The following is a 57,671-nucleotide window of genomic DNA, read 5'->3' on the forward strand; positions in this document are numbered from 1 at the left end:
GATGTTCATCTTGACGACGCCGTTGGCGACCGCTTCGGCGATTTCGGCATCCGTTGAGCCCGAGCCGCCGTGAAAGACCAGGTCGAGCGGCAGAGCAGCGAGCCCGAACTTGGCCGAGAGGCCGGTCTGGATCTCCTTGAGCAATTCCGGGCGCAGCTTGACGTTGCCGGGCTTGTAGACGCCGTGCACGTTGCCGAAGGTCAGCGCGGCCATATAGCGGCCCTGCTCGCCCAGGCCGAGAGCCTCGACCATTTTGATCGCGTCGTCGAGCGTCGTGTACAGGTTCTCGTTGACGTCGGCCTGAACGCCGTCCTCTTCGCCGCCGACAGCGCCGATCTCAACTTCGAGAATGGCGTTGATGGCGCGGGTGCGCTTGAGAATGTCGGTGGCGATCTCAAGGTTCGCGTCGAGGGCAATGGCCGAACCATCCCACATGTGCGACTGGAAGATGGGGTGCCCACCGTCGGCCACCGCCGACTCCGAGGCTTGGATCAGCGGAATGACGAAGTCGTCGAGTGCACCCTTGGGGCAGTGGTCAGTGTGCAGCGCCACCGTGATGGGGTAGTTGTCCGCGACCGCGTGCGCGAAACGTGCGAAGGCGAGAGCGCCGGAGGCCCGGTTCTTTACGGTGTGGCCGGCAAAGTAGTCGGCGCCTCCCGTGGTGACCTGGATGATGCCGTCAGATCCGGCCTCGGTGAGGCCCTGAAGTACGGCGTTGATGCTCTGCGACGAAGACACGTTGAATGCCGGGTAAGCGAACCCGCCCGTCTTCGCTTTGTCGAGCATTTCGGCGTACTGGTCCGGGGTTGCGATGGGCATTGCGTCTCCTCGAAAGTGTGCGGGGGTGTGAACCGAGTCTAGCCACGCCCGACCCCGGTGTTCGGTCGCGATAAGGTGACTCGGGCGGACACTCCGCGCGACCCGCCGCGCATCCGTCGTAATCGAAGTCGAACTTACGTCCGGGAGGACCTTTTGAACAGCACTGAGACCGCCACCCTGTTTCAACACCCCGACCGTAACCTCGCCATGGAGCTTGTGCGCGCCACCGAGGCCGCCGCCATCCGCGCCGTGCCGTTCATCGGCCGCGGCGACAAGAACGCCGCCGACAAGGCCGCCGTCGACGCCATGCGCGCCTTCCTTGGCACCGTCAATTTCGATGGCCTCATCGTCATCGGCGAGGGCGAAAAAGACGAAGCCCCCATGCTCTTCAACGGTGAGCACGTCGGCAACGGCCGTGGCCCCGCCTGCGACATCGCCGTGGACCCGATCGACGGAACCAGCCTCACCGCCGCCGGCCGTCAGAACGCCGTCTCCGTCATCGCCGTGTCTGACCGCGGCACCATGCTCGACGCTTCGTCGATCTTCTACATGGACAAAATCGTTACCGGTGGCGCCGGTCGTGGCGTGGTCAGCCTCGACCAGTCCATCGGCGACAACCTTCGCGACCTTGCCCAGGCACTGAAGAAGCCGGTCGGTGAACTGACGGTGGCCGTGCTTGACCGTCCGCGCCATGCTGGCCTGATTGATGCCATCCGCACGGCCGGTGCTGGCACGCGCCTCATGCTCGACGGCGATGTGGCCGGCGGCATCAATGCCGCTCGCTACGAGACTCGCATTGACATGTGCGTCGGTATCGGCGGAAGCCCGGAAGGTATCACGACGGCCTGCGCACTCAAGGCCCTCGACGGCTACATGCAGGGGCGCCTCGCCCCGAAGGACGACGCCGAACGCGCCCGTGGCGTCGCGGCCGGGCTCGACATCGACAAGCTGCTTGAGATCGACGACATGGTCAGTGGCGACAACACGTTCTTCGTGGCGACCGGTGTGACCGATGGCGGACTCGTCGACGGCGTGCGCCGTAAGGGGCCGATGATCCGCACCGAGAGCATCGTGCTGCGGTCCCGTTCGGGCACGGCTCGTCGCGTCATCGCGGAGCACCTCGCGGCGAAGTGGCTGTAGTCGCTTCGCACTAGGTCTTCACACAATTGCACGTCTCGGGTCTGTCCATTCAGGCTCGGGGCGTGCTTCTTTTTGTGCCGTCTGCAGGTAATTACCCGCACAGGTCGGATTCGCAAAGCGTCTTATTCTTGATCGTCAAATTCTTAGAGGCGAGCTTTGATGGCGCTGTGCTGAGCCTCGTTCAGTTCGGCACCGTCCAGGTCAACGGGAAGATCCAGCGTGTCGAGTTCTTCGGCCGGCGTCTCCAACTCGGGCGCGGTTAGTTTGCGCGGTGAATCATGAATGATGGCTGGTTCGGTGAGCAGCCCGATCTTGGTCTGGTCGATCCCCGGAAACTGCCGCGCGGTCACGAGCACCCGGGATTCGAGCGAGTTGGCGAACTTGTTGTAGCTGTCCACCGTGCGTTCGAGCGCCTTGCGCAGTGACTCCGCGTGGCCGGACAGCGCACCGAGCCGCTGATAGAGGGCGTTGCCGAGGTCGAACAGTTTCTGGGCCTCGTCGGTGACCGCTTGCTGCTGCCAGGTGAACGCCACGGTCTTGAGCACGGCCCACAGGTTCACCGGTGACGCCAGGGCGACTCGTTTGCTGAACGAGTAGTCGAGGATCGACGGATCGGCTTCGAGTGCTGCCGACAGCAGGGATTCGCTCGGGATGAAGGCAATCACGAACTCCGGGCTGGCATCGAAACCTTCCCAGTAGGTCTTCTTGGCCAGAGCGTCGATGTGGGCCCGTACGGCCTTTACGTGCTTGTCGATCAGTAGCTTACGGCGGGCGCCCTCCTCGCCGGTGGCCGTGAACGGAATGGTGCTCGCCTCGATGTAGTGCTCAAGCGGAACCTTGGCATCGATGGCGATCGACTTGTTCCCGGGCAGGCGAACGACCATGTCCGGTCGGCCGAGCCCGGCATCCGTCGTGATATTGGTCTGCGTGTTGAAATCGACATACTGGGCTAGTCCGGCCGCTTCGACCACGCGTCGCAGCTGCGTCTCGCCCCAGACACCGCGGGTGCTGTTGGAGCGCAGGGCACTCGCGAGCGATTCGGTGGTCACCCGGAGCTGCTGGTCGGACATCTGCGCCTGCTTGAGCTGCTCCGACAGTGATCCATATTGTTCGCTGCGTTGCGTTTCGAGCTCGGTGACCTTCTCCTGCATGGTGCGCAGGGTCTCGCGCACCGGGCTGAGGGCTTCGAGCACGAGGTGCTCGCGTTTCTCCCGCTCGGACTGCAACTGCTGGTCAGACCGCGCCCGTTCCGCAGCCTCACGCGTCGACGCCCGGTCGTGGTCGATCTGCGAACTGAGCCCGTCAACGGTCGCGAGGGCGGCAGACAGCTCGCTTTGCAGCGCCGCGCGCACGGTCGCCTCGCTGGCGCGCACCTCGGCGAGGGCGACCTGTTGGCGGGCCTGGAGAACGTCGGGGTCGACCGAGCCCTCAGTCTCGCTGTTGCTGCGGCGACGTTGCACCAACACCAGGGTCAGCAGGGCGCCCAACGCGGCGCCGATGACGAGACCGACGATCAAACTCAGCAGTGGTTCCATGCTTGAAGTTTGCCAGCGACCACCGACATTGCCGGAATGACACTCGGATCAGGCTAAATGCACGCTAGTTGAGCGCCATTGGCCCGTGCATCGACGCGTGTTCCTGGTAGCCACCGGCCCGATCACGCCGACCTTGACCCGGGTGATATGGGCAAGCTGCTCGAGCGTATCGACCTCGTGACGCTTTGCGGCGTGGATCATGATGGCAGCGCAGGCTTCAGCGTCTGCGAGCGCATTGTGGTGCGAGAAGTTTTCGAAGCCAGCCGCCATCGCCGCGACCGGCAGCCGATAGGACTCGAGATGGTAGGTGCGCCGGGCTACCTGCAGGCTGCAGACGTAGCGAAAGTCCGGCACCGGCTGGCCGGTCACGATCGACGCCGTCTTGATCACTCCGAGGTCGAAACCGGCGTTGTGGGCAACGAGATAGTCGTCACCGACGAAGGCGACCAGCTGCGGAAGCTGCTCGGCCCAGGTAGCCGCGCCCACGACATCCGCTGCAACAATGCCGTGAATGCGGGTGTTCCACTCGGAGAAAGCGTCGTGGTCGGGCGGCGGCTGGATGAGCCAGTAGGCCGAATCGACGACCAGGCTGTCACGCACTTTCACCATGCCCACCGAGCACGCCGAGGCGCCCGAGGAGTTGGCGGTTTCGAAATCGATCGCGGTGAAATTCAGCACGCCTTATGGTCTCACGGGCCACCGACATGAGCCTCCGACAAGGGCCGCGGTGACCTGGCCGGTAGAATGGTCTCTCGTGGCTCTTACTATTGCAATCGTCGGACTCCCCAATGTGGGCAAGTCAACCCTGTTCAACGCCCTGACCAAGAACAACGTGCTCGCCGCGAACTACCCGTTCGCCACGATCGAGCCCAACGTTGGAATCGTGAACCTTCCCGATTCGCGCCTGGCCGACCTGGCAACCATCTACGGCAGCAAGACCCTGCTTCCGGCGCCCGTGTCCTTCGTCGACATCGCCGGCATTGTGCGTGGTGCGAGCGAGGGAGAGGGGCTCGGCAACAAGTTCCTCGCCAACATTCGCGAAGCGGATGCCATCGCCCAGGTCATTCGCGGATTCGCCGACCCCGACGTCGTGCACGTCGATGGGAAGGTCAACCCGGCCGGTGACATGGAAACGATCAACACCGAACTGATCCTCGCCGACCTGCAGACCCTCGAGAAGGCCGTGCTGCGCTTCGAGAAAGAGGTCAAGGGCCGCAAGATGGCGCCGCTCGTTCTGGAGACCGCGCTCAAGGCGCAGGCCATCCTCGACGGTGGCCAGCCGCTGTCCTCCGCCACGCTCGACATCGAGCCGATCCGCGAACTGGGCCTGCTCACCGCGAAGCCGTTCATCTACGTCTTCAACGTCGACGAGGCCGTGCTGCAGGACCAGGCCAAGCTCGACACCCTCGCCGCGCTTGTCGCTCCGGCGAACGCCGTGTTCCTCGACGCGAAGCTCGAGAGCGAACTGAGCGAGCTCGACGCCGAAGACGCCGCCGAGATGCTCGCGTCGACCGGTCAGGCCGAGAGCGGTCTCGACCAGCTTGCCCGCATCGGTTTCGACACCCTCGGTCTGCAGACCTACCTCACGGCCGGTCCGAAAGAGTGCCGCGCCTGGACCATTCACAAGGGCTGGACCGCACCGCAGGCCGCCGGAGTCATCCACACCGACTTCCAGAAGGGTTTTATCAAGGCGGAGATCTTCTCCTTCGAAGACCTCATGGCCGCCGGCTCGATCGCCGAGGCCCGCTCGAAGGGCAAGGCGCGGATCGAGGGCAAGGAATACGTCATGCAAGACGGCGACGTAGTCGAATTTAGGTTTAACGTCTAATCAGGCCGGCCAAGGCCGCTTCTTGCAGGTCGAGGAGGTCCGCCAGAGCCTTTTCTGATGGTCGAGGAGGCCCGCGAGGGCCGTCTCGAGCGCGGTGTCCGTCGGTGTGCCGCCTCGCCGCATCAACGAGGTCGTGCACGGCCAGCGTCGAATCACCGCGAACACGGCTCTCCGCCTGGCCAGGTACTTCGGCACCTCGGCGCAATTCTGGTTGACGTTGCAGGACCGGCATGACCGCGATGTTGCCGAGGATCGCATGGCTGAGCAGATTGCGGCAATCACTCCGCGCCGCCCGCGGGACAAAGACCCTTCTTTCGAGGCACGGCGAACCTGGTGGGCGGAGAGCGGACTAGCATTCGGTTATGCTCACGGTCGACTCGCTCAGGAACCTCCTCGCAACGGGCCGTTCGGGTGACCTTGCGGCCCGACTCGCTTCCGTTGAGCCGTACGAGCGCCGCGCGGCGTGCAAGCCCCTGGTTGGTCAGGCCAAGGCCATCCTGTGCGCGAGTTCAGCATCGACGGTGACTTCGTGGCTTCGCGATCTGCGAGCAGACTATCCCGGGGGGTACGCGCAATTCGTTGACGCCTGGACAGGGCCATTGGAACTAGGGCACTGGGATGCGGCGACCACCGTCCTGCTGGCCTCCAAAGTGCCCGCTCAGGCCGCGAAAGTCTGGCCGATACCAGAGGACCGTTCGTTTGCGCAGTGGGTGTACCCGGCCTTGTTCCCCAACGACCTCATCGCGTTCGTCGATCAATGGTCTTCGGATTTCGCAGCGAATCCCAAGAACTGGGACCGTAACCGGGGTCGGGCCGTGATGTATGAGTGGATTGAAGAAGGTCTCGTCGAGGCACCACATCATGATGGAGCTGTCTTGATGCTGATCAGCGGTTGGGCTGACAGGCCGGGGAAGCCGCTTTTGTACTGGCTGCTTGCGAGACCGAAAGTCACCAGGGTGCTCTTCGCTCGTCTCTTCACGACGCGTGGCATCAAAGGTGCTTCTTTGAGGCAGAGCGACCGGAGTGATGTCAACGATCCACTTCGAACAGTGGTCGTGCCCGGGCTCGTGGAGGCTGGAGTGTGGAGTCGGAGCTTCGTCGTTCAAGGCGTCGAGTCAGCCTTGAGAAGTGATCTGCCCGCCTACCAGCGCCGCTGGTTCGTTCAGCTCGGTGCAGACCTGGGTCTGCCGGCGGCGGGGACGACCGCACTCGCTCGCTCACCCGGTTCAGGGGTTGTTCTGTAACGTAACGTGGTGGAGTTCCGCTTCAACGTTTGAGCTCGTACTGGGCCGGCGTATACAATTTGACTCCCTGCGAGGAGTGACATGCGCAGATAGCTGATCGTCGTCCCGTGCCTGCGTGACCGCGACGCGAACGCCGGTCGCGAGAGGAGAACAAGGCCATGGTTTCTGGATCGGGACAGTCCATCATGCGTGATGCGCAGAGGGAATGGATGCAGTCGCTGCGAGCCAGAATTGCCCATATAGAACTGGTCTTTAACAACGGTGACGACGGTCACCCGCTGGTCGCGCAACTGGCGCACCTGGAATCGACGAGAACTGTCGGTGTTAAGCCTGGGAACGGCTACGCGCGACAGCGCCTCACCGCGGTGAAGCGTAGGTTCGCCTACGACCGCGAAATCATTCAGGCGCTCGACGGTCTGGGAGGCATCTTCCCTGATGTTGCGAGCACGGAGCCCTGGACCGAGCTGGGTGATGTTGATGTGGTGTTCCTCGACAAGCACGGCGAGGTGCTCGGAGCGACAGTGACGCATGAAGGAATGGTCATCACACCGGACGATGACGAGCGCCTCGATCGCCAGGCGTGAGGTTGCTTTGTCACGGAATCCGGTGGAGTTCAGGTTTAACGTATAGCGTTATTGACGCGATGCGTTATAGACTGATCGTGTGATCAGGTCTTTCGGTATCAAGGACACTGGAAAGATCTGGCATGAGCAGTACGTCAAGGGTGTCGACCGCGCGGTGCAGCGAGCGACCCTGCGGAAACTCGAGTTGGTCAATGCGGCCAAGGATCTTGAGGACCTTCGGATCCCTCCGGGCAATCGTTTGGAACAGCTGGTCGGGGACCGTCGAGGTCAGTACAACATCCGGGTGAACGTCCAGTGGCGCATCTGCTTCGTCTGGAGAGAAGGAGGAGCAGACCATGTCGAACTCGTCGACTACCACTGAGAACGACTCGATCGAGCCGATCCATCCGGGAGAGATCCTGATGGAGGACTTCATCGATGGATTCAGGATCACGCAGAACAAGCTCGCGGTCAGCATTGGGGTGCCGCCGCGCCGGATCAATGAGATCGTGCACGGCAAGCGGGGCATTACGGCCGACACGGCGATCCGCCTGGCGCGGTACTTCGGAACATCGGAAGAGTTCTGGATGAACCTGCAGTCCAACTATGAGCTGCGTCGCGAGCGCCGGGCGCTGCGGGACAAGGTTGCATCGATCACACCGCTGAAGGTCGCGTGACAGATTCTTCGATCAAGGTAGTTGCGCACAATGCGTTGGGGGCGCGAGACTTCGCCCAACTGGGGCGGCTGTTCGAAAGACGGGCCCCGTACCCGTGCGACGTCGGACTAGTCATCGCGTCAATGCATCCCTGAATGCGCGTGCCGCAGTCTCCGGACTTCATGCAGGCAGCCGTTGGAACGTGCTGGATTTCAGGTTCAACGCTTAGGCTCAAGTTTCTTGCGATATTCGTCACGAGAGCATCAATCGAAGGAGACCATCGTGCCTGTCATCGCCATCATCGGAGCCGGACCGGGACTCGGCGCAGCGGTTGCGCGCCGGTTCGGGCGCGAGGGCTTCTCGCTTGCCCTGATATCCAGGAACCAGTCGAAGCTGGACGCTATGGCAGCCGAGCTGACCGATGCCGGCTTCACCGCGAGTGGTTACGCTGCGGACGTCCGCACGCCCGCGTCGCTCGAAGCTGCCCTTGCACGTGCCGCGGCAGAGCTCGGTCCCATTACTGCGCTGCAGTACAGTCCTCTCCCGTCGCGCGACTACCTGAAGCCGGTGCTGGAGATGACTCCTGAGCTGGCGCTGGAGGCATTGCAGTTCTCGGCCCTCGGACTCATCCACGCCGTGCGCACGGTGCTGCCGGGAATGCGTCTGGCAGGAAGCGGCAGCATCATCCTGATCAACGGCGGGACCTCGGTGCAGGCGCGCGCCGGCTTCGCCGGCACGTCGATCGCCTTCCCCGCCGAGAGCGCCTACGGCGAGATGCTGCACGATGCCCTAGAGGGTGACGGTATCCGGGTTAACCAACTGGTGATCCCCGGCGGCATCCCCCAGCTTCAGCTTGCCAACGGCATCGATGGCGTCGCTGATCGCATCTGGGACCTCCACGCCGTTGCCGGTCCGTTCCGCACCATGCTCATTCCGCTCGAGGACGGCCGGGAGTAGCGAACTCGTTGCCCCGTCGCACGATAGTCCGCCCGACTGCACGACGAAGTGAGGCTCGGCGCGGTCTGCGCGTGGACGCAGTGCCCCCAAAAGAAGTCCACCGCCACCCGAGCGGCCGCTCGTCCGATGGAATTGCGTCGGTTGACTGCGTCGAGTGTTAGCGTTCTGGCATGACTGAGACGGCCAAGCAGAGATCCCGTACCTCCCGCACCGGGTCGATCCCACGCACGGCGGCACGGATCGCGCTCGGACTGGTCCTGACCGGTGCCGGAGCCACCCACCTCACGGTCGCGCGTGACGATTTCCAGGCACAGGTGCCGGAGTGGGTACCGCTGAACGACGACCTCGTCGTGCTCGGCTCCGGGGTGGTGGAGATCACCCTCGGCGTGGCCCTCCTCGTCGCCGCGAAGCAGCGTGTGCTGGTCGGATTCGTGGTAGCGGCCTTCTTCATCGCCATCTTCCCCGGAAACATCTCGCAGTACCTGACGAAGACCGACGCGTTCGGCCTCGACACCGACCAAAGCCGCTTCATCCGACTGTTGTTCCAGCCGCTTCTCGTGCTGTGGGCACTGTGGGCGACCGGGGCGAGCACAGTACTCCGTCGGGCGCTGCGTGGGCGCCGATAGCCCCGTCCGCCGTGAACCGGGCCGTACCGGGTCGGCTGCACAGGGTGGCGGTGGCAGACTGATTCCCATGACGACGCTGCACATCACCGGCGATGACACCGCCGACGCCCTCCTCAGTGAGAATCCGTTCGCGCTGCTCATCGGAATGCTGCTCGACCAGCAGGTTGCGATGGAAACGGCTTTTGCCGGTCCGGCCAAGATTCGCGAACGGATCGGCACCCTCGATCCGAAAGTGATCGTCGACTTCGACACGGATGCCTTCGCCGAGATGTTCCGCGCGTCACCGGCCGTGCACCGCTACCCGGGTTCGATGGCGGCGCGTACCCAATCGGTGGCCGGGGCCATCATGAGCAACTGGAACGGCTGCACCGCCTCGATCTGGACGGAGGGCGATCCCGACGGCAAGGAAATATTCCGTCGGCTGAAGTCACTGCCCGGGTTTGGCGAACAGAAAGCGAGGATTTTTCTCGCACTCCTCGGTAAGCGACTCGGAGTCGACGCGGCCGGCTGGCGCGAAGCATCCGCTCCCTATGGGGAGGAAGGGTCATACCGATCGGTGGCCGACATTGTCGACCCCGAATCGCTCACTCGCGTGCGCGAGACCAAGCGCGCCGCTAAGGCAGCCGCGAAGGCATAGTCTCGCGTGGTGGGCCCTCACTTCAACGAACGGACATTCGACTTTCTCGACGAACTCGAGCATCGCAACGAACGCGACTGGTTCCAGGAGCACAAAGCGATCTACGAGCACGAGTTGAAAGACCGGATGCTTGCGGTCATCGAGCGAATCAACCTTGCGTTGGGCGACTTCGCGGCCGAGTGTGTGCGCCCGCCGAACAAGGCCATGATGCGCATCTATCGTGACGTTCGATTCTCGAACGACAAGTCGCCGTATAAGACTCATCTCGCTGCCCACTGGCCACCCCGTGGACTGGAGAAGGCTGGGGGAGCGGGATACTTTCTGCAGGTGGGTGTGCGCAGCGTCATGGTGGCCGGCGGTGCCTACAGCCCGCCGCCGCCGCAGCTACGGGCCATCCGCGACTACGTGCTCGACCACCACGGAGAGCTGCGCTCTCTGCTCGCCACGCCCGCGCTCACACAACTGGCGCAACCGTTCGGCGGCAACAAGCTCATCCGCCCGCCGCGCGGCTTCCCGGTCGGCCATCCGGCGGCTGACCTTTTGCTCAATCGCAGCTGGGCGCTGGTCGGCCACCTGCCCGGCGACGTCGCGCTCGACGAGAATTTCACCGACCTCGTCATTGAACGGTTTCGGGCGTTTCAACCGGTAGTCGACTTTCTCAACGTTCCACTGTCCGCGGCCACCCCGCTCGAGCAGGAAGCAGCCGTAGGCCGCCGTCGCTCTGCCTGACCACAGCCAGCCGGGACCCGCGCCGTATCAGGCCAGGGCCCCGCTAAGTGCCGGTCACACTTTGTCCCTGTGGTGGTGCACAATCTGGGCGCCGTTTCTCACAGCAAAATTCTGACCTGGGGTGTCTATCCGATCGCGTACCTGCTTCCGGCCATCGGTGTGAGCGGTGGAGACGCCTGGGTCGGTAAGCAACTCGGATACTCGATAGCCGACATTCTGGCGAAGGCGCTCTATGGGCTCATTATCTTCCAGATTGCGCGGATGAAATCCTTTGCCGACGACCCGGCATTCGCGCTGGAGGAACTGTCCGTCGAGGACGCCGGGGAATTGTCTCGGTCGATCAAGCCCGCGGACGTCGTGAAATAGGGCGAACGTCATCGGGGCCCGGCCGAGCGAACGTCTGCTCGGCCGGGCCCCCTGTACACCCTGGGCCTGTGACATCGAGGTGACAACGGATGTCTGATGCCTCACCCGACAAAGGCGCAGCCTAGTCCAGCGCCGTAATACGGCTCAGCACCTGCTCGGGAACCGCCTGGCGCGGCACCTCGCCCACCAGAAAATCGCCGTCGGGCAGCAGCGTGCCGGAGTCGGACGACCAGAACTCCGCGCTGATCACCGCTCCGCTCAGCTGGCTGCCGTGCAGCTCGACGTGGTCGTCGTGTCGCTGGCCGAGCGCCCACCGGTAGTGGTCGGTCACGTTGGCGACTGGAGAATAGGTCGACAAAGGTACCCCGCCAACAGCCGGGCCGCGGTCGTCGAGCAGCACGGCGATCAGCGGCAGCGCGGCGAACCCGCGCAGCCAGTCGGCAACATACATTGACGCGTTTTCGGCGTTGTCGGCGTCGAGCCCGGACACATCGTTCGACCCCGAAAACGGATGCGTGAGCGCCAGCCACTGCATCGGCGACGGAATCTGCAGCACGACCGGTACCCGCTGGGTCTGGCTGAAGAGGGTGGCCAGTTCAATCACGTACGCCGTCGTCTCGGCATCACCGAGCAGGGTACGCAGGGCATAGCCGGTGCGGGTTTTGGCGCCCATCGCTGCCTGAAGCGCAGGGTCGGCGGCGACCCGCTGGGCGTAGAACCGGTCGAGGCTGAGCAGGGCCAGGTCGGACTTCAGCACGCCCTGCACTTGGCCGAAGAAGTTCGCGAAGGCCATCGGCTCCTGCCACGGCACCGGCTTGCCCTGCAGAAAAACGGATTGGGCATAGTCGTGGCTGTCCAGCACGACCGCGCGACGGCGGCCCGACGTTGGCTCGGCCAGCAGTTCATTCAATGAAACGGTCACGGTGTCTCCCATCGATCAATCAAGAAAATCGACCCGGGCTGCGGGACCGTAAGGAGACGGTCCCGCAGCCCGGGTCAGCTGGTGAAAATTAGGACTTGTGCACGGCCACTTCGCCGTACTTCTGCTCGAGTTCGCGCACGCGCGCCTCGAGCTTGCTGATTTTCAGAACTCGGCGGTCGGGCACCATGATGAGGGGTAAATCTCCGATCTTGCCCTTGACCCGCTCGGGCTCAATTTTGCCCCAGTGCGTCGCCAGCAATTCCTCGTTGTTGTCCTGGCCCCACGAGCCGTAGTAAAGCAGGTCCTTAGGCGGCTCTTCTTGAACGAACTCCGCAACAAACTCCTTGTACGGCTTGCCGCGACTGATGCGATCTTGGCGCATCTGGGCCCGCAGTTCAATCGTTGCCTGCTCGTACACCACGAAAGTGTCAGCTTCCCAGACGACGCCGTAAACGTTCGTGGCGACCTGGGCCGAGATTCTGTCCAGCTCAAGGTCGGTCACGACGAGTTCGGGGTCGCGCTCTAGCACGTCGCCGTAGCCACCGCCGGCGCCCTGGGCGATCATGTAGAGTTCGCCCTCCTTGGCCACGTCGAACTGCAGCCCCATGTGTCCGGTCTGGTAATCGCCGCCCTCGAAGGGCTGCTCGTTCATGACGCGTTCCATCGAAAGGTTGAACTGCGACGGGTCCTTCTTGATGATGTCGTAGATGTTGATGTCCTTGACCATGGCCAGGGGATAGACCGGGCAGCCGTACCCTCCGAACATTCCGGGAACCGAGGAGAACTTTGATCCGGAGGTGACGGTCATGAAACCCCAGCTGGGTGTACCGCGAGAGGCCACCATCATCTCGTAACCCATGCCGCCGCGATACTTGCCGAAGCCCTGATTGTCGCGCACCAGCCGCTTGCTGACCAGTTGCAAGAACGGTACCTCTTCTTCCATGACTTCCTGCTCGCCGAGGTCGGCCATGGCGCAGAACAACGGCGCCACGGCGTCTTCACCGTCGCGGAACGCCTTCGCCCCGCCGCCCATGCCGTTGAGGTCGGCACACAGATTACCGACCTGCTCACCGTTCTGGGTGGTGCCGCCCCATAGAAAATCGTTGATCTGGTTGAACCAGGGCGCCACGACGTTCGAGTATTTCTGTGGCGATGAGAACTGCATCTTGGCGAAGGCCGACTGTAGGGCGGAGAAGCCGCGGAAGGATGCCTGCAGCGACTGGCCGACGGGCGCGTCGTAGCCGGCATCCGCCCAGGTATGTTCCTCCGTGATAATTTCGATGGGCGACAACGCTCCGGTGCTGCGAGGCAGGTCAGGCCACCAGTACGAGAGAACTGCCTGGGACATGAAAGATTTCGTTGACGCGAGCGGCGAGTTGAGGGCCCGATTGAGAATCTCGGGGCCGGTACCGGTGAGATCGATAATCATTCGTTCGCCCTTCACAGTGATCTTGCAGGCGAACTTGATCAGAATGTTCTCCTTAAGCGTGGAGTCCACGAACTGATTGAAGGTGACGGTGCCGTCTGGCAGCTCGCCAATACGGCGGCGTACCTCAGTCTCGACGTCCTCGACGGTGACGCGAAGTGACGCGACGAAGGTCTCCTGCCCAACCTCGTCGATGAGCCGGTCGACGGTGTCCATGATGCGCCGGGTGGCGCCCATCTTCACCTTGATGTCGGCGAGCATGAGCTTCGGGTCGCGCGTGGAGTGTTGCAAGAACGTCAGCAGGTCGCGCCGCAGGTGCCCCTTCTCCACAATCTTGATCGGCGAGGCACGCAGACCGTCATCGAATGGTGACTCCGAACCCGACGGCATACCACCTGGTTCGCACGCTCCGTTCTCGCCTTCGTGGATGGTCGCACCCACCCAGGCGATGATGATTCCGTCGCGCATGACCGGTACGAGCATCGACTGATCGGTGTTGTGCACCATGCCGAAGCGGGAGTCGTTGTGGAAGAAGCCGTCACCCGGGTTGATGCCGACGGTGGGCTCATCCTTCCAGTTCTTCATGATGTAGCGGATGGGATGGTGCAGCACCGCGGAGAAGGCGATCACGCCGCGGTTGGAGAGATACGTGACATCGCCCTCGGCGGTGTAGACCGCGCAGGAGAGGTCGGCCCACTTCGCTCCGGGCGCCGCGCCCATGCTCTCGCACATCTCGAAGGCCTCGTCAAGTGCACCGGCCAGGCGTTTGCGAATCCGGTCGACCTCGAGCGGGTCAATGCCCTTCGCGATGCACTCCTCCTCATAGGCGGTGCGCGGCATGATCTCGTGAGTACGCATGATGGCCGGGTCTGGCCCGAGGAAGAGGGTAGTCTCGTCCATGAATTTGTCGACCCACTGCTGTTCTTGGTCAGTCAGTAGCTGGGATGCGTCGTCGTCTCCGCTGGTGGGCACGAACTGGTCAGTTGTCAGTGTCATGGTGTTCAAGCTCCTTTGCTTGCGTTCGCTGAAGAAAAAGTGGGAAGGTCGGTCAGTCGCTCAGTAGCCATACCGCCCCCTGCACTGTCGGTTCCAGGCGCCAGCCTGGTTCCACCAGATAGGTGGTGTTTTCGGTCGTGACGATCGCCGGTCCGTGGATCACGTATTCGTGTTTGAGCGCGTCGGCGTCGTAGACAGGGGTGTCGACCGCGCCGGCGATGCTCGTGAAGTGCACCGAACGCCGCGAGACCGGTGCCGGCTTAATCTTCTCGCCGCCGGTTTTGATCGACTCGAATTGAATGACTTCGCCCTCGATATAGGACGCTACGCGAATGGTCTGCGCCCGGACGCCCGCCTCTGGCGCCTGGGTTCCCTCGCCGTATCGTTCGCCAAAGATCTCGGAGAACGTCTTGATCAGGTGCAGCACGTCGGCGACCCCGTTGACCCGGTTGATGTTGAAGGCGACGGCAGTGGTGACGAGCTGGTTGCCGTAGCGCATGTCCATTTCGAGTCGGTAGCGCACGTCGGCGCGGTCGTAGCCCTGGCGCACGAGGTCTTCGGCGCCCTTCGCTTCCAGCTCCTCGATGTACCCGTTGAGCGCTTCGTACTGAGCGTAGAGGCTGCGCTTGATCGGTTCGTAGAGCACGACGTAGGCGCTGCGTTCGTGAATGTGCAGCGGTCGCATATTGCCGGCGCCGAGCGCCGAGAACACCGACGCGAAGGGTGGAAACAGGATGCGGCTGATGCCGGCGCTCGCCGCGATGCCGCAGGCATGCAGCGGACCGTTACCGCCGTAGGCGAGCATCGTGTAGTCCTCGATCAGCCCGCCGCGCGAGCGCAGCTCCTTTTCGATGCCAATCGCCATCTGTTCGTCGACTGTCTTCTTGATAACCTTGGCAACCTCGACCGCGTCGAGGTCGAGCTCGTCGCTGAGCGTCTCATCGATGACATAGATCGAACGCTTCTTGTTGAGATTGATGTGCCCGTTGGCGTAATTGTCCGGGTCGAGGTAGCCGAGTACCAAGTCGGCGTCGGTGACCGTGGGGCGCAGGCCGCCACGGTCGTAGCAGGCCGGGCCCGGGTCGCTTCCGGCTGATTCCGGTCCGATTTGGATGGCGTGGTGAATGCGGTTGTAGGCGGCGATAGATCCGCCGCCGGCGCCGAGCGTGTTGAGGTGGATCATCGGCGCGGAGACCATCCAACGACCAATGGTGGGCTGGAAATCGTAGTGCCGCACACCGCCCTCTGGCACCAGACCGATATCGAACGAGGTGCCACCCATGTCCATTGACACGACGTCGCCGAGGCCGGTCGACTCCGACAGGTGCTGGGCCGCGCCGACGCCGGCGATCGGTCCGGAGTGAATCGTTTGCAGGGCATCCGTTGAATTGGGCTGCGCCATGCCGCCCGAATTGTGAATGACGAGCATCGGCTTCTCATAACCGGAGTCACGCAGGTTGTTGGAGAGCTGATTGAGGGCATGAAACATTGTCTGGTGCAGAAAAGCGTCGACGACGGTGGCCATTGCTCGCACGTATTCGCCCTTGCGGCCGGAGACCTGGCTGCTCAGCAGCACCGGAATCGACCCGAGCTCGTGCGTGGGGTACTCGTCGAGAATGATCTCGAGAATGCGATCCTCGTGCACCGAGTTCTCGGTAGCGTTGGTCAACGCGATAACGATGGCCTCTGCGCCGTTGTCGACGAGTTCGCGCACCTGGGTGCGCACGTCGTCGTACATCAGGGGCACCAGTACCTCGCCGACCGAGTCGATCCGTTCTTTAACCGAGCGGATGAGGCGGCGCGGCACAAGCGGGTCTGGTCGCTGGGCATCGGGCATATCGCCCTGCTTGACCCCGTCGAGTCCTTCGCCGTAGCCGCGGCCACGAGAGAGCGGGATGGTGTCCTCGAAGCCGTGGGTGACGATCGCCGCGACCCGCGGCCCCTTACCCTCGATCAGGGCGTTGGTGCCGAGGGTGGTGGCGTAGCGCACCGAGTCGACCTCCTTGAGCGCGGTTTCGCGACTGATGCCGGCGCGCTCGCAGGCCCGGTCGAGGGCTTCGTTGAAACCGAGGGCGAGGTTGTGGTGGGTGGTGAGCGCCTTGGATTCGATGTACACGTCGTCCCAGACGAAGAAGCAGTCGCTGAATGTGCCGCCGATGTCTACGGATATGCGTTTCACGGTCAGTGCCCTTCGGAGTTGTCGGCGTGCGAGTGGGAGTGGGAATGTGCGGACACGGAATCAAACCGGGCGCTGAGGTCGGTCTCGGCGTTCTCGCCGGGGCCGTAGTTGACGACCTCCTCGGGGTTGCCGCCGTGGGCTTCCCACTTTTCGCGCAGGGAATCGATGTCCCAGAGCATGTCGACGGTCGGCGGATGCCCCGGCGGCAGGTATTCGGCCTCGATCTGGGTGCCGCAGGTGGGGCAGTAGAACTCCAGGATGCGGCAGAAGGTCGGGTCCGGGGAGAACGTGAACTCGTACTTTTCCGGGTCGATCACCGGGGGGTGAATCTCCTGCGGGTCCCGGTCGTAGACCAGAGTTCCTTCCTTGTAGTTGCCGCGGGCGTCGCCGAAGTCATGGGCGCAGACGCGGCAGATCCACCGCTCCGTATCGAGGTCGATGAGCAGGTATTCGGTCATGGGAACGCGCATTGTGTTTGTACCTTCCTGGGGAAACAAAAAAGTGGGCTAAAGCGTGTCGGCGAGCTGCAGGTCGCCGGCCGTGGAGACCGTCAGGGTCCAGCCGAGCGGCACGCGCGCGGTGAAGAACGGTCCCTCGACGATGGCCGGTCCGGCCGCCGCGGCGCCGGGCTTCTGGTCGTCGAGTTGGTAGACCGAGACGCTGTCGATCTGGGTGGGAGTGGAGCGCACCTGCCGGGTTCCGGCGGCCACGGCGGCGCTCGCCGCAGCGGGTACCCCGCTGGCGATGGTCGGGTGCGGCAGCCGGAAGGTGGCCTTGAGCGAGAGAATCTCTTCGCCGTCTTCGACAATGGTCGACCAGTCGAGTTCGCACTCGCTCAGGTCGTGCCCTTCCTGGAACATGTCCTTGCCGGCATCCGCTTGCATCGACGTGCGCACCGCGGTGATCTCGGCCTCCGAGAACCCGGTGACACTCGTTTCGTAGGACTGGGCGATGTCGGAGAAGCTGATTCCGTAGGCCGAGAACACCGCGGCGAGCCGCGGCACGAGTACGTTGTGCACGCCGGCAATGCGTGCGGCGGCGCAGGCGTTCATCGGTCCGCCGCCACCGAACGCGGCGACCGTCGTGTCGCCCGTCGCGCTCACGAGGTCGGCGAAGGCCCGCGCCAGGTGGCTGGAATAGCTGGCTTCCATGCGAATCAGGGCCTCGTCGAGGCTGATTCCGAGTGGGTCGGCGACGGTCTTGGTGATGACAGCGCGCGACCGTTCGGCGTCGAGGGCCATCTCGCCGTTCAGATAGGTGGCGGGGTCGAGCACGCCGAGCAGCAGGTTGACGTCGGTGATCGTGGCCTGCGTGCCACCGAAACCGAAGCAGGCCGGTCCGGGGGCTGCCCCGACGCTTTCCGGCCCGACGGTGATCTCGCCGTCGTGCACGGCAATGATCGAGCTGCCGCCGACTCCGGTCGAGCGCACATCGCTCATCTCGTAGGAGATGTCGACGCCCTGGATCGATCCGCGCCGGTCGACGGCGATCGTGGAATTGGCGACGGCGCCGACATCCGTTGTGGTGCCGCCGACATCGATCATGAGCACGTTGTCGAGCCCGTACGCCTCGGCGAGAGCACGGGTGCCCTCGAGGCCGCCGCGCGGTCCGGAGGAGTAGGTCTTGAGCGCGACCGACTTGGCCACGCGGGAGGAAGCGCCGTCGTTGCGGTAGATCAGCAGTGGGTTCTTCACCTTGTAGGCGCGCAGCCGGTGTTCGGCGCTGTACAGAAAACGCTCGACCGTGGGGTGCAGAAAGGAGTTGAGGATGCCTGACCAAACCTGACGCTGGCGGGAGGTATCAGAGGCGAACTCGCGGGAGAACAGAATCGGCACCGAACCGAGTAGGTGTCGGGGAAAGTTCTTGAGCATGGTGCGCTTGAACAGGTGTTCGCGTTCGGCGCTAAGGCCGGCGACGACGAGACGCTCCGCTCCGGCGGTGGTCAGTCGGTTGATCTCGGCGACGAGCTGGCGGGAGAGTTCCTCGGGACTGCCGTCGGCCGTGATGATGCCGATCCGGGCACCGATCAGGTCGGTGAACAACGCGGCGGTGTCGTCCGAGTGGCCGAGCGAGTCCGGCAGGGTGGGATCGTCGGTGATGAGCCCGATCTTGGGCCCCTTGCGCTGCACCAGCGCGTTGGTGCCCTGGGTCGATGAATAGCGGATGTGCTGGGTTGAATGCAGCAGGTCGGCTAGATTCGCTTTGCCGAACAGTAGAGCGGATGCCTTTGTCATCGCGTCGAAGAGACACTGGGACAGGTCGACCGGAGTGGTGAGGGTCTTGGTAAACGTGAAATCCGTGCCACTGGCGACAACAATGTCGGTGAGGGTTCCACCATTGTCGATGTTGATCAATCGTTCCATGAGCGCTCCTTTGCGGTTTGTGGTGAGTGATCGAGGCTCTCGGGGAGCCACGTCACCAAGAATGACCCCGCGTCCGAGGTGCAGCGTGTCCCAGATTGGGACACCGCACGACTAGCGCTCGCGGGGTCGCAGCGGGCATGCTTGCAGAGTCCACAAGGGAGTCGATATGCATAGAGTCGCCGATCGGCGAATCAAGATAGCGGCGGCGCGCGCCGATTTTCTGCGATTCGGACACGCTGAAACCCAATCGGTTCCTGGCGTGGTGGCCGCCTCCTGGCAGCGTTCCTTCTCAGCGGGAGTGGATGCATCCACTTCTCAGGCAGTGTTTCACAACGACCTCGATCTGACCGGCCGCCTGATGCGCTGCTCGGAACCGGTCATCGCCCGGCTGAGCGGTGAGATGGCTGAAATGCCGCTGTCGATCGTACTCACCGACTACAAGGCACGAATTCTGAGTCGTTCCGAAACCGACAAGACCATCGGAACCCTGCTCGATGACGTGTCGCTGGCGCCCGGCTTCAACTACGCCGAGGCGAGCGTCGGAACCAACGGAATCGGCACCGTGCTCGAGTCGGGTCAACCGTTGTACATCGTGGGGCCCGAGCATTTTCTCGAGCACCTGCAGCCGTTCGCCTGCGCCGGGAGTCCCATTCGGGACCCGATCACCGGGCGGGTGGAGGGGGTGCTGGATATCAGCTGCCTCATCGAAGATGCCAGCCCGCTCATGCATTCCCTGGTGCGGTCGGCCGCCCATGAGATTGAGCGCAACCTGCTCGTCGATCGCAGTCAGCGACAGCAGGCACTGTTTGAGGAGTATGTGCGGGTGGATTCCCGCAACCGGGGCGCCGTCATGGCCATCGGCGGCACCGTGGTGATGGGCAACGCGGTCGCGCAAAGTTCGTTTTCTCCCGATGAACAGTGGACCATTCAAGAGCACGCTCGCTATCTGATGATTTCTCCTGGTCAGCCGGTCGACCAGATCGAGCTGTCCTCGGGCAAGGTCGTGCATGTTCGGGGCAAACGTGTCGTGGTGGGCCCGGACGTCGCCGGCATCGTTGTGGTGGTCGAAATCGTCTCCGAACCGGCACCGGTACCGGTGCCCGCATCGAGACTGACCCTGTTGCCGCTGCGGGGGCACCGGTTGAAGAAACCCATTCCTGCAGACTCTTCGGCGATTCTGCACGATGCGGAATCCTTGCTCGGCAAACGCGCCTCGAGCGGAGTGGTCACCGCGCTCACCGCCGGCGCGCCCCTGCTCGTGCTGGGGGAGGCCGGCGGCGGCAAGGTGTCGCTGCTCGCCGAACTATATCGCCAGATCGTTCCGCTGGGCCGAAGCGTCATATTCGGTGCCGAGCAGCTCAATCAGCACGGCGTGCACTCGGCCATTAATAACGACCTGATCAGCGCCCTGGCCCGGCCAACGCTGTACATCTTTCGCAATATCGATCGGTTCACCGAGGCAGCGACCGCCGAACTCGAGGCGTTTCTGGTGACCCGCGAAGCCGGTGTTGGCGGCCTGGCCGTCACGGTGTCGCAACCCGATCTTCAGGCTGACCTGGCCGCTGCCCGCCCGTACACGGCCCTACTGCAGCACTTCACAACCTCGGTCACGGTTGCGCCGCTGCGGCACCGCCAGGGAGACCTGCCCGACATCGTCACCCGGGTGCTCGCGCGACGGGCCGGTTTACGTCCGGCCACTGTGAGCGCCGGAGCGATGCGGGTGATCTCCCGCTATCCGTGGCCGGGCAATATTCGTCAGCTCGAAGAAGCGCTCGACACCGCCCTGCTCACGCGACCGGTCGGCGCCATCCAGGCCGAAGACCTGCCCGCCTACTGCCACGGCGGTGCACCGCGCCTGTTGTCGGCGATCGAAGCGGGGGAGCGTGACCTCATCGTCGGTGCCCTGCACAAAGCCGACGGCAATCGGATGCGCGCGGCCGAGTCCCTGGGAATAGCTCGGTCCTCCCTCTACCGCAAGCTAAAAACCTTCGGTATCACCGTCACCGACTCGTAGCCGGGCTGCGGCATCCGCTTACTGGCGGTGTGTGGCACGCAGGCGAATCACAGACCAGACGACCACGACGGCGACGAGTGCCATGGCGGACAGTCCGAGTCCGGAGTAGCCGGCCAGCGCCAGAATCGGCCCGGCGATCGCGCCGCCGAGAGCGCCAGCCGCGTTCATCGAGAGGTCGGAGAACCCCTGCAGCGAGGATCGATCCTCGATCTCGACGGCCTCGGCGACGAGCGCAGAGCCGGCGACAACGGATGCCGACCAGCCCAGGCCCAACAGCACCAGACTTACCGTCATCGTGCCCTGCGACCCGTCACTGAGCCAGGCCGCTCCCAGCGCCCCGAGCAGCAGGGCCTGCCCGCCGAGGATCACCCGAAGCCGGCCGAACCGGTCGGCGAGCGCCCCGAACGCCGGGGAGAGGGCGTACATGCCGGCCACGTGCAGGCTTATCGTCAGCCCGACGATGGTCAGGGTCGCGCCGTGGTCCCGCAGGTGCACCGGCGCCATCGACATCAGGGCCACCATGGTCGCGTGGCTGAGCGCGATCACGACAACGGCGTACCGGGCCGCCGTGTTGCCGCGCAGAATAGCCAGACCACCACTGGCCCGACGGATGCCCACGCTCGTCGTGCGCGCCGCCAGCGCGGTCAGCAGGGGGTCGGGTCGCAGCCCGAGCGCGTAGACGAAGGCGGCGGCGACCGTGGCGCCGAGCGAAAAGGCGAACGCCCCGGTCATCGCCGGAAGCCCGAGGGTGGCACCGAGCGCCTCGCCCGGTCCGAACAGGTTCGGGCCGAGCACGGCGCCAATGGTGGTGGACCAGACCACGATGGACAGGTCCCGTGCTCGAAAGCGCTGGCTGGCCAGGTCGGTCGCTGCAAAGCGGGCCTGGAGGTTCGTTGCTGAGCCGGCGCCGAGCAGCATCAGGGCCAGCAGTAGCAGGGGGAAGTTGTCGACGGACACCGACATGATCGCGAGCACCGCACCCGCGCCGGCCATAAGCGAACCGGTCGCGAGCGACACGCGACGCCCGCGCGCCTGCGCCAGGCGGGCGAGCGGAACGGCCACGATCGCGGCCCCGAGGGTGCTCATGGTGGCGGCCATGCCCGACCAGGCGCTGGACCCCGACAGCTCGGCGGCGAGTAGCGCGCCCAGCGACAGGGTTGCTCCCATGCCGATACCGCCCAGAATCTGCCCGGCGATGAGCACTCGCACGACGCGCTGCTGTAGGTTCGGTGCGGGTGACGAGGTCGTCGCGCGTGTGCTGGCGTGCTTCACAGTCTGTTCCCCCAGTTGGTCGCACCGTCGGGCGTGCGACTCGAGTGCTCGCGAGGCTCACTCTACCGAGCGGCCGACCGGTCTGATCGACGCCGGCCGCGAAAGTTGCGCCGTGCCGCCCCACCGGGCATCGTGGGATCATGACGAATCCCGGCGAGCACACCGCCGCACTGCACGACGAGCCTTCACAGGATCCCGCAACCTTCTGGGAAAACCGCTATCGCGAGAGCGATCGTGCCTGGAGCGGGCGCGCGAACGCGGCGCTCGAACGCGAGGCCGCCGGCCTCGCGCCGGGCACGGCGCTCGACCTCGGCAGCGGGGAGGGTGGCGACGCCCTCTGGCTTGCCCAAAACGGATGGTCCGTCACCGCCGTCGACATCTCCCCGACCGCGCTCGCCCGCGGCCAGGCCGCCGCCGAAGGGGCTGGCCTCGCTGAACGCATCCGCTGGATCGCCGCCGACCTGGCCACCTGGCAGCCGGACGGCCCGTTCGACCTCGTCACGGCACACTTTTTGCAATCACCGGTCGAGCTGCCCCGCGAGGTCATCCTGCGCCGCGCCGCCGCAACGGTCGCCCCCGGCGGCGTGCTGCTCGTCGTGGGCCACGCCCAGTTTCCGCCGTGGTCGAAGCACAAGCCAGACGGCGTTCCGTTGCCGACCGCCGACGACGTGCTCGCCTCGCTCGAGCTGCTCGCCGAGCACTGGGAGATCGTCACCAAAGCTGCTGTTGAGCGGGAAGCCATCGGCCCGGACGGCCACGTCGCCACCCTCGTGGACAGCGTGCTGACCCTCCGTCGCACCCACTCGATCTGAGCCGGTCGCCCTACGCCTGCGGCAATGAGAACATTGGGTAATGACCGGAACACTCGTGGCCAAGGGCCTGGCCGGCGGCTACGCGCACCGCACCCTCTTTGAATCGCTCGACCTGACCGTCGCCCCCGGTGATGTGATCGGCGTGGTCGGCGCCAACGGCGCGGGCAAATCCACCCTGTTGAACCTGCTGGCGGGGCTTACCGAGCCGCAAGCCGGCACCATCGCGCTCAGCCCAGCGGATGCCTTCGTCGGCGCGCTCCCGCAGGAACACGAACGGGTGCCCGGGGAAACCATCGCCGGCTACATCGGCCGGCGCACAGGCTGCGCCGAGGCGACCCGCGAAATGGATGCCGCGGCATCCGCTCTCGGAGCCGCTCAGCCGCGCGCCGGAGGGATCGACCCGGCCGACGCCTATTCGAGCGCGCTCGAGCGTTGGCTGGCCAGCGGTGCGGCCGACCTCGACGAGCGGCTGCCGATCGTGCTCGCCGACCTCGGCCTCACCCTCGGCAGCACACTCACCGCCGATAGCCTGATGACCGCGCTTTCCGGCGGCCAGGCTGCCCGGGTTGGCCTGGCCGCCCTGCTGCTCTCTCGCTTTGACATCGTGCTGCTCGATGAGCCGACGAATGATCTCGACCTCGACGGGCTCGAACGCCTCGAAACCTTCGTCACCGGGCTGCGCGGCGGCGTCGTGCTGGTCAGCCACGACCGCGAATTCCTCGCCCGCTGCGTCACCCGGGTGCTCGAACTCGACCTCGCGCAGGGCGCAAACCGGGTGTTCGGCGGCGGCTACGACGCCTACCTCGAGGAACGCGAAACCGCGCGCCGGCACAACCGTGAGAACTACGACGAGTTCGCCGCCAAGAAAGCCGACCTTGTCGGGCGGGCCAGAACTCAGCGCGAATGGTCGAGCCAGGGCGTGCGCAATGCCATGAAGAAGGCACCGGACAACGACAAGATCCGCCGCAAGGCTTCGGTCGAATCGAGCGAGAAGCAGGGCCAGAAGGTGCGGCAGATGGAGAGCCGTATTGCGCGCCTGGAAGAAGTCGAGGAACCCCGCAAGGAATGGCAGCTCGAGTTCACCATCGGCGCCGCCCCGCGCTCGAGCGCCGTCGTGGCCACCCTCAATAACGCCGAATTCCGGCAGGGCGACTTCGTGCTCGGCCCGGTATCCCTGCAGATCAACGGCGGAGAACGCATCGGCATCACCGGCCCGAACGGCGCCGGCAAGTCCACCCTGCTGCGCGCTCTGCTGGGACGTCAGAAAGCGGATGCCGGCAGCGCTCACCTCGGCGCCAGCGTTGCGATCGGCGAAATCGACCAGGCCCGGGCGCTCCTGGCCGGCGCCCGGCCCCTGGCCGCGAGTTTCGAGCTACTCGTACCCGATCTGTCCCCGGCCGAAGTGCGCACCCTGCTGGCTAAGTTCGGCCTGAAAGCCGACCATGTGAACCGCCCGGTCGACGATCTGTCGCCAGGGGAGCGCACCCGGGCCGGGCTAGCGCTGCTGCAGGCGCGCGGTGTGAACCTGCTCGTGCTCGACGAGCCGACCAACCACCTTGACCTCGCGGCGATTGAGCAACTGGAACAGGCGCTCGACAGTTATGAAGGCACGCTGCTTCTGGTCACCCACGACCGGCGCATGCTGGCCAACGTGCGCACCGACCGGCACTGGAAAGTCGAAGCGGGCCAGGTTCTCGAGGGCTGACGGTCACGTCCGAACAGCTCACCCGGGCAGGGCCATCAACTTCTTTTGGTGCCGCTTTTCGTGGGTGACCACGATCATGTGCGGCACGGTGAGGCCGGCCAGGCCGATGAACAGCACTTGCAGAATCTGCTCCGGCATATCGCCGCTGGGGCCGATGACGAACAGCAAAGCACCGGCCGCGAGGATCGGCACCACGGTATACACGACCACGATCAGGGGCGGTAGTCGCCCTCCGCCACGTTCTTCGGCAAACCCCGCCCTCAAATGCCGAAAGCTGTGCAGCGCACAGAAATACACCAAAAAGAAGACCAGCGGCTCGCAGGCCAATGCGAGCACCGACGTGAGCACGATTTCCACGCTCTCATGCGGCCGATGCCGCATGGCGGCGACGGCCGCCACCAGCAGCCCGGCCAGAGCGAGCGGTGCCAGTCCTGCCTGCACGTCCGACACCATCGCGCCGTCGGCACCGGCAAGCACCACGTAGGCAGCGCCCACCTGATCCGGATGTGAGAAGGCCGGTACGCTCAGCAGCCCGAATCCGGCGAGAAAGCGCAGCCACAACCCACGATCAGCGTTCCAATCAGACCCGAAATGCAGCGCCGACACGATCAGGAACGCAACCAAGCTCAGCACCGGGGCGACTAGCCAGAGCAGCACGACACCGACCACAATCACGAGGTATACCGTGTTGAACGCAGCAAAACCCAGCGGGGTTCGCCAGACGCCGGCGCGACGCGCGATCAATGGATCGAGGGCACCGTGAGGCAGACCCAGCACGGCGACGAGCACGCCGAGAAGTACGACCTGAAACGTAGGTGAGAGCATCGGCAGGCCGAACTCGAGCATGGCCAGCGTGGTCAGTGCCAGACCGGAGAACACCACCGTTTCGATGGGGACGTGGCGGATTCGGGCGGTTGCGCGGGCGGTACCGATTCGGGGCGCGGCGACCTGCTCCATCATTGTGTCTCGCCCGAGCACACGGTCCCAGTGGGCGTGACGACGAGTAAGGCCTGTGCAGCCGATGCAGAGGTGAAGGCTGTGGGTGCGGCTACCTGGGCGATAAACGGGCTCCATGGCAGGCTGAATATGATTTTGGCATAGTCTGCGGCCCGGGCGCCGTCACTGAGGAAACGCACCAGGGTGGCCGGCGGCACACCGCGGGCCAGAGCGAGAAAATACTCTGCAGTACGTTCCGGATGCGCGCGAACGGCCTGGAGAAATATGCGGTCGAAGGTGCGACGCAGCCACGGTTCTTCGGGATGCCCCACCGCTTCCCGCCCCGCCAGGAGGCGATCCGTGCACACTTGCGCCCACCGTTGAATGCGCAAGAATCCATAGCCTGAGGCGGCTCGCAAAGCGCCGCCCGCATTTCCGGCAAGCACCACCCCGGGTATCTCCGGCGCGGTCTGACGGCCCCGTCCCATGGCCAGCACCCCACCCTCGGTGCGCACCCGACGAACGTCATCCAGACCCAGGCCCGTTAAAACGTGGTCCAACTCACCGGCCAGAAGTTCCCGTTTGATCGGCGTTGTGCCGAAGCGGGTCCACTCCACGATGGCCCGGTTCGGACCCAATGGCAGCGCGTAAACGAAGCTCAGGCCTTCCTCATTGGCGGCAAGCGACCCCATCAATGTCACCTCGGTCGGGTCGAACGGATGCGGCCCGTCACACTCGAATTCAACGCCCACAAAACTTTGATAGAGCATCGCGGCAGCGGGCCGTGGTCGCGTATCGATCACCTGACGGGCCAGCAGTGTGCCGCCGCTGGTTTCGACCCGCACACCGTGCGGCACCGCGCTCACCATTTCGGCGCGTACGCCGAGACGCAGGTCTACACGCGGCGACTGAGCGATGTCGGTCTGCGCGCTGGAATAGAAGTCGATGCCACGAATGTACTGGTATGACAAAGCCGGAACCTCGTGCCGAACCGCGCTACCTGCGGCATCAGTAAAGGTCCACGTCGGCCAGCGTTGGGAAACCAAGTGCGAGAGTTCGTGATGTTCTTGCTGCCAAAAGCACCAGCTGCGGTCGTCCTGGTACGCGGTGCGCGGTTCGACGACGACAACGCGCGGCCCGGCTGGCGCGCGCGCCAGCCGGGCCGCCAGGCTAAGCCCGGCCAGTCCCGCACCAAGCACCACAACGTCAGCGTCTTCGACAGAGTTCATTTGTGCTCTATTTCTCTTAACCACATGCTGAGGTGTGGTGATTCTGTGGACCGATCGAGTCGGCTACAACAGCTGAAGAAATCTACGGATGAATCACTACTACCTCTGAACGTCGATTTGGAGTAGGTTTCCTAATATACCTAGCCAGGTTACCTAGGTACGTGCTTTATCTCCCGTACCGTCAGCGATTCTCGAGCATCAGAGGCTATTTTGATACCTGATTCACTAACCCAAGTGCAGTACGACACCATCTACAATATTTTCTCCCTCGTCATTGCCTCGCAGCTTTTCACCTCTATCTTTCTGGTCATCAGCCTTCCGCGCGTATTGCCGCGATATCGTCAGGCATTGACTGTCGCGGCGATCGTTTGTGGCATCGCGGCGTACCATTATTTCCGCATCTTTAACTCGTTCACGGAAGCTTTCGTGACCGAGGCGGTCGGCGGCCGCGGTGATTATGTTCAGGTCGCGGGAGCGTCGTTCAATGAGGGATACCGCTACGTTGACTGGCTGCTGACGGTTCCGCTGCTTCTCCTTGAACTCGTGGCAGTTCTGGCGCTGGCCCGGAAGGTGCAGAGCAGCCTGCTCACCCGGCTCATTCCTGCTGCTGCCCTGATGATTGCCTTGGGCTACCCCGGCGAAATGGCGTCGGACAATCTCACCCGTGGCATCTTCGGTCTGCTCTCTTCTCTTCCCTTCGCTTATATCCTCTACGTGCTCTTCGTTGAACTGACCAAGTCGCTCGACCGCCAACCCGCGACGGTGCGTAAGACCATCAGCCTGCTGCGACTGCTCCTGCTGGCAACGTGGGGCGTCTACCCGATTGCCTACCTGCTGCCCGGACTGGGTATCGACGGGTCCGACGCATGGGTCGGACTCCAGATCGGCTACTCCGTAGCAGATATCCTGGCCAAATGTCTGTACGGCCTGATCATCTTCCGGATCGCGCGGATGAAGTCCTTCTCAGATGACCAGGCCTTTGCCGAGGTCGAACTGACTCTGGAGGAGGCGACGAGCCTCAAGCAGCCTCTCGTTCAGAATCGGCGGAAGTAGTCGACGAAGCCGTCGATATGAACGGGACCTGCCAGACCGGTAATCGGTCCTGCGGGTCCCGTTTTGGCCGCCACGTGCATTGCCAAAAAAGCGTCGCGAATCAGCGCGACTGGCGCTTCTTCCCTAGCTTCGGCTGGCCCTTCACCGCGGGGGCACGGCCCTTGCCCTTGTTGGCCTTGGCCTTACCGCCGCCGCCTGAACCGCCTGACCGGCGCGAACCGCCGGAACCGCCGCCGGCCTGCGCGCCGCGCGCGGCGGCCTCAGTCAACTCGAGGCGGGCGTCGTCCAGGAAGGCAGCCCCGATCTCAGTGAGCGTAGTGCTCTCGGCGGCACGATCGAACAATGCATAGCCGAGTTCGGCTTCGACTCGCTTTACCGAGGCGCTGAGGGTGTCGCGGGAGACGCCGAGTGTCTGCGCGGCGCGGGCGAAATCGGGTGCCTCAGCGGCGGCCACGAAATGTGCCAGCAGGGTGATGTCCACGTAAAGCCTCTCGTTCGCTGCGCGGGAGGCGAGCAGCCCTTCTAGGCTACGCGCCGAAACCGACCGAACCCACCGCTGCACGCACGGATGTTCCACCGCTGCACCCAACGAGTGTTCACCGCGAACACGTGCCTGGGGCTAGGCGCGGCGGCGTCAACGTGGTTCGCTGGGTGTATGACGACCCTGCCGATGTTCCCTCTGGGATCCGTGTTGTTCCCCTACATGCCGCTGCAACTGCGCGTGTTCGAGGAACGCTACCTCGTGATGCTGGCCCGGGTGCTCGATGCCGAGCCGGCCGAATTCGGCATCGTGCTGATCGAACGCGGCCAGGAAGTGGGCGGCGGCGAACGTCGGTTCAGCGTCGGCACCGTCGCCCGGGTTACTCAGCTCGAAGCCCCGGAGGGTTATCTCGGGCTGGTGGTGCAGGGTGAGCGCAGAATCGAGGTGACCGAGTGGATGCCGGAGGACCCGCATCCGCTCGCGACGGTTCGTGCACTACCCGACCTGGAATGGGACGATGCGCTGCTGCCGCGCCGCGAACAGGCCGAGCAACTTGTGCGCCGCACCCTGTCACTCGCGAGCGAGTTCAGCGACCAGGAGTGGTCGCCCGATGTCGCGCTCTCGCACGACCCGACCGCCGCCGCCTGGCAGCTCGCCGCGATCGCCCCGGTCGGACCGCTCGATCAGATCGTGCTGCTGCGCTCGCCCACCATGGAAGCACTGCTCGACAACATCATCGAGCTGACCCAGGCCGCGGCCGCGACCTGGGCTTAGTGACTCACACGCCGATGTCGCGTTGGCGCAGGGCGATGGCTGCCGTCGCCGCCAGTAGGAGCGAGACGGCGTAGAACACGACGATCGTCGTCACGTTCGCCCCGGTGCTCAGCGGGCTGTCACCGAACGCCCAGAAGTACGGACTCAGGGTGTGCAGTCACTCCAGGCTCGCACTCTGATTGCCGAGCGCATTGAAGACGTCTCCTTGGCTCTGGCTGCGACTTTAGTCCTCTTGCTCACCTCGGCCGCCGCCTGTGGCGAGCGGTGTTCTAATGGACTGGATGACAGAAATCCCACCAGCCTCCGGCGCCATCGTCGGTCCCGACGGCCTCGCCCGACCCCGGTGGGCTGCGGTCGACCCGATGCTCCGCGACTACTACGACACCGAGTGGGGTATTCCGGTGCGCTTTGAACACGCCCTGTTCGAGCGCATCAGCCTCGAGGCGTTCCAATCCGGGCTGTCCTGGGCGATCATTCTGCGCAAGCGCCCCGGTTTTCGTGCGGCATTCGCCGACTTCGACCCCGACCGGGTCGCTGCCTTCGACGAGGACGACGTCGAACGCCTGCTGAGCGACGCGGCGATCGTACGCAACCGCCTCAAGATTCGCGCGACGATCACCAACGCCCAGGCCACCGTCGCGCTGCGCGAGCAGGGCGGACTGGTCGACTTCGTCTGGGGGTTCCAGCCGAACGAAACCCCGCAGCCGCGAACGCAGGCCGACGTGCCGACCAGGTCCGAGGCATCCGTTTCGCTCGCGAAAGCCCTCAAGAAGGTCGGCTTCGTCTTCGTCGGACCGACCACGATGTTCGCCCTGATGGAGGCGATCGGCATGATCGATACCCACCTGCTGGACAGCCATCGACGCGGAAGCAGCGGAGTGTGGGGCTAGGCTGAGCGCTACCACAACTGAATATCGGGCTATATGGACGGTGCGGGAGAGTTCGGCGCGACAGCGTGCGAACACCGAAGGAGCAATCCTCCCCGACAATCTCTCAGGTACTCGTACCGCATCGAACTGGCCACTCTGAAAAGTAGATTGTGCGTGCCTGACAATCTCGCCCACGGTGAAAGTCAGCGCCCGCGCGCTGGTGAAGCTCTCAGGCACGAGCGACAGAGGGGGAGTTCCCACGCGGCTCAAACGAGCCGTGCACACCATCCTGTGACCCGGAGAACTCATGACCACGGCCGATTCCAGCACCCCCGACTCCACCGATTCACGAAATACCGAACGCTTCTCCCCTCTGCACCAGGCGCACGTCGATGCCGATGCCAGCTTCACCGACTTCGCTGGCTGGCAGATGCCGGTGCGCTACTCCAGCGATCTCGCCGAGCACCACGCCGTGCGCAACGCGGCCGGCCTGTTTGACCTGTCCCACATGGCCGAAATTCTGGTCGAAGGCACGGATGCCGCCGCCTACCTCGACTACGCGCTGGCCGGCGAGCTCTCGGGTATCGAACTCTTGCAGGCCAAGTACAGCCTGCTGCTGGCCGAGAACGGCGGCATCATCGACGATCTCGTCGTCTACCGCCTCGATGAAACCAAGTTTCTGGTTGTGGCCAACGCCGGCAACAGATTCGCCGCGTTCGACGCGTTGCTCGCCCGTGCCGAAGGCTTCGACGTGAGCGTCGTTGACCAGAGCGACGACTACGCGCTGATCGCCGTGCAGGGTCCGAACGCCCTCGCCATTCTGCGCGCCACCGGCGGCGTCACCGACGTCGGCACCGACCTGCTGTTCATGAAGTATTACCGAATCACGGATGCCTTCTTCCGTGGCCAGCCGCTGCTGGTCGCCCGCACCGGGTACACCGGTGAAGACGGTTTCGAGCTCTACCTCGCGGCCGACCAGGCCCGTGAGCTCTGGGACGCACTCGTGGTCGCCGGCGCCGACCGCGGCCTGGTGCCGGCTGGGCTGGCCAGCCGCGATACCCTCCGCCTCGAGGCTGGCATGCCACTCTACGGTCACGAATTGACCCTCAACACCTTCCCGGTCCAGGCCGGACTCGGCCGCGTCGTCAACCTGAAGAAGGAGAACGACTTCGTCGGCCGAGCGGCCAGCGTTGCGGGGCCGGAGGCTGGGGCATCCGTTTTGGTCGGTCTGATTGCCGCTGGCAAGCGTGCCGGACGCGCGGACTACGAGATCTTCCGCAGCGTCGATGCGGAAAACGCCGACGGCGTCATCACCAGCGGCGCCCTGTCGCCGACCCTCGGTTACCCGATCGCCATGGCCTACGTCAGCCCCGACCTCGCCCGTCTCGGCACCGAGGTCTACGTCGACGTACGGGGTACCCGCATTCCGGCGACCGTCACCTCGCTCCCCTTCTATAAGCGCGTCAAGTAGACCCTCACCCTGCGAAAGGCAATCCCATGACAAACACATCTTCGCTTCAGCCGTCCGAACTTCAATACACCGCCGAGCACGAATGGGTTTTAGTCGACGGCAGCGTCGCGACCGTCGGCATCACCGCGTATGCCGCCGAAAAGCTCGGTGACGTCGTTTTCGTCGAACTGCCGGGCGTCGGCAGCACCGTCGCCAGCGGCACGGTCGTCGGCGAAATTGAATCGACCAAGTCGGTCGGTGAACTGTTCGCTCCGGTCAACGGCACCGTCACAGAAACCAACGACGCCGTCGTGGACAGCCCCGAACTGGTCAACAGCGACCCCTTCGGCGCGGGCTGGCTGATCAAGGTCGAATTCGAGACTCTCCCCACGCTGCTCAGCTTTGCCGAGTATTCCGCCCTGATCGGGGAGTAGACGCACTATGAGCCAGGCTTTCACTCAGCGTCACATCGGAACGGATGTCGACGCCCAGTCCCACATGCTCGCCACGCTCGGCTACGACTCGGTGGAACACCTCGTCTCCGCCGCCATGCCGGCATCGATCCACGCCGACCTGTTTCGGCAGGACGGCGACAGTGCCCTGCCGCCCGCCGCAACCGAGAGCGAAGCCGTCGCGGAGTTGCGCGCCCTCGCCGGCCGCAACACGGTCAAACGCTCGATGATCGGCCAGGGCTACTACGATACGTTCACGCCCGCCGTGATCAAGCGCAACGTGTTCGAAAACCCCAGCTGGTACACCGCCTACACGCCGTACCAGCCGGAAATCTCGCAGGGCCGGCTCGAGGCCCTGATCAATTTTCAGACCATGATCGCCGACCTCACCGGGCTGACCACGGCCAACGCGTCGATGCTCGACGAGTCAACGGCCGTCGTCGAGGGCATGCTGCTCGCCCTGCGCGCGTCCAAGTCGGGCTCGCGCCGCTTCATCGTTGACACGGATGCCTTCCCCCAGACGCACGCGCTGCTCGCCAATCGCGCCGCCGTACTCGGCATCGAACTCGCCCAGGTTGACCTGAGCGAGCAGACCACGGCCGAGGATCTAGGCGACTATTTCGGTGTCTTCGTGCAGTACCCGTCCGGCTCCGGTCGCATCTGGAACCCGCAGACCGTCATCGACCTGGCGCACGAACACAAGGCGCTCGCCGTTGTGGCCGCTGACCTGCTCGCCCTCACCCTGCTGAAGTCGCCCGGCGACCTCGGCGCCGACGTCGCCGTCGGCACCAGCCAGCGCTTCGGTGTGCCGATGGGCTTCGGCGGACCGCACGCCGGCTACATGGCCGTGCGCAAGGGACTCGAACGCCAGTTGCCCGGCCGCCTGGTGGGAGTGAGCGTGGACGCCACCGGCCACCCCGCCTACCGCCTCGCCCTGCAGGTACGCGAACAGCACATTCGCCGCGACAAAGCCACCTCGAACATCTGCACCGCCCAGGTGCTGCTCGCCGTCATGGCCGGCATGTATGCCGTCTATCACGGGCCCGAGGGCCTGAAAACGATCGCCACCCGGGTGCACGAGCGGGCCGGTGCCCTCGTCGCCGCCCTGCGCGCGATCGACGTCGACGTGCTCACCGACGCGTTCTTTGACACGTTCCAGATCAACGTGCCGGCGGGCGCCGCCGAGGTCGTCGCGAAGGCAGCCGCGAGCGGCTACAACCTGCACCAGGTCGATGAGAACATCATCAGCGTGTCGGTGGATGAGACCACCACGCTTGCCGACCTCTCTTATATCGTCGGAGCGTTCGGCGGCCGCTCGGCATTCGGCCACGTCGACTTCGACGCCGTGCAGCACGGGCTGCCGACCGATCTCGATCGCACCAGCGATTTTCTCACCCACCCGGTGTTCAACACGCACCGCTCCGAGACCAGCATGATGCGTTACCTCAAGCGCCTCGCCGACTACGATTATGCGCTCGACCGCGGCATGATCCCGCTCGGCTCCTGCACCATGAAGCTCAACGCGGCGAGCGAGATGGAGGCCGTCAGCTGGCCCGAATTCGCCGGAATCCACCCATTCGCACCGCGCGCCGACGTCGAGGGCTACCTGCACCTGGTGCGCCAGCTCGAAACCTGGCTCACGGATGTCACCGGTTACGATTCTGTGTCGCTCCAGCCGAACGCCGGCAGCCAGGGCGAACTGGCCGGGCTGCTCGCCATTCGTGGCTACCACCAGTCCAATGGGGAGAGTGCCCGCACGGTCTGCCTGATCCCGTCGAGTGCGCACGGCACCAATGCGGCATCCGCTGCCCTGGCCGGCATGCGTGTCGTGGTCGTGGCCTGCGACGAGCTCGGCAACGTTGACCTCGCCGATCTGCACGCCAAGATCGCCGAGCACGCGGCCGATCTGGCCGCGCTCATGATCACCTACCCGTCCACCCACGGCGTGTATGAGCACGAGGTCGCCACCATTTGTGCGGCCGTGCACGCGGCCGGTGGCCAGGTTTACGTCGACGGCGCCAACCTCAACGCGCTGCTCGGATTCGCCCGGTACGGCGATTTCGGCGGCGACGTCTCGCACCTGAACCTGCACAAGACCTTCTGCATCCCGCACGGCGGCGGCGGTCCGGGTGTCGGTCCGGTTGCGGCCAAGGCGCACCTCGCGGCGTTCCTGCCGGGGCATCCGCTTGCCCAGAGTGACGAGCATTACCTGCTCGGCAGCGGGGGAGCCTCGGCCACCGTCGTGCACGCCGGCGGACCGGTCTCGGCTGCGCCCTACGGCAGCCCGAGCATCCTGCCCATCTCCTGGGCGTATGTGCGCATGATGGGCATCGATGGCCTCAAGCAGGCCACCGGTGCCGCAGTGCTCGCCGCCAATTACGTCGCCAAGCGCCTGGAGAACAGCTACCCGCTTCTCTATTCCGGCGAAAACGGCCTGGTCGCGCACGAGTGCATCCTCGACCTGCGTCCGCTCACCGCGGCCACGGGGATCAGCGTGGACGACGTGGCCAAACGCCTCGTCGACTACGGCTTCCACTCGCCGACGATGAGTTTTCCGGTCGCCGGCACGCTCATGGTCGAGCCCACCGAGAGTGAAGACCTCGGCGAAATCGACCGCTTCTGCGACGCCATGATCGCGATCAAGGCTGAAGCGGATGCCGTCGCCGCCGGCCGCTGGCCCGCCGACGACAACCCCCTGCACAACGCTCCGCACACCGCGCAGTCCGTGATCGAGGGGGAGTGGGAGCATCCCTACGACCGGGCAACGGCGGTGTATCCGCTGGCGTCGCTCGTGCGCAACAAATACTGGCCGCCGGTGCGCCGCATCGACAACGCCTACGGCGACCGCAACCTGGTCTGCGCCTGCCCGCCGCCCGAAGCCTTCGAGTAGGGGACGGGGCTAGCTGGCCGGGGCGAGCAGTCCCGGCCACCAGGCCAGCGCGAGCGGGTACCCGACGAACGAGAGAATGTCGAGCAGCCAGTGCGTCACCACGAGCGGCATGGTGCGCCCCCAGCGGGTGTAGCACCAGCCGAACACGACTCCCATGGCCACGTTGCCGAAGAACGGTCCGACGCCCTGGTACAGGTGGTAGCTGCCACGCAGCACGGCTGAGCTCAGAATGATCGTCCAGGTCGACCAGCCGAGCTCACGCAGCCGGGTGAACAGGTAGCCGACCACGATGATCTCCTCGACCAGCGCCGCCTTCAGTGCGGCGAACACGAGAATGGGGATGGTCCACCAGAACGTGTCGAGCGGTGAGGGCACGACGGCCACGGTGAAGCCGAAGGCGCGCCCGGCCAGGTAGAGCGCGAGCCCCGGAATACCGATCACGAGCAGCAGCCCGAACCCGCCGAGTACGTCCTTACCTGGCCGGGTCAGGTCGAAGCCGAGCCGGGTGAACGGGTTCTGCCCGGGCTTCCAGAGCAGAAACAGCACCAGCGCTACCGCTGCGAGACCGAACGCGATGCCGAGAAACTGGTAGGTGAAGTCGAGCCACTCCCGCGGCGACTGCGAGCCGTTGATCGTCGCTGACTGGTCGGCGAGCGGTGTTACATCGGTGAGCCGGGCCACGATCGACACGATCGAGTAAACGGCCGACGCCCCGAGCGACAGCGCGAGCACTATGCCGATCTCCCAATACAACGGTGAATTTCCGAGCCGGGAACGGTGCGGGGCGGATGCTGGCGGCATGGCCCTATCCTGCCACCCCGGCATCCGCAGACGCTCGCGTCGCGATCGCGGGGGAAGCATCCGTTCGAAACCCGCCCCGCAACATATGTGCAAAATGACAGTGTGTGACGCTCAATAGTTGTCAGATAGATTGCGCGTCTGTAAAGTTTTTCATCGTATTGCCCAATCTGGATTAGTAACAAACTAGGGTCGTAACAACCCCCCAATATTGAGCCGGTTCTTTCGCGGTCAAAATTGGGTTGACTCTATTGGCGCGTGCCACGGTCAAGAGCTGTGTCAGGCGCCCTTTTGTGCATAGGAGCAAAAATTGAAAATCAGGAGAATGGGCATTGTTGCCATCGCTCTCGCCTCGACCGGAGCCCTCGTGCTCTCGGGTTGCGCTGGAGAATCAACGACATCGGCTGACGGCACCGCGATCATCACGACGAACGGCAGCGAACCGCAGATGTCGCTGATCCCGACCAACACCACCGAGGTGGGCGGCGGAAAGATCATCACGTCCATCTTCGCCGGTCTGGTCTCGTACTCGGCGGACGGCGAGATTCAGAACGAGGTCGCCGAGTCGATCGAGTCCGACGACGCCACGACCTGGACCGTCACGCTGAACGACGGCTGGACTTTCACCAACGACGAGCCCGTCACGGCATCGTCCTTCGTTGATGCCTGGAACTATGGCGCGCTGTCCACCAACGCCCAGGGTTCCTCCTACTTCTTCGACAACATCGTCGGCTACTCCGACGTCTCCAACATGATCGACGACCCGACCGGCGCGACCGACGAGGACGGCAACGTTCTTCGCGTTGCCTCGCCGCTCGCCGAGACCATGTCTGGCCTGACGGTCGTCGACGACACCACGTTCACCGTGGAGCTCGCCGGAACCGAGGCCGACTGGCCGCTCCGCCTCGGCTACACGGCCTACTCGCCGCTGCCCGAGGTTGCTTTCGAAGACATGGATGCCTTTGGTCAGAACCCGATCGGCAACGGCCCGTACGAGCTCGCGAGCGAGAACGCCTGGGAGCACGAGGTGCAGATCGAACTCGTCACCAACCCCGACTACGCGGGTGTGCGCACCCCCGCCAATGATGGATTAACCATCATCTTCTATGCCTCCTTCGATGCCGCTTACGCGGCCGTGCAGGGCGGCGACCTCGACGTGCTCGATGCCATCCCCGAATCCGCCCTCGCGAGCTACGAGTCGGACTTCCCGGATACCTTCATCAACGAGCCCGCCGCGGTATTCCAGGCCTTCAACATGCCGTACTACCTCGAGCACTGGTCCGGCGATGAGGGCAAGCTGCGTCGCGCCGCCGTCTCCATGGCCATTGACCGCGCCGAGATCACCGACGTCGTCTTCCAGAACACCCGCACCCCCGCCACCGACTTCACCTCCCCGGTTATCGATGGCTACTCCGATTCCCTCGCGGGTTCCGAAGTGCTCGAATTCAACCCCGAAGAGGCCGTCGCACTCTGGGCCGAAGCCGATGCCATCTCGCCGTACACCGGCACCTTTGACATCGCGTACAACGCCGACGGACCCCACCAGGTCTGGGTCGACGCCGTCGTCAACAGCGTCAAGAACACCCTCGGCATCGACGCAGTCGGCAAGCCGTACCCGACCTTCGGCGCTGCACTTGAAGACCGTGACGCTCAGGCACTGACCGGTGCTACTCGCGCCGGATGGCAGGCCGACTACCCGTCGCTGTACAACTTCCTTGCGCCGCTGTACCAGACCGGTGCCGGTTCGAACTACGAGGGCTACAGCAGCGAGGCATTCGACACGCTCCTGAAGGAAGGCGCCGCGGCATCCAGCGTTGAAGAAGCCACCGCCAAGTACGTCGAGGCTCAGGAAGTCCTGCTGCAGGACCTCCCGACCATCCCGCTGTGGTACCAGAACACCTCCGGTGTCTGGTCCGACACGGTGAGCAACGTTGAGTTCGGCTGGGATTCCGTGCCGCTTTACCACGCAATCACCAAGAACTAATAGTTCGTTCCTAGTTCCTCGTTCGTCGTTACGAGAGGCCCGGGGGTCATTCCCCGGGCCTCTCGAGTTCCCCTTAATGATTGCGAATCTTTCATGCACTCGACTTCACCCGTGCCAATCAGCACCGTGTCAACTGCGCCGACGGGTAGCTGATGCTCTGGTATACCGGCAAACGTCTGCTCCAGATGATCCCCGTGTTCTTCGGCGCCACGTTTCTCATCTACTTCATGGTGTTCTCCTTGCCCGGAGATCCCATCGCTGCCCTCTACGGCGAACGTCCTCCGTCGGACGCCGTTATTGCCCAAATTCGCGCCGAGTACAACCTCGACAAGCCGTTTTTTGTGCAATACCTGCTCTACATTGGAAACTTCTTCCAAGGTGACCTCGGAACGACCTATTCCGGTCGCTCCGTCTCCGATGTAATGGCCTCCGCGTTCCCGATCACGGCCCGACTGGCCATGCTCGCTCTCGCCTTCGAAGCCTTCTTCGGCATCCTCGTCGGCCTCATTGCCGGGCTCCGCAAGGGCAAGCTTTTCGATGCCAGCGCCCTCGTCGTGAGCCTGCTGCTGATCAGCGTGCCGACCTTCGTGATCGGCTTCGTGCTGCAGTTCGTCTTCGGCGTGCAACTGGGCTGGGCCCGCACCACGGTCAGTGGAGCAGCACCGCTTGACGAACTGATTTTGCCAGCGCTGGTGCTGGCATCCGTTTCGTTTGCCTATATTGTGCGCCTCACCCGGGCCAGCGTGTCCGACAACCTCAACGCCGACTTTGTGCGCACCGCCACAGCGAAGGGGCTGTCCCGCCCCCGCGTTGTGACCGTGCACGTGCTGCGCAACTCGCTCGTACCAGTGATCACCTTTCTCGGTGTCGACATCGGCTCGCTCATGGTCGGTGCCATCGTCACCGAGGGAATCTTCAATATCAACGGGGTCGGTGGAACCGTCTTCAAGGCCATTCGCCTCGGCGAAGGACCGACCGTGGTGTCGTTCATCGCCGTCATGGTGGTGATCTTCGTGCTCGCCAACCTGCTCGTCGATCTGCTGTACGCAGCTCTGGACCCAAGGATCCGTTATGCCAAGTAAGAACCAGGGCGCGCAGCCGCACTTTGTTGCAGCGCTCGAAGACACCCCCCTCGTGGCCATCGACCACCTCGACGAGACCGCGAAAGCGCGCAGCACCTGGGCGGATGCCTGGGACGCGATGCGTCGTCGGCCCGCCTTCTGGATTTCCTCCGGACTCATCCTGCTCATCGTCTTGGTGGCGCTGGTTCCCGGATGGTTCTCGTCGGTGTCGCCGACCCAGTGCCAGCTGTCGGACAGCAACGGGGGGCCGCAGTCGGGGCATCCGCTCGGCTTCACCTTCCAGGGCTGCGACGTCTATGCCCGAATCATCTTCGGCACCAGCGCCTCGGTAACCGTCGGCATGTTGGCTGCGGCGATCGTGACTCTGTTCGGCCTCATCGTCGGTGCCCTCGCCGGCTACTACGGCGGTTTCCTCGACGCCATCGTCTCTCGCATCGGCGACATCTTCTTCGCCGTTCCGACCGTGCTCGGCGCCATCGTGCTGCTCTCGGTGCTGCCCGACCGTACCCCGGTGGTCATCGCGCTCGTCATCTCGATCTTCGCCTGGCCGCAGGTCGCCCGCATCATGCGCGGCGCCGTGCTGACCGCGCGAAACTCGGACTACGTGGTGGCGTCGGTCGCACTCGGCGTGTCCAAGTTCAAGATTCTGGTGCGCCACGTGGTTCCCAACGCCATCGCCCCCGTGATCGTCATCGCGACGGTCTCACTCGGCACGTTCATCGTTGCCGAAGCCACGCTCTCGTTCCTCGGTATCGGCCTCGGGCCGGGCACAATGTCGTGGGGACGCGATATCGGCGAAGCGCAGACATCCATTCGTACGAGCCCGCAGGTGCTGCTGTATCCCTCGATCGCGCTCTCCCTGACCGTGCTGGCGTTCCTCATGCTCGGTGACGTGCTCCGCGACGCGCTCGACCCCCAGGCGAGGGCACGCCGATGACCCAGTTAGTGACCGAAACCGTGAACCAGACTCCTTCCGCCGACTCCGAACCGCTCCTGGAGATCCGCGATCTCGAGGTCGGCTTCCGCACCCAGCGCGGCATCGTGCCCGCCGTGCGCGGCGTCAGCTTCACGCTCTACCCCGGCCAGACCCTCGCGATCGTGGGGGAGTCCGGTTCGGGCAAGACCACGACGGCGCAGGCGATCATCAAGCTGCTGGCCGGCACCGGCCAGGTGACCGGCGGCCAGATCCTGTTCGAGGGTCGCGACCTCACCACCCTGAAGGCCACCGAGATGCAATTCGTGCGCGGCCGCGAGATCGGCTACGTTCCGCAGGACCCGATGAGCAACCTCAACCCGGTGTGGAACATCGGCTTTCAGGTGTCCGAAGCCATCAAGGCCAACAGCGGCCTACGCGGCAAGCCACTGAAGGCGCGCACCATTAAAGTGCTGCAGGAGGCGGGTCTGGCGGATGCCGCCGACCGGCTCAAGCAATACCCGCACCAATTCTCCGGCGGCATGCGTCAGCGTGTGCTCATCGGCATTGGGCTGTCGGCTCGGCCGAAACTGCTCATCGCCGACGAGCCGACCAGTGCGCTGGATGTCACCGTGCAGCGTCAGATCCTCGACCACCTGGCCACCCTCACCCGTGATTACGGCACGAGCGTTCTGTTCATCACCCACGACCTCGGCCTCGCGGCCGAGCGGGCCGAGCAGCTCGTGGTCATGTACAAGGGCAAGATCGTCGAGTCCGGGCCGTCGCAGGAGATCCTCGCCAACCCGCAGCACCCGTACACCCAGCGTCTGGTGGCGGCCGCTCCGAGCCTCGCCTCGCGTCGCATTCAGGCGAAGAAGAATGAGGATGGCCCGGCGACCGAAATCTTCTCGGCCGGCGGCACGGACACCGCGCTGATTCGGCGTGCTACAGACCGTGAACTGGCAGCGTCGGGCAAAGACCTCATCTCGGTCGAGGGCATCACCAAGATGTACCGCATCCGTAAGTCCGGGTTGCGTTTCGACGAGCTGCTCGCCGTGAACGAGGTGTCGTTCGGGGTGAAGAAGGGCACCACCACGGCGATCGTGGGGGAGTCCGGTTCGGGCAAGTCCACCGTGGCCAAGCTCATTCTGCAGCTCGAGGGCCTCACCAGCGGGCGGATTGAATTCGAAGGGCGCGACGTCGCTGGCTTGAAGGGGCGCGAGCTGCTGAACTTCCGCCGCCGCGTGCAGCCCGTGTTCCAAGACCCGTACGGTTCGCTCGACCCGCAGTACAACGTGGGAAACACCATCGCCGAGCCGCTACTCGCGCACAGGGTGGGCACCAAACGGGAACGGCAGAAGCGCGTGCTGCAGCTCCTCGATCAGGTGTCCCTGCCCGCGTCGACCCAGTTTCGGTACCCGAGCGAACTTTCCGGCGGCCAGCGTCAGCGCATCGCGATCGCGCGAGCTTTGGCATTGAAGCCCGACGTGCTCGTGCTCGACGAAGCCGTCTCCGCACTCGATGTGCTCGTGCAGGGTCAGATCCTGAACCTGCTCACCGAGTTGCAGACGGAGCTTGGACTGACCTACCTGTTCATTACGCACGACCTCGCCGTGGTGCGCCTGGTCGCCGACAATGTCTGCGTCATGCAGAAAGGGCGCATCGTTGAGGCGGCATCGACCGACGACGTGTTTGACAACCCGCGTGAGGTGTACACGCAAGAACTGCTGGCAGCAATCCCCGGAGCAAACTTCGAGTTCGGGCGGTAGCTGATCGGTTTGCACGATGCGGCCCCGACGGGGATCGATCCACGTCGGGCCCGCAGTGTTGTGGGGGGCGCCGTATCGGCCAGAGCGGTCCCCGCCGTTACTACCAATCGACGAATTTTTTCCCGTAAACGGGTGAATATTAGCTTGACGGTCGTGTGAGCGCAGATTTCGTGCAAAATTCCCGACTTGGACGAAAAACAATGGTTCCTTTTCATAACAGTTCGAGCTTTTGCTTGTCACCGCCGTTGATACCTCTCTAGGGTCGAGTCAAACCACGATCGACTCGCGGCCCCTCGCCGTGCACCGACAATCACTTCGCTCAGGAGGAATCTTGTCCATTAGAGGAAAACTATTCAGGAAAAAGCTCATCGGGGTCGCCGTTCTCGGTGTATCTGCCCTCGTCTTGACCGCCTGCACCACTACCGACAGCACCGACACCAACACGGATGCCGCGGCTAGCGGTGGTACCGTCACGGTCGCGGTGGTCAACGACTTCACGTCCTTCAACGGTCAGACTCCACAGTCCAACCTCGACACCAACGGACAAGTCGGTTACCTCATGGGCAACTACGCGTCGGCTTTCTCCTACGTTGACAACGATTTCAATATCGTGCGCGAAGAGAAGTTCGGCACCTTTGAGAAGACCAGTGACGACCCGCAGACGGTCACGTACACGCTGAATCCTGAGAACAAGTGGTCAGATGGAGAGCCCGTAACCGCCGATGACATGGTGCTCGCCTGGGCTATCGGTGCCGGCTACTACGACGACTCGACCGTCGATGAGGCCACCGGAGAAGTCGCCACCGGCACCATGTATTTTGAGATCGCTGCCAGCACCGCCGGCCTCGACACCACGGCATTCCCCGAGGTCAGCGAGGATAACCTTTCGATGACCCTGGTCTACGACACTCCCTACGTCGACTGGGAGCTGGTCAACCCGATCGCCCAACCCGCCCACATTGTGGCCAAGAAGGCCGGGCTCGGCTCGGCCACCGAACTGACCGAACTGCTCAAGGGCCTTCCGAAGGGCGACCCGGCGTCCCCGGTCGACCCCAACGCCACGTTGAAGGCCGCGGCGGACTTTGTGAACACTGGCTACGACGTGACCGCGTTCCCGACCGACCCCGACCTCCTCGTGTCGAGCGGTCCCCTGGTGCCGACGGGCTGGACCCCCGGCCAGTCGTTCACGATGGAGCGCAACGAGTTCTATGTCGGTGGGATGCTGCCGAAGATCGACAAGCTGATCTTGCGCGTCATTCCTGACGCGAACGCCCAGGTGACGGCATTGCAGAACGGTGAAGTCGACATCATCAACCCGCAGGCATCCGCTGACACGCTGACGGCCCTTGAGAACACCGGTGCCGACGTCCTCACCGGCGACCAGGTCTCTTATGACCACCTCGACCTGCGTTTCGACCAGCCGGTCTTCGCCGACATCAAGGTGCGCCAAGCATTCCTCAAAACGGTCCCGCGCCAGCAGATCCTCGACTCCATCGTGACGCCGGTCAACGCCGACGCCAAGGTGCTGAACTCGCAGATCTGGGTTCCGGCCAACGAGCCCTATGACGATTCGGTGGCCAACAATGGCTCGAGCGCTTATGACGAGGTTGACATTGAGGGCGCGAAGGAGCTTCTCGCCGGTGCCACCCCCTCGGTGCGCATTCTTTACAACACCAACAACCCCAACCGGGTCGATGAGTTCCAGGCCATTCAGGAATCAGCCGCCAAGGCGGGGATCACGGTTGTCGATGCGGGTTCACCCGACTGGGGTTCCCTGCTCGAGGGCGGTGACTATGATGCCTCCATCTTCGGCTGGATCAGCCCCGGCGTCGGCTCTACCGGCATTGCACAGATTTTCTCGACCGACGGCGGTGGAAACTACAACCAGTACGAGGGCACCAACGATGACGCTATCCTGACCCAGACGACCCTCGATCCCGATGAACTGATCGCCATCGAGAAGCGCATGGACAAGCAGATGTTCACGGATGCCTATGGACTGCCGCTGTTCCAGCTGCCCGGCGTGTTCGGAGTCTCCAAGCGCGTGAGCGGCGTGGAGTACATGGGTAACCAGACAGGTCCGTTCTGGAACTTCTGGGAATGGTCCGTCAGTAAATAGCTAGGTCGAATGTCCTAGCCCGATCGCGAGTTGGGCTCCTGGGTTTGCTCAGGAGCCCAACTCGCGGGTTTGGCGGCGTCCGTTCTGAGCCACATTGTGGCAGTCCAGCAGTCCGAATCAACTTCTACAGTGAGGTAGCCCCGGCATGGTGAGCTTCATCCTGAGACGAATTCTCGTTTCCATTCTCATCCTGATCGCCGCATCGTTTCTGATGTACGTCATGGTCGGCTATTCGGCGCAACCGCTGCAAGATCTGGAAGGCAGCAACTCTCCCAATAAACAGCAGCTGATCGATGCCCGGGTTGCGCGGCTCGACCTCGACGTGCCGCCGCCTCTTCGCTGGGTGCTCTGGCTCGGCGGCGTCGCCAAGTGTGCGATCCCCTTCGCCAATGCCTGCGACCTCGGGTCGACGATCTCGAACGCCCAGGTCCTCGATATTCTCCCCAACGCTTTGGCCGCCACCGTGCAGCTGGTCACTTTCGCCCTTGTGCTCGCTATTTTGCTCGGTGTCACGATCGGCATCATCACCGCGCTGCGTCAGTACAGTGGCCTCGACAACACCGTCACCTTCGTCAGCTTCTTCCTGTACTCGTTGCCCGTATTCCTGGTCGCCGTGCTGCTGAAAGAGTTCATCGCCATCGGCTTCAACGACTTTCTCCGTGATCCTGTTATTGGCGCTGGAGCACTGGTGGTGATCGGCCTCGTCGTCGGTGCCATCTGGCAGTCACTGCTCGGCGGTGACCGCCGGCGTCGACTGGTGGTTTTCCTGGTGTCGGGGCTGGCTACGTCCGGGGTGCTGCTCCTGATGAGCGCGACGGGCTGGTTTATGAATCCGGGCCTGGGGCCGATCCCGGTCATCCTTCTGGTCGCGGCGATCGCCCTCGGTGCGGCGACCCTGCTGGCCGGACTGCGCAACCGTCGGGCACTGATTACCGCCGGTATCAACGCTGCGGTCGCTATCGCGGCGTATTTTGTGCTCCAGCCCCTATTCGACGTTTCGAGCGCCGGAACGCTGTTCATTCTCGCACTCGCTACGATCGCGTTCGGGCTGGTCAGCGGCTTTCTGGCCGGTGGCTATGATCGCGGCCAAAATATGCGCGTCGGTCTCGTTACCGCGCTTTTTTCCGGCGCGGTCGTGCTGGTTGACCGGTTCATGCAGTCCTGGGGTGCCCTCCTGACGGCGACCAACGGGCGCCCGATTGCCACCGTGGGTTCAAAGACTCCGGGACTGTCCGGGGACGTGTGGCTCGCTGGCCTCGACACGTTTGTCCACCTCACCCTGCCAATTATTGCCCTCTTGCTGATTTCCTTCGCCGGGTACACCCGGTATTCCCGCGCCGGCATGCTCGAGGTGCTCAGTCTCGATTACATCCGTACCGCGCGCGCCAAGGGGCTTCCGGAGCGCACGGTGATCGTGCGGCACGCGTTCCGGAACATGCTCATCCCGCTGACGACTCTCGTCGCTTTTGATGTCGGGGCCCTGCTCGGTGGCGCAATCATCACCGAGCGGATCTTCGCCATTCCCGGCATGGGCAGCCTGTTCAACGCCGGCTTGTTTCGAGGTGACCTCAATCCGGTGATGGGCTATTTTCTCATCGTCGCCGCGATGGCGATCACCTTCAATTTTCTGGCCGACATGGCCTATGCCGGGCTCGACCCGAGGGTGAGGATCCGTTAAATGTCCACACCAATTGGTTCGGGGCCTACCCCGTCGTCCACTGAAATCTCTGCCGACGAACTCGCCGCGGCGAGTTCGGTACCCGAGAGTCAAGGCCGCCTGATTTGGCGCCGATTTATCGGCAACAAGGTGGCCGTGGCGTCGATCATCATTCTTCTCCTCATCATCTTGTTCTCCTTTTCTGCTATCGGCATTGGTCCGATTTCCGGCTGGTGGAAGTTCGGGTTTAAAGAACTCAACCCGCAGGTGAATGGGGGCGACCCCACGCTCTCGCTCGTGCCGCAGTTTCTCGGCGGCGACGGTGTTTCCCTCGGGGAACATCCGTTCGGTCAGGACCGCATCGGCAAGGACTACTTCGCCATGACCATGCGGGGTATTCAGAACTCCGCGCTCGTCATGGTCGTTCTGGGCCTCATCGCAACCGTTCTGGGCGTGGTGGTCGGGGCCGTCGCCGGCTATTACCGCGGCATGGTCGATGCCGTGTTGATGCGCATCACGGACGTCTTCATCGTGATTCCCGCGCTCGTGATCGGCTCGGTCGTCGGCCAATGGTTCGGCAGCCTGGGTGCCCCGGTACTGGCGATCATGCTGGGGTTCTTCTCCTGGATGGGCATTGCCCGGCTGGTGCGCGGTGAGTTCCTGTCACTGCGCGAACGTGAGTTCGTCGAGGCAGCCCGGGTCGCCGGGGCGTCCGACGCGCGCATCATTTTCAAGCACATCCTTCCTAATGCCATGGGCGTGGTCATCGTGTCGGCGACGCTCATCATGGCCTCGGCCATTCTGCTCGAGACAGCGCTGAGTTTTCTTGGCTACGGCATCCGCTCTCCCGACGTGTCGCTGGGACTGCTGATCAGCTCCAACCAGTCGGCGTTCCAGACTCGGCCGTGGCTGTTCTGGTGGCCCGGTGCGTTCATCGTGTCACTGGCGCTGCTGGTCAACTTTGTCGGCGATGGTTTGCGCGATGCTTTCGACCCGCGCCACCGCAGGTTCAAGCTCAGCAAGATGCGCGAAACCCGGCCCGAACCGGAACTGGAGCGTGAACCGTGATGCCGATCACGGGCACACCGGTGCTGCGCTCAGGCCAGAAGAAGAGCCACAATGGATACCGCAGCGACGGCTGCAAGCACGCCCGCACGACACCAGGCCCAGACGACCGTAACGGGAGTCTGGGCCGCGAGGCCGCCGTCCACCCGGCCACTCTTTTGCAGCGCGTCCCAGCGCGAGCGCACCAGTTGCGCCGCCTCGCCGGACTCACTCCCCGGCAGGTCGCCGGGCCGCGGGGAGCCGCTGACATTGGGCACGGGGTCGGTGGTTTTGCGACGCCCGGCACTGGTCAGGCTCCGACCAGGAGCCGGGGCGCAGAAGACCGAGAACTTCTTTCCGGGCGTGTACAGGGTGAGCGCGAACTTGGTGTCGACGTGCACGAGCGCCGCCCACGGCACCACGATGGTGCGCAGCGGATTGCGAATGGTCACGGCCGAATCGGTTACCTGCAAGCTTGGCCGCCAGAGCATCTCCCAGACGAACAGCACCACGAACAGGGCCGGAACGACCAGAGCGCGGTTCGACGCGGTCGGCAGCAGGAACAGGCTCAGCGCGCTCAGTGCGGCCACCGCGGCGAAGATGGCGGCGATGACGCGATTGAACCGCGAGTAGAAGACATCCGGGTCTGGCATGCAGCCATGCTGCCAGATTTTGGTGGCAGCCACCTTACGAGCAACAGGATCGACGAAAGCAGGACTTCATGATCGACCAGGTGACGCCCCCATCCTCCGGTCCGGTGCTGCAGGTCAGTGACCTCACCGTGCACTTCGGCGTGGACAATGTCTGGGTGCCGGCCGCGCTCAAACTGAACTACTCGATCGAGCGTGGCAAGGTGCTCGCCATTGTCGGCGAGTCTGGCTCGGGCAAGAGTGCGAGCTCCATGGCCATTCTGGATCTGCTGCCCGAGAACAGCCGCATTTCCGGCAGCGTCAAGCTCAGCGGCCGCGAACTCATGGGGCTGAAGTCCGCGCAGATGCACAAGGTGCGCGGCGGTCAGATCGCCATGATCTTCCAGGAGCCGATGACGGCGCTCAACCCCGTCTATACGATCGGATTTCAGATCATTGAAACCTTGCGGGCCCACTTCGGCATGTCGCCCTCCCAGGCCAAGACGCGCGCTCTGGAGCTGCTCGACATGGTCGAGCTGCCAGATCCGCTGAAAGCCTTCAACTCCTATCCGCACCAATTGAGTGGCGGGCAACGCCAGCGGGCCATGATCGCCCAGTCGATCTCCTGCGATCCGCAACTGCTCATCGCCGACGAGCCAACGACCGCCCTCGACGTGACGGTGCAGGCCGAGATTCTCGACCTTTTGCGGAGCCTCCGTGATCGACTGGACAGCGCCATCCTCTTGATCACCCACGATATGGGCGTTGTGGCCGACCTCGCCGATGACATCGCCGTCATGCGACGTGGTCTCATTGTGGAGCGCGGCACGGTCGATCAGATCTTCAACGAGCCGACCCACCCGTACACGATCGCCCTGCTGAAGGCCGTTCCGCACCTCGGTCAGCGCGGTGACGAAGCGATCGATATGACCGCGGCGCTCGCCATCGGCACCGACATCGTGGTGGACGCCGTGCTCGCCGCTCGCATCCAGGTTAATGAGCGACTGGCCAACGAGGCCGCAACGGCGGCCCGAAATGACCGCCGCGAAGTGGTTGTCAAGTTTGAGGATGTCGTTATCGAGTACCCCAAGCACGGTCGCGTCGCGGCCTTTCGCGCCGTCGACAAGGTCAACCTGTATGTGCGTCAGGGGGAGGTGCTCGGGCTCGTGGGGGAGTCAGGCTCCGGCAAGACCACCCTCGGCCGCGCAGCGATTGGCCTGCTGCCGATTACCGAGGGCAGGCTCAACGTTGCCGGTCATGATATCTCGAAGGCTAACCGGGAGGAGATTCATCGGCTGCACAAGAGTGTGGGTATCGTCTTTCAAGACCCGTCATCCTCACTTAACCCACGGATGCCCATCGGTGAAAGTATCGGGGAACCGCTCAAGCTCGCTAAGGGGTTGAAGGGAGCTGGACTCAGCGCTGAGGTGGAGCGGCTGCTGGACAGCGTCGAGTTGCCGCGCGCCTACCGCACCCGCTTTCCGCACGAGCTCTCTGGCGGGCAGAAGCAGCGGGTGGGTATCGCCCGAGCGCTCTCGCTCGAACCGAAGGTGCTCATCGCTGATGAACCGACCAGCGCCCTCGACGTGTCGGTGCAGGCTCGCGTGCTCGAACTCATCCAGGGCTTGCAGAAGCAGATGAACTTCGCCTGCCTGTTCATCACCCACGATCTCGCGGTGATCGACGTGCTCGCCGATCGAATTGCCGTCATGCATCACGGTCGCATCGTGGAAACCGGCACGAGAGATGAGATTCTGCGCTATCCGAAAGACCCGTATACCCAGCGGCTGCTGGCGGCCGTGCCGATCCCCGATCCGACCGAACAGCGTGCCCGTCGGGAGCTCCGCCGCGAGTTGCTGGCCGCCGGAAACGACCAATAGCAGTGTGCGCCCCACCGGTCGGGGTCAAACAATACGGTAGGATAGTACTTTGGGTCACATTATGACCCCTGGTATCCATTCTTCGTCGCGCGCGAGACTCTGCGGCACTCATTCTTCGTAAGGATCTATTTTTATGGCGATTGCTACACGCAATAACCTCCGAAATGTTGCAATCGTTGCTCACGTTGACCACGGTAAGACAACGCTGGTTGACGCGATGCTCAAGCAGACCGACTCCTTCGCAGACCACTCACACGTTGAAGAGCGCGCGATGGACTCGAATGAACTCGAGCGCGAAAAGGGCATCACGATTCTCGCCAAGAACACGGCGGTCTCGTACAAGGGCATCCACGCCACCGAGGGGCCCATCACCATCAACGTGATCGACACCCCGGGCCACGCTGACTTCGGTGGTGAGGTCGAACGTGGCCTGTCCATGGTCGACGGTGTTGTTCTGCTGGTTGACGCTTCCGAGGGCCCGCTGCCGCAGACCCGCTTCGTGCTCCGCAAGGCGCTGGAGGCCAAGCTTCCCGTCATCCTCCTGGTCAACAAGACCGACCGTCCCGACGCGCGCATCGATGAGGTCGTGGCCGAAAGCCAGGACCTGCTCATCGGCCTCGCGAGCGACATGGCCGACGACTTTCCCGACCTCGACCTCGATGCCGTCCTCGACGTGCCCGTCGTCTACGCCTCCGGTCGTAACGGTGCTGCCAGCTGGAACAAGCCCGAAGACGGTACGCTGCCCGACAACGATGACCTCGAGCCGCTGTTCGATGCGATCCTCAAGCACATTCCGGCACCGACCTACGATGACACGCACCCGCTTCAGGCCCACGTCACCAACCTCGACGCCTCGCCGTTCCTCGGCCGCCTCGCGCTGCTGCGCATCTTCCAGGGCACCATTAAGAAGGGCCAGACCGTGGCCTGGGTGCAGCAGGACGGCACCGTCAGCAACGTGAAGATCACCGAGCTGCTCATCACCAAGGCGCTGGACCGCTACCCGACCGAGAGCGCCGGCCCCGGCGACATCGTGGCCGTGGCCGGTATCGAGAACATCACCATTGGTGAGACCCTCGCCGACCCCGACGACGTGCGCCCGTTGCCGACCATCACGGTTGACGACCCGGCCATCTCGATGACCATCGGAACCAACACCTCGCCGCTCATGGGCAAGGTCAAGGGCCACAAGCTCACCGCCCGCATGGTCAAGGACCGCCTCGACCGCGAACTCGTCGGTAACGTCTCGCTCAAGGTCGTCGACATCGGACGCCCGGACGCCTGGGAGGTTCAGGGTCGTGGAGAACTGGCCCTCGCCATCCTGGTCGAGCAGATGCGTCGTGAGGGCTTCGAGCTCACCGTCGGCAAGCCGCAGGTAGTTGTGAAGCGCGTCGACGGCAAGGTACACGAGCCCTTCGAGCACCTCACCATTGACGCTCCGGAAGAGTACCTCGGTGCCATCACGCAGCTGCTCGCCGCCCGCAAGGGTCGCATGGAGAACATGGCGAACCACGGCACCGGCTGGGTTCGCATGGAATTCATCGTTCCATCGCGCGGCCTGATCGGCTTCCGCACGCAGTTCCTCACCGACACGCGCGGTACCGGTATCGCCAACGCGATCCTGCACGGCTACGAGCCCTGGGCTGGCACCATCAACACCCGCACGAACGGTTCCATCGTGGCCGACCGTTCGGGAGCGGTCACCCCGTTCGCGATCATCAACCTGCAGGAGCGCATGTCGTTCTTCGTGCAGCCGACCTCCGAGGTCTACGAAGGCATGGTCATCGGCGAGAACTCGCGCGCCGACGACATGGACGTGAACATCACCAAGGAAAAGAAACTGACCAACATGCGTCAGTCCAGCTCCGACACGTTCGAGTCGATGACACCGCCCAAGCAGCTCTCGCTTGAGCAGTGCCTCGAATTCGCCCGTGAAGACGAGTGCGTCGAGGTCACCCCCGCCGCCGTGCGTATTCGCAAGGTCGAGCTCACCGCATCCGCTCGCTCGCGCCAGGTTTCGCGCGTGAAGAAGATGGACGCGAACTAACTCGCACCTGCTTTCTCGCAGAAGCCCTCGCAGCCTCGGCTGCGGGGGCTTCCCGCATTAATCCTCGCCGACCCGTGAATCTTGGCCCCAAAAATCGCTCAAATGGCCCCGAAACTCGGCTTGGTTGCGCACCCACTCTTTGTGTCTTTGAGTCTCTTGTCTTTGAGTCCTTTTAGGCGAACAGAGCCGCGCCCACGTAGCTCCCTGCGCTTGCCCCGGCTGGCACCGCGAACAGCGCGCTCCCGACGTGCCGAATGTACTCGTTGAGCGCATCGTGCTTGGCCAGGTTGAGCTGCACCGCGGTGAACTGTGCCGGAGACCGCTGAAAGCTGATGAAGAAAAGACCGGCCTCGAGCCGCCCCAGGTCATCGTTGCCGTCGACGAAGTTGTAGCCACGACGCAGCAGCTTCATGCCGTGGTTCTGGGTCGGATGCGCGAGCCGCACGTGTGCTGCAGCACCGATGAGCGGCTCATTCTCGCGGCCGGCCAGAGTGAAATCTGGCTCGCTGAACTCGGTTCCGCCTGACAGCGGAGCACCGGCACCCTTGGTGCGGCCGAACACCGCCTCCTGCTCGCGAAGAATCGTGCGATCCCAGGTTTCAATGGTCATCCGGATTCGCCGCGCCACCAGGTAGGAGCCGCCGGTCAGCCAGGCGGGCCCGTCGTCCGCGGACGCCCAGACCTGGTCGGTGACGACCGCGGGCTCCTCGGCCTTTATGTTGGCGGTGCCGTCCTTGAATCCGAACAGGTTGCGCGGGGTGGCCTGGGCCGTTGATGTCGATGAGGTTCGTCCGAATCCGAGCTGGGACCAGCGCAGGGCCGCCCGGCCGAAGGCGATGCGGGACAGATTGCGAATGGCGTGCACGGCCACCTGCGGATCATTGGAACAGGCCTGGATGCACAGGTCTCCGTCGCTTCGGCCGGCATCGAGGTCGTCCCCGGGAAAGTGCGGAAGCGGCGTCAGATTGGCCGGGCGGCGGGCGATGATGCCGAAGCGATCGACGCCATCCGCTGTTTCAAACAGGGTCGGACCGAAGCCGAACGTGATCGTAAGGCCGGCCGTGGGCAGCCCCTGCGCCTCACCGGTGTCCTCGGGTGGGGCATCGTAGGGGCCGCTGACGGCGCCGTACTCGCCGATATCCGCTCCGGCGCACATCGCGGCCGCCGCGACCGTCCAGTCCTGGAGCAGCTCGATCAGCTCGGCTCGCGTCACGCCCGCCGAGACGTCGAACGCGGCAAAGTGCAGGCGATCCTGGGCGGGCGTGACAATGCCGGCCTGGTGGCTGCCATAGAACGGGTAGACCGCCGAAGCGGATGCCTCACCCGGCGACGCCGACGCCGCCAGCGCCACCCGGTCCCCGGCTGCGCCCAGCCCGATGCCGGCGACGCTGGCCCCGGCGAGGCCGAGTAGCCCGCGCCGGGAGAGGCCTCGTGCTGTGCCGGCCGGTTTGGTGGACCCGGCCTCGCTGGATTCTGCCCGCTTAGAACCGGTCCAGCCCGTCACAACACGAGCGCGGCCGTGAGCTGGTTGAGCGGCTCGCCGAGCGCGTTGACCTGGTCGGCGAGGGCGCGAATCTCGGCCGGAGTGAGGTCGGTGTAGAGCCTGAAGCCCTCATCAACGCGTTGGGCGTCGAGCAGTGTCTGCAGCGAACCGAACTCGGTGTCGAGCGCAGCGGCCAGGTCGGCATCCGTTTTGAGCAGTATCGGTCGCACCCCGTCGTAAAGCACTTTGGCGCCGTCGACGTTGGCCTGGAAATCCCAGAGGTCGGTGTGCGACCAGGCTTCTTCCTCGCCGGTGACCTTGCCGGTGGCGACCTCGTCGAGCAGGCCGATGGCCCCGTTGGTCTGCTGCGACAGGGTGAACGTGAGGCCCTGCACCTTCTCGTGCAGGGTGGCGGTGTCGGCGACGAGCTGCTCGGTGAGCGCCGCACGCTTCTCGGCGGTGTAGGCCACGAAACCCGCCTCAGCGTCTTGCGGCCAGAGATCCTTCTCGATGGCGTGCCAGCCGGTCCAGTTTTGGCCCTCTTCGAGGTCAGCTTCGCGCAGGTCGAGCTTGGGGTCGAGGTCGCCGAACGATTCGGCGATGGTTTCGACGCGCTCCCAGTGCACCCGGGTGGAGGCGTACAGGCTGCGGGCGGTGTCGTCGTCCCCGGCTGAATAGGCGGCGGCGAACGCGTCGGTGCCGGTGACGAGTTGGTCGATCTGGTCGCTTACGTAGGAGGCGTAGTTGGTGTTCGAGGTATCGATCTGGGTGACGAGGTCGACGTCGACGGTGGCGGCGGCATCCGTTTTGGTGGCGGTGAACTCGGCCTTGCCGACGCCGTCGCCGGTCATGCCCGGTTTGCAGGCGGTGAAGTAGCTGCCCTCGGCGAGCTCCACGACCAGGTCGCGGGTGAGTCCTGGACCGATATTCTCCGCCTCACCCACGATGCGCAGGCCGTCTGCGGCCAGCAGGTAGAACTCGGTCACCTGGTCACCGGAATTGGTGACCGAGAAACGGATGCTGCCGGTCGGCGCCTCGTTCGCGCTCACCGCGCAGTCGGTCGCGCTGCTGTCCACCGTGAGCGCGGTGTGGGTGGCCGCCGGGCTGTTGGCGACGCAGCCGCTCAGCAGGCCGATACCGAGAACGCCGAGGCCGAGCAGGCTGGCGGAACGTAAGACACGGGGCATGGAGATCCTTTGAGCTGGGCGAGAAGAGTTAGTGCGCGGCGACGGGCGTGGGCGCCGGTGCGGTTGGTAGAGCCAGGGCCGGGCGGGCGCTCGGGCGGCCGTGACGGCTCTTTCTGATGAACACCGTCAGGGTGGGCACGGCATAGGCCAGCCAGGCGAACATCTCCAGCCAGGTGGTGGCGGGGGAGAAGTTCAGGGTGCCCTTGAGCAGCGTGCCGTACCAGCTGTCCGGAGGCACGGCGGCGCTCACATTGAAGGCGAGGGCGTGCAGCCCGGGCAGTAGGCCGGCCTCCTGCAGGTCGTGCACGCCGTAGGAAAGCACACCAGCCGCCACGACGATGAGGATGGCGCCGGTATAGGTGAAGAACTTCGCCAGGTTGATCTTGAGCATGCCGGCGTAGATCAGAGCGCCGAGGCCGATTGCCGTCAGGATACCGAGCGCAGCACCGAACAACGGCAGGGTCGTGGCGCCGGTGGCCTGCACGGCCGCCCAGATGAACAGGGCCGTTTCGATGCCCTCCCGGCCGACGGCAAGGAATGCCACGAGCACGAGTCCGAGGCCTGCACCGACGAGGTGTTTGTCGATGTTGCCCTGCAGGTGGCCCTTGAGGTCGCGTGCGGTGCGCAGCATCCAGAACACCATCCAGGTCACCAGCCCGGTCGCGACGATCGAGAGCACGCCGCCGATGGTCTCCTGTGCGGTGAACGACAGCCCGTAGGTGCCGAAGGTCAGCAGCGCGCCGATGCCGAGGGCGAGCAGCACGGCCAGGGCCACACCGAGCCAGATGCGCGGCAGCACGTCACGTCGACCGATTTTCACGACGTAGGCGATGAGAATTGTCACGATCAGCGCGGCCTCAAGGCCTTCGCGCAGGCCGATCAGGTAGTTTGCGAGCACAGGGGTTCCTCGTCGGGTTCGGGCGTCGAATTTGGTAAGGCTAACCTTACCGAATCTGACTCTAGCCCGTGGATCGTGACTGTGTCTAGTTACGATTGGATTCTGAGCCCGTAATCAATAGCCAGCAGAGCAGAAACGGTGCGTGCGCCCATGGTCATGTCCGGCAGTGGTGAGCGGATCCTGATCGTGCATGACCGACCGGGCGACGAATCCGCGCTGACCGGCGGCACGATTGCCCGATTGCGCGCCGACGGGGCGAGGGTCGTCGTGCTCTACGCCACAGCGCTGACCGAAACGGATGCCGCAGCGGTGCAGGCCGCGCTGGCCGCGCTTAGCGCTCGCAGCTGGCATGAGCTGCCGCGCGGGCTGGAGCCCAGCAGCGCTCTGCACAACGAAATCGATGAACTCGGTGCGACCGCCCTGGTCGTCGGCGCCGTTGACGATGTTCTGCGCGACGCCGCGACCGTGGCCGCACACGCGGCCGGCCTGCCCGTGTTTCTGGCCCGAACGGTGCGACAGTCGCCCGGACAGCGCCTCGTGGCGATCGACGTGGGCGCTCAGCTCGAGCAGAAGCTGCGGGCGCTGACGCATTTTCCCGCGCGCTGGAACGTCACCGACCACAGGCGCGACCTGGTCGACGGCACGACCGACGTGATCACCGACACCGAAACGTTTCTGCAAACGAATGCCCCTTACCCCGCCCCGCCGCAGCTCGCCTCCCGGCCCGCTCGCCTCACTCTCGCGAACCGATCGCTGGCCGGCCTCGGCGGCCTGCTCGTGGGCATCCTCTTTGGTGTGTTGGGAACCATCGCGCACCAGGCCACGCTCACGCTGTTCGGCATCGCGCTGCCGATCGGACTGACGATCGCGTTCGTGGCGATCGCTGCGCTGTTGCTCGGCCTGCGCCTCGTGATCGGCGACCGGTTCGTCGTCGGGCTGGCCGCTACCGGGCTGCTGGTGACCATTTTCGTGCTGTCGCTGCGCGGTTCCGGGGGGTCGGTGCTCGTACCTGCGGGTTTGCCGGGAACCTTGTGGACCGTGGTTCCGGCATTGATCGCGGCCTTTGTGCTGGCCTGGCCGAAGCTGCCGCCGCGCCTCCGGGCGCCGCACCAGGGCGGTGGGGCGTAGAATCAGGAGTCCGCTCTCGAAGGGAATCCCAAGCCTGTGACGTATGTGATCGCTCTTCCGTGCGTCGATGTGAAAGATCGTGCCTGCATCGACGAATGCCCGGTGGACTGCATTTATGAGGGCGAACGCTCCCTCTATATTCACCCCGATGAGTGCGTCGACTGCGGCGCCTGCGAACCGGTCTGCCCGGTCGAGGCCATCTACTACGAAGACGACCTGCCCGAACAGTGGGCCGATTATTACAAGGCCAACGTCGAATTCTTCGACGACCTCGGCTCCCCGGGCGGCGCGGCCAAGGTCGGCGTGCTCGCCAAGGACCACCCCATCATCTCCGCGGTGCCGCCGCAGGTTCAGCACTAAGCGGTCTTCGTGCTGAAGCCGCTCCCGGATTACCCCTGGGACCAGATGGTGCCGTTTGCCGCTCAGGCCCGGCAGCACCCCGATGGAATCGTCGACCTGTCGATCGGTTCGCCGGTCGATGCAACGCCCCACGTGGTGCAGCAGTCGCTGCGCGCGGCGACGGATGCCCACGCCTACCCGCAGACCGTCGGCACGCCCGCCCTGCAGCAGGCGATCATCGCTTGGTATGCCCGGCGCCGCGGGGTGACCGGCCTGGAGTCGAACAACGTGCTGCCCACGATCGGTTCCAAGGAACTCGTCGCGCTCATGCCGTTCATGCTCGGCGTCGGCGAGGGTGACACGATCGTGCATCCGCTTGCCGCCTACCCGACCTACGCGATCGGCGCCGCGATCGCGGGCGCCACGCCCCTGGCCGCCGACGACCCTGCCGAATGGCCGGACTCGACCAAGTTGATCTGGCTGAACAGCCCGGGCAACCCCGACGGGCGGGTACTCTCGGTCGACGAGCTGCGCGCCGCCGTCGACCGCGCGCGCGAACTCGACGCCGTGATCGTGAACGACGAGTGCTACGCCGAACTCGGCTGGGACGCCCCGTATGACACCGAACCGATCCCGAGCATTCTTGACCCCCGCGTCATCGAGGGGGATCAGCGCAAGATCGTCGCGATCTATTCCCTGAGCAAACAGTCCAACATGGCCGGGTACCGTGCGGCCTTCGCGGCCGGTGACAGCGACGTGCTGGGCCGGGTGCTCACCGTGCGCAAGCACGCCGGACTCATGCTGCCGGCACCGCTGCAGGCTGCCATGATCGCTGCCCTCGGCGACGACGAGCACGTCGCCGCGCAAAAGGAACGCTATCGAGCGCGCCGCGTTGTGCTCCGGCCGGCGCTCGAACAGGCCGGTTTTCGAATCGACCGCAGCGAGGCCGGCCTGTATCTGTGGGCGACCGAGGGTCGACCAGCCTGGCAATCCATCGAACGGATGGCCTCCCTCGGGATCCTCGCCGGCCCCGGCCCGTTCTATGGTGACGCCTACCCCGAGCACATACGGTTCTCGCTGACCGCGACCGACGAACGTATCGCCGCAGCTGCTGCTCGCTTGCGCGCCTGACCTGTGGATGATCACCAACGAACCGCCCGAACTCTTAGCTGATGCAACAGTAGGCGGCCGGGCAGATTAGGCTGTAGTCGCGACGGAGTCGACCACGGCAGTAAGTTAAAGTGCCGACTCAGTGACGCGTCGCCACATTTCATCCGTCAGTGAGACCCGAGGAGGTTCCGTGACCGACGTTGCGCAGCACATTACAACCGGCGAACCGATGAGCGCTGACCCCAACAAGGTCACGCTTACCTTTCCCGGCGGCAGCGCAGAGTTCCCGATCCTGACCAGCGTGGACGGCGTGTCGAGCATCGACATCTCAACCCTGACCAAGAAGACCGGCCTCACCACGCTGGACTACGGCTTCGTGAACACGGCGGCCACCCGCTCCGCGATCACCTACATCGACGGCGATGCCGGCATCCTGCGCTATCGCGGGTATCCGATCGAACAGATCGCCAAGAACTCGAACTTTCTCGAGACGGCCTGGCTGCTCATCTACGGTGAGCTGCCCAGCGCGAGTGAACTCGCCAACTTTGACGATCGCATCCGTCACCACACTCTTCTGCACGAAGACATGCGCCGCTTCTTCGACTCCCTGCCGCACAAGGCCCACCCGATGAGCGTTCTCGCGTCCGGCGTCTCGGCACTGTCGACGTTCTATCAGGATTCGCT

At 64.3% G+C, this 57,671-nt stretch carries 50 protein-coding genes, 1 pseudogene and 1 riboswitch (2 of these 52 cut by a window edge); of the genes and pseudogenes, 34 read left to right on the plus strand and 17 right to left on the minus strand.

Features of this window, described 5'->3' with window-relative positions; genetic code table 11:
- A protein-coding gene (gene fbaA / locus CXY80_RS07345) for a class II fructose-bisphosphate aldolase (protein WP_092450359.1) crosses the window boundary here: on the minus strand, positions 1–819 show its 5' portion. Its footprint begins 207 nt before the window's first position; 819 of the gene's 1,026 nt are visible here — the first part of the coding sequence; it begins with the start codon at positions 817–819; its stop codon lies off the left edge, out of view.
- Positions 820–1,026: 207 nt separating this feature from the next.
- Between fbaA and glpX the strand changes: the two genes are divergently transcribed.
- Positions 1,027–1,959 (plus strand): class II fructose-bisphosphatase, encoded by a 933-nt coding sequence (gene glpX, locus CXY80_RS07350; RefSeq protein ID WP_092450458.1) that lies wholly within the window; start codon positions 1,027–1,029, stop codon positions 1,957–1,959.
- A 143-nt stretch (positions 1,960–2,102) separates the two neighbouring features.
- Here glpX and rmuC read toward each other — a convergent pair whose 3' ends face one another.
- Together rmuC and CXY80_RS07360 are read right to left on the minus strand one after the other, a co-directional pair.
- On the minus strand, positions 2,103–3,494 hold the full coding sequence (gene rmuC, locus CXY80_RS07355) for a DNA recombination protein RmuC (protein ID WP_104132096.1): 1,392 nt from the start codon (positions 3,492–3,494) through the stop codon (positions 2,103–2,105).
- A gap of 48 nt (positions 3,495–3,542) precedes the next feature.
- The gene (locus tag CXY80_RS07360) at positions 3,543–4,172 is read right to left on the minus strand and encodes an exonuclease domain-containing protein (protein WP_104132097.1); all 630 of its coding nucleotides are present in this window, start codon (positions 4,170–4,172) and stop codon (positions 3,543–3,545) included.
- A gap of 76 nt (positions 4,173–4,248) precedes the next feature.
- Between CXY80_RS07360 and ychF the strand changes: the two genes are divergently transcribed.
- From ychF to CXY80_RS07415, 11 genes and pseudogenes are all read left to right on the plus strand, one after another.
- Positions 4,249–5,322, plus strand: a complete 1,074-nt coding sequence (ychF, locus tag CXY80_RS07365) for a redox-regulated ATPase YchF (RefSeq protein WP_092450353.1) — start codon at positions 4,249–4,251, stop codon at positions 5,320–5,322.
- 94 nt (positions 5,323–5,416) lie between these two features.
- Positions 5,417–5,608, plus strand: a pseudogene (locus CXY80_RS20085) (HigA family addiction module antitoxin); the annotation flags it as partial.
- A gap of 76 nt (positions 5,609–5,684) precedes the next feature.
- Entirely contained in the window at positions 5,685–6,566 is an 882-nt protein-coding gene (locus CXY80_RS07375) for a hypothetical protein (RefSeq protein WP_092450349.1), read from the plus strand.
- Between the two features lie 158 nt (positions 6,567–6,724).
- The gene (locus tag CXY80_RS07380) at positions 6,725–7,150 is read left to right on the plus strand and encodes a hypothetical protein (protein ID WP_092450343.1); all 426 of its coding nucleotides are present in this window, start codon (positions 6,725–6,727) and stop codon (positions 7,148–7,150) included.
- A gap of 79 nt (positions 7,151–7,229) precedes the next feature.
- Complete coding sequence (locus tag CXY80_RS07385) at positions 7,230–7,511, plus strand: type II toxin-antitoxin system RelE/ParE family toxin (RefSeq protein WP_092450341.1); 282 nt, start codon at positions 7,230–7,232, stop codon at positions 7,509–7,511.
- The gene (locus CXY80_RS07390; RefSeq protein ID WP_104132098.1) at positions 7,486–7,806 is read left to right on the plus strand and encodes a HigA family addiction module antitoxin; all 321 of its coding nucleotides are present in this window, start codon (positions 7,486–7,488) and stop codon (positions 7,804–7,806) included. The genes CXY80_RS07385 and CXY80_RS07390 overlap by 26 nt, the downstream gene beginning before the upstream one ends.
- Positions 7,807–8,067: 261 nt before the next feature.
- On the plus strand, positions 8,068–8,742 hold the full coding sequence (locus CXY80_RS07395) for an SDR family oxidoreductase (protein ID WP_104132099.1): 675 nt from the start codon (positions 8,068–8,070) through the stop codon (positions 8,740–8,742).
- A gap of 170 nt (positions 8,743–8,912) precedes the next feature.
- Positions 8,913–9,368, plus strand: a complete 456-nt coding sequence (locus CXY80_RS07400; RefSeq protein WP_104132100.1) for a hypothetical protein — start codon at positions 8,913–8,915, stop codon at positions 9,366–9,368.
- A 67-nt stretch (positions 9,369–9,435) separates the two neighbouring features.
- On the plus strand, positions 9,436–10,005 hold the full coding sequence (locus CXY80_RS07405) for an HhH-GPD-type base excision DNA repair protein (protein WP_104132101.1): 570 nt from the start codon (positions 9,436–9,438) through the stop codon (positions 10,003–10,005).
- Positions 10,006–10,014: 9 nt separating this feature from the next.
- Entirely contained in the window at positions 10,015–10,734 is a 720-nt protein-coding gene (locus tag CXY80_RS07410) for a DUF2461 domain-containing protein (RefSeq protein ID WP_158251597.1), read from the plus strand.
- A 69-nt stretch (positions 10,735–10,803) separates the two neighbouring features.
- On the plus strand, positions 10,804–11,100 hold the full coding sequence (locus CXY80_RS07415; RefSeq protein WP_092450328.1) for a bacteriorhodopsin: 297 nt from the start codon (positions 10,804–10,806) through the stop codon (positions 11,098–11,100).
- A 121-nt stretch (positions 11,101–11,221) separates the two neighbouring features.
- Here CXY80_RS07415 and CXY80_RS07420 read toward each other — a convergent pair whose 3' ends face one another.
- From CXY80_RS07420 to CXY80_RS07440, 5 genes are all read right to left on the minus strand, one after another.
- Positions 11,222–12,022, minus strand: coding sequence for a hypothetical protein (locus tag CXY80_RS07420; RefSeq protein WP_104132121.1), 801 nt, complete (start codon positions 12,020–12,022; stop codon positions 11,222–11,224).
- 88 nt (positions 12,023–12,110) lie between these two features.
- Entirely contained in the window at positions 12,111–14,444 is a 2,334-nt protein-coding gene (locus tag CXY80_RS07425; RefSeq protein WP_092450326.1) for a hydantoinase B/oxoprolinase family protein, read from the minus strand.
- A 52-nt stretch (positions 14,445–14,496) separates the two neighbouring features.
- Positions 14,497–16,623, minus strand: coding sequence for a hydantoinase/oxoprolinase family protein (locus tag CXY80_RS07430; RefSeq protein ID WP_092450324.1), 2,127 nt, complete (start codon positions 16,621–16,623; stop codon positions 14,497–14,499).
- A gap of 2 nt (positions 16,624–16,625) precedes the next feature.
- Complete coding sequence (locus CXY80_RS07435; protein WP_233195111.1) at positions 16,626–17,081, minus strand: acetone carboxylase subunit gamma; 456 nt, start codon at positions 17,079–17,081, stop codon at positions 16,626–16,628.
- Positions 17,082–17,129: 48 nt separating this feature from the next.
- Positions 17,130–18,986 carry a hydantoinase/oxoprolinase family protein gene (locus CXY80_RS07440; RefSeq protein ID WP_104132103.1) on the minus strand — a complete coding sequence of 619 codons (1,857 nt, stop codon included), beginning with the start codon at positions 18,984–18,986 and terminating at the stop codon, positions 17,130–17,132.
- Between the two features lie 166 nt (positions 18,987–19,152).
- Between CXY80_RS07440 and CXY80_RS07445 the strand changes: the two genes are divergently transcribed.
- The gene (locus CXY80_RS07445) at positions 19,153–21,000 is read left to right on the plus strand and encodes a sigma-54-dependent Fis family transcriptional regulator (RefSeq protein ID WP_104132104.1); all 1,848 of its coding nucleotides are present in this window, start codon (positions 19,153–19,155) and stop codon (positions 20,998–21,000) included.
- Positions 21,001–21,018: 18 nt separating this feature from the next.
- Here CXY80_RS07445 and CXY80_RS07450 read toward each other — a convergent pair whose 3' ends face one another.
- Positions 21,019–22,272, minus strand: a complete 1,254-nt coding sequence (locus CXY80_RS07450; RefSeq protein WP_233195114.1) for an MFS transporter — start codon at positions 22,270–22,272, stop codon at positions 21,019–21,021.
- Positions 22,273–22,412: 140 nt separating this feature from the next.
- On the opposite strand from CXY80_RS07450, the gene CXY80_RS07455 reads away from it, so the two are divergent.
- Positions 22,413–23,084: a bifunctional 2-polyprenyl-6-hydroxyphenol methylase/3-demethylubiquinol 3-O-methyltransferase UbiG gene (locus tag CXY80_RS07455; RefSeq protein WP_092450316.1), complete on the plus strand. Its 672-nt coding sequence runs from the start codon at positions 22,413–22,415 to the stop codon at positions 23,082–23,084.
- 40 nt (positions 23,085–23,124) lie between these two features.
- Positions 23,125–24,789 carry an ABC-F family ATP-binding cassette domain-containing protein gene (locus tag CXY80_RS07460; protein ID WP_104132105.1) on the plus strand — a complete coding sequence of 555 codons (1,665 nt, stop codon included), beginning with the start codon at positions 23,125–23,127 and terminating at the stop codon, positions 24,787–24,789.
- A gap of 18 nt (positions 24,790–24,807) precedes the next feature.
- On the opposite strand, the gene CXY80_RS07465 is transcribed toward CXY80_RS07460, so the two are convergent.
- Together CXY80_RS07465 and CXY80_RS07470 are read right to left on the minus strand one after the other, a co-directional pair.
- Positions 24,808–25,749, minus strand: coding sequence for a Brp/Blh family beta-carotene 15,15'-dioxygenase (locus tag CXY80_RS07465; RefSeq protein WP_158251598.1), 942 nt, complete (start codon positions 25,747–25,749; stop codon positions 24,808–24,810).
- Positions 25,746–26,954 carry a lycopene cyclase family protein gene (locus CXY80_RS07470; protein WP_092450452.1) on the minus strand — a complete coding sequence of 403 codons (1,209 nt, stop codon included), beginning with the start codon at positions 26,952–26,954 and terminating at the stop codon, positions 25,746–25,748. The genes CXY80_RS07465 and CXY80_RS07470 overlap by 4 nt, the downstream gene beginning before the upstream one ends.
- Before the next feature lie 234 nt (positions 26,955–27,188).
- Here CXY80_RS07470 and CXY80_RS07475 point away from each other — a divergent pair, with 234 nt between their 5' ends.
- Positions 27,189–28,007, plus strand: a complete 819-nt coding sequence (locus tag CXY80_RS07475) for a bacteriorhodopsin-like (RefSeq protein ID WP_233195115.1) — start codon at positions 27,189–27,191, stop codon at positions 28,005–28,007.
- A 100-nt stretch (positions 28,008–28,107) separates the two neighbouring features.
- On the opposite strand, the gene CXY80_RS07480 is transcribed toward CXY80_RS07475, so the two are convergent.
- Positions 28,108–28,488: a LysR family transcriptional regulator gene (locus CXY80_RS07480; RefSeq protein WP_092450309.1), complete on the minus strand. Its 381-nt coding sequence runs from the start codon at positions 28,486–28,488 to the stop codon at positions 28,108–28,110.
- Between the two features lie 174 nt (positions 28,489–28,662).
- Here CXY80_RS07480 and CXY80_RS07485 point away from each other — a divergent pair, with 174 nt between their 5' ends.
- The 5 genes from CXY80_RS07485 (at position 28,663) to gcvP (ending at position 34,923) form a co-directional block, all read left to right on the plus strand.
- A complete protein-coding gene (locus CXY80_RS07485) occupies positions 28,663–29,262 on the plus strand; it encodes an LON peptidase substrate-binding domain-containing protein (protein ID WP_092450307.1) in 600 nt (199 codons plus the stop codon).
- A gap of 281 nt (positions 29,263–29,543) precedes the next feature.
- Positions 29,544–30,152, plus strand: a complete 609-nt coding sequence (locus CXY80_RS07490; RefSeq protein ID WP_104132122.1) for a DNA-3-methyladenine glycosylase I — start codon at positions 29,544–29,546, stop codon at positions 30,150–30,152.
- A 33-nt stretch (positions 30,153–30,185) separates the two neighbouring features.
- Positions 30,186–30,281, plus strand: a riboswitch (glycine riboswitch).
- A gap of 157 nt (positions 30,282–30,438) precedes the next feature.
- Positions 30,439–31,602, plus strand: a complete 1,164-nt coding sequence (gcvT, locus tag CXY80_RS07495; protein WP_104132106.1) for a glycine cleavage system aminomethyltransferase GcvT — start codon at positions 30,439–30,441, stop codon at positions 31,600–31,602.
- 26 nt (positions 31,603–31,628) lie between these two features.
- On the plus strand, positions 31,629–32,015 hold the full coding sequence (gcvH, locus tag CXY80_RS07500; RefSeq protein ID WP_092450303.1) for a glycine cleavage system protein GcvH: 387 nt from the start codon (positions 31,629–31,631) through the stop codon (positions 32,013–32,015).
- A gap of 7 nt (positions 32,016–32,022) precedes the next feature.
- Positions 32,023–34,923 (plus strand): aminomethyl-transferring glycine dehydrogenase, encoded by a 2,901-nt coding sequence (gcvP, locus tag CXY80_RS07505; protein ID WP_092450301.1) that lies wholly within the window; start codon positions 32,023–32,025, stop codon positions 34,921–34,923.
- A 9-nt stretch (positions 34,924–34,932) separates the two neighbouring features.
- Here gcvP and CXY80_RS07510 read toward each other — a convergent pair whose 3' ends face one another.
- A complete protein-coding gene (locus tag CXY80_RS07510) occupies positions 34,933–35,724 on the minus strand; it encodes a CPBP family intramembrane glutamic endopeptidase (RefSeq protein WP_092450299.1) in 792 nt (263 codons plus the stop codon).
- A 322-nt stretch (positions 35,725–36,046) separates the two neighbouring features.
- Between CXY80_RS07510 and CXY80_RS07515 the strand changes: the two genes are divergently transcribed.
- From CXY80_RS07515 to CXY80_RS07545, 7 genes are all read left to right on the plus strand, one after another.
- Positions 36,047–37,705, plus strand: coding sequence for an ABC transporter substrate-binding protein (locus CXY80_RS07515; RefSeq protein ID WP_233195116.1), 1,659 nt, complete (start codon positions 36,047–36,049; stop codon positions 37,703–37,705).
- A 152-nt stretch (positions 37,706–37,857) separates the two neighbouring features.
- The gene (locus tag CXY80_RS07520; RefSeq protein ID WP_092450296.1) at positions 37,858–38,787 is read left to right on the plus strand and encodes an ABC transporter permease; all 930 of its coding nucleotides are present in this window, start codon (positions 37,858–37,860) and stop codon (positions 38,785–38,787) included.
- Positions 38,777–39,724: an ABC transporter permease gene (locus tag CXY80_RS07525; protein WP_092450294.1), complete on the plus strand. Its 948-nt coding sequence runs from the start codon at positions 38,777–38,779 to the stop codon at positions 39,722–39,724. The genes CXY80_RS07520 and CXY80_RS07525 overlap by 11 nt, the downstream gene beginning before the upstream one ends.
- Positions 39,721–41,469, plus strand: a complete 1,749-nt coding sequence (locus CXY80_RS07530; protein ID WP_104132107.1) for an ABC transporter ATP-binding protein — start codon at positions 39,721–39,723, stop codon at positions 41,467–41,469. The genes CXY80_RS07525 and CXY80_RS07530 overlap by 4 nt, the downstream gene beginning before the upstream one ends.
- A 331-nt stretch (positions 41,470–41,800) precedes the next feature.
- Complete coding sequence (locus tag CXY80_RS07535) at positions 41,801–43,588, plus strand: ABC transporter family substrate-binding protein (RefSeq protein WP_104132108.1); 1,788 nt, start codon at positions 41,801–41,803, stop codon at positions 43,586–43,588.
- A gap of 145 nt (positions 43,589–43,733) precedes the next feature.
- The gene (locus tag CXY80_RS07540) at positions 43,734–45,266 is read left to right on the plus strand and encodes an ABC transporter permease (protein ID WP_104132109.1); all 1,533 of its coding nucleotides are present in this window, start codon (positions 43,734–43,736) and stop codon (positions 45,264–45,266) included.
- On the plus strand, positions 45,267–46,313 hold the full coding sequence (locus CXY80_RS07545) for an ABC transporter permease (protein ID WP_104132110.1): 1,047 nt from the start codon (positions 45,267–45,269) through the stop codon (positions 46,311–46,313).
- Positions 46,314–46,342: 29 nt separating this feature from the next.
- Here the strand turns inward: CXY80_RS07545 and CXY80_RS07550 are convergent, their stop codons facing one another.
- A complete protein-coding gene (locus CXY80_RS07550; RefSeq protein ID WP_104132123.1) occupies positions 46,343–46,942 on the minus strand; it encodes a PH domain-containing protein in 600 nt (199 codons plus the stop codon).
- 68 nt (positions 46,943–47,010) lie between these two features.
- On the opposite strand from CXY80_RS07550, the gene CXY80_RS07555 reads away from it, so the two are divergent.
- Entirely contained in the window at positions 47,011–48,798 is a 1,788-nt protein-coding gene (locus CXY80_RS07555; protein WP_104132111.1) for an ABC transporter ATP-binding protein, read from the plus strand.
- Between the two features lie 133 nt (positions 48,799–48,931).
- Entirely contained in the window at positions 48,932–50,842 is a 1,911-nt protein-coding gene (gene typA / locus CXY80_RS07560) for a translational GTPase TypA (RefSeq protein WP_092450276.1), read from the plus strand.
- Between the two features lie 172 nt (positions 50,843–51,014).
- Here typA and efeB read toward each other — a convergent pair whose 3' ends face one another.
- Genes efeB through efeU form a run of 3 tightly spaced genes read right to left on the minus strand, consistent with a single transcriptional unit; the run spans position 51,015 to position 54,410 of the window.
- A complete protein-coding gene (efeB, locus tag CXY80_RS07565) occupies positions 51,015–52,346 on the minus strand; it encodes an iron uptake transporter deferrochelatase/peroxidase subunit (protein WP_104132112.1) in 1,332 nt (443 codons plus the stop codon).
- Positions 52,343–53,512 (minus strand): iron uptake system protein EfeO, encoded by a 1,170-nt coding sequence (efeO, locus tag CXY80_RS07570; protein ID WP_104132113.1) that lies wholly within the window; start codon positions 53,510–53,512, stop codon positions 52,343–52,345. Before efeO ends, efeB begins: the two co-directional genes overlap by 4 nt.
- Before the next feature lie 28 nt (positions 53,513–53,540).
- Positions 53,541–54,410: an iron uptake transporter permease EfeU gene (efeU, locus tag CXY80_RS07575; RefSeq protein ID WP_092450271.1), complete on the minus strand. Its 870-nt coding sequence runs from the start codon at positions 54,408–54,410 to the stop codon at positions 53,541–53,543.
- 150 nt (positions 54,411–54,560) lie between these two features.
- On the opposite strand from efeU, the gene CXY80_RS07580 reads away from it, so the two are divergent.
- The 4 genes from CXY80_RS07580 to CXY80_RS07595 form a co-directional block, all read left to right on the plus strand.
- The gene (locus tag CXY80_RS07580; RefSeq protein WP_104132114.1) at positions 54,561–55,538 is read left to right on the plus strand and encodes a hypothetical protein; all 978 of its coding nucleotides are present in this window, start codon (positions 54,561–54,563) and stop codon (positions 55,536–55,538) included.
- A 36-nt stretch (positions 55,539–55,574) separates the two neighbouring features.
- Positions 55,575–55,898, plus strand: coding sequence for a ferredoxin (gene fdxA / locus CXY80_RS07585; protein ID WP_092450266.1), 324 nt, complete (start codon positions 55,575–55,577; stop codon positions 55,896–55,898).
- A gap of 9 nt (positions 55,899–55,907) precedes the next feature.
- On the plus strand, positions 55,908–57,008 hold the full coding sequence (dapC, locus tag CXY80_RS07590) for a succinyldiaminopimelate transaminase (RefSeq protein ID WP_277871290.1): 1,101 nt from the start codon (positions 55,908–55,910) through the stop codon (positions 57,006–57,008).
- Between the two features lie 208 nt (positions 57,009–57,216).
- A protein-coding gene (locus CXY80_RS07595) for a citrate synthase (protein WP_092450446.1) crosses the window boundary here: on the plus strand, positions 57,217–57,671 show its start. 832 nt of this gene lie beyond the right edge of the window; the window shows 455 of its 1,287 coding nt (coding positions 1–455); the start codon lies at positions 57,217–57,219; the stop codon falls past the right edge of the window.

The sequence above is a fragment of the Cryobacterium sp. M91 genome, assembly GCF_002929615.1.
GTDB lineage: Bacteria > Actinomycetota > Actinomycetes > Actinomycetales > Microbacteriaceae > Cryobacterium > Cryobacterium levicorallinum.

Coding starts and splice junctions, on each gene's coding strand:
- CXY80_RS07510 (WP_092450299.1), bottom strand. CDS start 35,724: ATGCCGCCAGCATCCGCCCCGCACCGTTCCCGGCTCGGAAATTCACCG.
- CXY80_RS07515 (WP_233195116.1), top strand. CDS start 36,047: ATGGGCATTGTTGCCATCGCTCTCGCCTCGACCGGAGCCCTCGTGCTC.
- efeO (WP_104132113.1), bottom strand. CDS start 53,512: ATGCCCCGTGTCTTACGTTCCGCCAGCCTGCTCGGCCTCGGCGTTCTC.
- CXY80_RS07390 (WP_104132098.1), top strand. CDS start 7,486: ATGTCGAACTCGTCGACTACCACTGAGAACGACTCGATCGAGCCGATC.
- CXY80_RS07550 (WP_104132123.1), bottom strand. CDS start 46,942: ATGCCAGACCCGGATGTCTTCTACTCGCGGTTCAATCGCGTCATCGCC.
- CXY80_RS07490 (WP_104132122.1), top strand. CDS start 29,544: ATGACAGAAATCCCACCAGCCTCCGGCGCCATCGTCGGTCCCGACGGC.
- gcvH (WP_092450303.1), top strand. CDS start 31,629: ATGACAAACACATCTTCGCTTCAGCCGTCCGAACTTCAATACACCGCC.
- CXY80_RS07455 (WP_092450316.1), top strand. CDS start 22,413: ATGACGAATCCCGGCGAGCACACCGCCGCACTGCACGACGAGCCTTCA.
- CXY80_RS07435 (WP_233195111.1), bottom strand. CDS start 17,081: ATGACCGAATACCTGCTCATCGACCTCGATACGGAGCGGTGGATCTGC.
- CXY80_RS07405 (WP_104132101.1), top strand. CDS start 9,436: ATGACGACGCTGCACATCACCGGCGATGACACCGCCGACGCCCTCCTC.
- CXY80_RS07470 (WP_092450452.1), bottom strand. CDS start 26,954: ATGAACTCTGTCGAAGACGCTGACGTTGTGGTGCTTGGTGCGGGACTG.
- CXY80_RS07580 (WP_104132114.1), top strand. CDS start 54,561: ATGGTCATGTCCGGCAGTGGTGAGCGGATCCTGATCGTGCATGACCGA.
- CXY80_RS07425 (WP_092450326.1), bottom strand. CDS start 14,444: ATGACACTGACAACTGACCAGTTCGTGCCCACCAGCGGAGACGACGAC.
- CXY80_RS07375 (WP_092450349.1), top strand. CDS start 5,685: ATGCTCACGGTCGACTCGCTCAGGAACCTCCTCGCAACGGGCCGTTCG.
- CXY80_RS07545 (WP_104132110.1), top strand. CDS start 45,267: ATGTCCACACCAATTGGTTCGGGGCCTACCCCGTCGTCCACTGAAATC.
- CXY80_RS07440 (WP_104132103.1), bottom strand. CDS start 18,986: ATGGAACGATTGATCAACATCGACAATGGTGGAACCCTCACCGACATT.
- CXY80_RS07520 (WP_092450296.1), top strand. CDS start 37,858: ATGCTCTGGTATACCGGCAAACGTCTGCTCCAGATGATCCCCGTGTTC.
- CXY80_RS07400 (WP_104132100.1), top strand. CDS start 8,913: ATGACTGAGACGGCCAAGCAGAGATCCCGTACCTCCCGCACCGGGTCG.
- CXY80_RS07460 (WP_104132105.1), top strand. CDS start 23,125: ATGACCGGAACACTCGTGGCCAAGGGCCTGGCCGGCGGCTACGCGCAC.
- CXY80_RS07540 (WP_104132109.1), top strand. CDS start 43,734: ATGGTGAGCTTCATCCTGAGACGAATTCTCGTTTCCATTCTCATCCTG.
- CXY80_RS07525 (WP_092450294.1), top strand. CDS start 38,777: ATGCCAAGTAAGAACCAGGGCGCGCAGCCGCACTTTGTTGCAGCGCTC.
- CXY80_RS07380 (WP_092450343.1), top strand. CDS start 6,725: ATGGTTTCTGGATCGGGACAGTCCATCATGCGTGATGCGCAGAGGGAA.
- gcvP (WP_092450301.1), top strand. CDS start 32,023: ATGAGCCAGGCTTTCACTCAGCGTCACATCGGAACGGATGTCGACGCC.
- CXY80_RS07530 (WP_104132107.1), top strand. CDS start 39,721: ATGACCCAGTTAGTGACCGAAACCGTGAACCAGACTCCTTCCGCCGAC.
- CXY80_RS07485 (WP_092450307.1), top strand. CDS start 28,663: ATGACGACCCTGCCGATGTTCCCTCTGGGATCCGTGTTGTTCCCCTAC.
- gcvT (WP_104132106.1), top strand. CDS start 30,439: ATGACCACGGCCGATTCCAGCACCCCCGACTCCACCGATTCACGAAAT.
- rmuC (WP_104132096.1), bottom strand. CDS start 3,494: ATGGAACCACTGCTGAGTTTGATCGTCGGTCTCGTCATCGGCGCCGCG.
- CXY80_RS07555 (WP_104132111.1), top strand. CDS start 47,011: ATGATCGACCAGGTGACGCCCCCATCCTCCGGTCCGGTGCTGCAGGTC.
- CXY80_RS07465 (WP_158251598.1), bottom strand. CDS start 25,749: ATGATGGAGCAGGTCGCCGCGCCCCGAATCGGTACCGCCCGCGCAACC.
- typA (WP_092450276.1), top strand. CDS start 48,932: ATGGCGATTGCTACACGCAATAACCTCCGAAATGTTGCAATCGTTGCT.
- CXY80_RS07445 (WP_104132104.1), top strand. CDS start 19,153: ATGCATAGAGTCGCCGATCGGCGAATCAAGATAGCGGCGGCGCGCGCC.
- glpX (WP_092450458.1), top strand. CDS start 1,027: ATGGAGCTTGTGCGCGCCACCGAGGCCGCCGCCATCCGCGCCGTGCCG.